The following is a 52672-nucleotide window of genomic DNA, read 5'->3' as shown; positions in this document are numbered from 1 at the left end:
CGGTGTCGGCACATACGGCGGTATTTTCTCTGGCACTGACGCAGAGGTGGTTGCCGGAGCTGTGCATGCAGAAAGCCATATCGACGCTCTAAGCGGCGGCATCAACCCGATTGAGGAATACGGCGTCTTCGTGCTGGATTCCTGTGACAGCGCCAACGCCGATCCGGTCTGCCCGTAACCCATGCGCAAGGCCGCCGCGGCAGCGCTGGTGCTGGGCCTGGCAACGGCCCAGCCGTACGCTCAGGAACAGGCAAATCCCAAAGTGCACCTGTCCCTGGACCAGGGGCATGTGCTGGCCGCCCATGCGCTGAAGTCCGGCAACCCGCAGCTGGCACTGCGGGTCTCGGACGCCCTGCTGCAGGCCGACCGCAAGAACCATGTTGCCTGGCACCTCCAAGCCGCTGCATATGCCCAGGCCGGCCAGCCCGCCGAGGGGCGCAAGGCCGCTGCCCGCGCCTTTCGCTTTGCGCCTGACAGCGCCGCCAAGTTCCAGATGGGCCAGCTGGCCTCGCGGCTGGCCTTTCAGGGCGGCAGCCCGGTTCTGTCGCAGTACTGGCTGCGCCGGACGGCGGTTCACGCCCCGGACAGCAAGGCCGATGCCCTGATCGCCAAGGACTACCAGACCCTGCGCCGGATCAGCCCCTGGTCGTTCCGGCTCAGCGGCGGGGTGAAGCCCTCGAACAACGTGAACAACGGTTCCGATGCCGCAACGCAGGAAATCGATGGCCTGTCCTCCCATCAAAACAGGCTGGGGCCGCGGGCCGTTGCCCTCTCCGGTCTCATCGGCACCCTGGATGGCAGCCTCGGCCGCCGCCTGCGGCAAAGCAAAACCAGCCTGACCTCTCTCAGCGGGCGCCTGTATGTCCAGCGCGTGGCCCTGTCCTCCAGCGCCAAGGAAGAAGCGGCAGAACTGGCAGCCCTGACGGGCACCAGCGTTCCCCGCAATTCCGAATTCGGCTCCACCTACGGCGAAATCGCTTTGAGCCACGCCTTTGCCGCCGGGCCGGCGGACAGCGGCGGCAGCGCACGGATCGCTTTGACCGGCGCAACCTCCTGGTACGGCGGCGAGCGGAACTACAATCTGATAAAAATGTCCGGCGCCCGCAGCTGGGCCCTCTCCAGCCAAAGTCGGCTCACTATCAACGGCAGCGCCGAGCACCGGATCGACCCGCGCCTGAATTCGCTGCGGGCAGACGTTTTCGGCCTTGGCGCCTCGCTGTCGCGGAAACTTGAAAACGGCAACAGCCTCAGCTTCACGCTCGGGCTGCGCGACACCCATACCAGCAACGTCAACTCCGCAGGAACAACGGCTACCTTGCGGGTCGGCTACGCGTTTGGAGAGGCCATCGGCCCGGCCAAGGTCAGCACCGGGCTGATATTGGGAGCGGCCGATTACCCCGATCACGTGTTCCACAACGGATTGGCCTGGCAGACCATTCCCGGCGGCCGCCAGGATCAGTCGCTTTATGCGGATTTGAACCTGTTCTTCGAAGACTACGATTACGCAGGATTCGCACCGATGCTGCGGGTCCGGGCGGGTAAGCGCAGCTCCAACCACAGCCGCTTCGAAAGTTCAGAATTCTCCATCTCTCTAGGCATTGAATCAAAATTCTGAACCCGTATCTGTTCAGCACGGGCCTATGCGGTGAGCGCACCGGGGCCGCAAACCCAAACAGGAGACCGCCATGCCCCTCACCTATCTGCACACCATGGTCCGAGTGAAGGACCTGGAGAAATCCATCGCCTTCTACCAGCTTCTCGGCCTGCAGGAGACCCGCCGCTACGAGAATGAGCAGGGCCGGTTCACCCTGGTGTTCATGGCCCCGCCCGGCCAGGAGGAGGCACCGGTTGAACTCACCTACAACTGGGACGGCGACGACGCGCTGCCCAGCGACAGCCGCCACTTCGGCCATCTCGCCTATGGGGTGGATGACATCTATGCCGCCTGCCGGCACCTGATGGACAACGGCGTCATCATCAACCGTCCGCCGCGCGACGGCCGCATGGCCTTTGTGCGCTCGCCCGACAATATCTCCATCGAACTGCTGCAGAACGGCGACGCCCTGGCCCCGGCAGAACCCTGGGCCAGCATGGAAAACACCGGCCACTGGTAAGCCCGCTCCGCCGGCGCTCGGGGCTTTGGCAACGCGGGCAAGCCGCGGCGCGGCGCCGCTTCGCAGACGCCGGCTGCGGGTACATAGTGCCGGTAGAAAATGACGGGCGCTGGCACAGGCTTCGGGTTGCGCGCCAAAGCGGCAGGTTTGCCGCCCGGTTTGCACAGGGTCAGTGCCCGCACAAAGAACCGGCGCAGCCCCCAAGGGGCTGCCGGTGATTTCTGCCCGTCTACTGTAAAAAACCGGAAAAAGGGCGGCGCTTCTGCTGCCGTCTGCCGTGACCCTGGCCGGGGCCCGGCGCATTACCCTTTGATACGGTCAGAGCATGGTTTCCCCTCATGCCCCGTCTGCGGCCAGCCGGTGTTTCCCCGGCTTGTCCGGCCATCGCCTTCTGGAACGGCTTGCCCCAGCCGGCGCCTCAGTAGATATAGCGGATCTGGTCCGACCAGTAGCGTTCCATCCGCTTCAGCGAAGAGGTGATGTCCTCGATGCCTTCCGAAGTGATCACGTTCTTGCCTTCCAGCCCTTCGGCGTGGCGGGAGAACAGCGCCGACACGATGTCGCGGATCTCGCGGCCGCGCTGGGTCAGGCGCACCCGCACGGAACGGCGGTCGATCTCGCAGCGCTGATGGTGCATATAGCCCATCTCGACCAGTTTCTTGAGGTTGTAGCTGACGTTGCTGCCCTGATAGTAACCGCGGGTTTTCAGTTCCCCGGCGGTGACCTCATTGTCGCCGATGTTGAACAGCAAGAGCGCCTGGACCGCATTGATCTCCAGCACGCCGACGCGTTCAAACTCATCCTTGATGACGTCCAGCAGCAGGCGGTGAAGGCGCTCAAGCAGACCCAGCGCCTCCAGGTAGCCAGTCATGAATCCTTTGCGGTCCGTCTGGCCAATTGGCAATTCCATACTCATTCGCATCTCCGACTCGAATTTGCTCCTGAGACAAGATGCCAACAATTCCCGAAAAATCCGTTAAGCCGGAATTTTATTATTTTTGATGGGTTTGAGCGATCTCCGCAACCAGGGCGCGGAACCGCTCCTGCGGTTCCGCCTGGCCGGTCACCCACTGGTACAGATCCTGGTCGTTCTCGTGCAGCAGCTGGTCGTAAAGATCCAGCTGCGCCTCGTCCATCTGCTCCAGGCTGGCGGCTGCATAGGCCGACAGCAGGATATCCATTTCCTTGATACCCCGGCGCATCGAGCGCATCTGCAGCCGCTTCAGGCGGGTGGCACGGTCTTCCTGCATCCTGCGGCCTCAGGCCGGTTCCGATGCCGGCGCGTCAGTGACCTGCAGCAGGGCCCGCAGTTTCTTTTCCAGCCGCGCAGCGCGCTCCGCGTTCTGGCGCATCTCGCTGCGCAGCGAGCGCAATTCATTCAGAACGCTGGTGAAATCACCGGCTTCCAGCTCCAGCGGCGCCGGCTCCGTCATGCCTTCGCCTTCGCCGGTCAGCAGCCAGGACATCGACACGTTCAAAAGCCCCGCCAGCATGGTCAGCTTGTTGGCGCGCGGCTCCGACAGGTCCCGCTCCCAGGCGCTCAAGGTCGATTTCTTGACACCGATCCGCCGCGCCAGCTGGCCCTGAGTCATCCCGGCCGCTTCGCGCGCCGCTGCAACGCGGTCGCCGAAAGTTGCTGCATCCGGGCCATACCAGTCTGTGTTCTGCTCAGTCATTGTCCGTTCTCCTAACTCAAAGTGCCAATGCAGCTTGATCGCTGTTTGGCGGCAACCTATGACAGTTCCGCACAACATACAAACCGGGGCACCGCCAATGTCTTTCCTGTCCGAGACCTTATCCCGCGTCAAACCGTCACCCACCATAGCGATGACCGCAAAAGCGGCAGAGCTGAAGGCCGCGGGACGCAACGTCATCGGCCTCAGTGCCGGTGAGCCGGACTTTGACACGCCGCAAAACATCAAGGACGCCGCGGTTGCCGCCATTGCCGCGGGCAAGACCAAATACACCGCCCCCGACGGCATCCCGGAGCTGAAGCAGGCGGTCTGCGCCAAGATGAAGCGCGACCACGGGCTCGACTACACGCCGGCGCAGGTCTCGGTCGGCACCGGCGGCAAGCAGACGCTCTACAACGCGCTGATGGCGACGCTGAACCCGGGCGACGAGGTGGTGATTCCCGCCCCCTACTGGGTCAGCTACCCTGACATGGTGCTGCTGGCGGGCGGCACGCCGGTTGTGGTGGAAACCGCACTGGAAGCCAATTTCAAACTGACCGCCGATCAGCTCGAGGCCGCGATCACCCCCAAAACCAAATGGTTCATCTTCAATTCGCCCTCCAACCCCACCGGCGCCGGCTACAGCTGGCAGGAGCTGAAGGCGCTGACCGAGGTGCTGATGCGCCATCCGCATGTCTGGGTGATGACCGACGACATGTACGAGCATCTGGCCTATGACGGGTTCGAATTCTGCACGCCTGCGCAGGTGGAACCGGGGCTTTATGAGCGCACCCTCACCTGCAACGGCGTCTCCAAGGCCTATGCGATGACCGGCTGGCGCATCGGCTATGCCGCGGGCCCGGAAAAACTGATCGCCGCCATGCGCAAGGTACAGTCGCAGTCGACCTCCAACCCCTGCTCTGTCAGCCAATGGGCCGCGGTAGAGGCGCTCAACGGCACCCAGGCTTTCCTGGCGCCCAACAACGAGACTTTCAAACGCCGCCGCGACCTGGTGGTCTCGATGCTGTCGGAAATCGAGGGCATCACCTGCCCGGTGCCGGAGGGCGCGTTTTACGTCTACCCCTCCATCGCCGGGCTGATCGGCAAGACCACGCCTGCGGGCAAGGTGATTGAAACGGATGAGGCTTTCGCCACCGCGCTGCTGGAGGAAGCCGATGTCGCCGTGGTCTTCGGCGCCGCCTTCGGACTGTCGCCCAATTTCCGCGTCAGCTACGCAACCTCCGACGCAGCGCTGGAAGAGGCCTGCCGCCGCATCCAGACGTTCTGCGCCGCGCTGACCTGACAGGAGACATGAGCATGAGCGCCGATCTGCCGGATTATTACTTCCGCGTCCGTGAGAACGGCGCTTTTGTCTTCCGTGTCGATACCGAGAACCGCAACCGGCGGATCGAGATGGACCAGATCGCCGTTGTGAACATCCGCAACGGCGAGATCAAACCCCACGGCCAGCGCCGGCTGACCGATCAAGATGTCGCCGAGATCAAATCCTGGATGGAGGCCCGCGCCGCTACCCTGGCGGCCCGCGATACCGACGACATCCACCGCGCCATCGACCACCTCAACCTGACCGCCCATTGGGCCAACAGCCGCGCCACCGATGAACAGCTGGAGGACGTCACCGATGCGCTCTTGCTGGCGATGCACGACCTGCGCAGCGTGCTGGTGCGCAAGAAGGCCGACCGGCTGATGAAGGAACGCGGCGGCGAATAAGCGCGCGTGCCCCGCCGCCTCAGCCGCAGTACAGCGACCGCACAGAGTATGACCGGAACCCGCTTTGCACCCGCGGCAGGGGCGGGCTGATCAGTTGCGGCCGGAACCGCGGCAAATTCGGGTTTCCCAGCACGAACAGGCTGCGCTGCCACAGCGCATCCGGCGTGCCCGGCTCCACCCCGGCCAATCCCAGCCGCCACCTCAGGTGCAATGCGGCCCGTGCCTGCGGATCGCCGCCAAGGGCAAACCGGTGCGGCGGCCCCGGCAGCAGCTGAACCGGTTCAGGCCCCTCCAGGCTGGCAATCTGGCAGACGTACTGGCCTTTGACCTCTGCCCGCAGGCCGCCGCTGAGAGGCTCCCGCGTCAGCGACACCAGGTGCCCCGCCTTGATCCCTGCGTCGCGGACCGCAAAGTCCAGCGCCTCCGGCAGCTCGAACACCACAGTGTCCGGCCCGAACAGCCTCTCTTCGCCCTGCCAGACTCTGCCGCTGGCAAAGCGCAGCGCATAGCGCCCTGGCGGCACCAGCACCTTGAAGAACGCGCCGCCCCGGATATAGGCCGCCAGCGCGTCGCCGCCGCGGCCCGACAGCACCAGGTAATAATCCGCGCCCTCCGGCGTTTTGACCTGCAGCGGAAACACGGCGGGCAGCCCGGTGCGGTTCCACATCAGCCCGGTGCGGGGATGCTCTGCGGAACTCTCCGCAGCAACCGCCGCCGCCCCGCAGAAAACCGCCAGCAGCAGCCCGGCCAGACGTGCTGCCCAAACCCTGCATGCCGGACCGCTCGGCCCCCGCATCATCACTGCCAGTCCTTTCTGCCGCCACAGCTTGCGGCTGGCATCAGCCTATCACACCTGCGCGGTTCTGCCCGCGCAAGCACCGGCCCCATTGGCAAGGCTTTGCCGGTTCCAGCCCCCGCTGCAGGCTGCGGCTGGACGCAGGCTCAGCCGCATGGTTGAGGTTCCCTTAACTCCGCCGGATCTCATTCCGGCCCCCTGGCAGAATACGAGAACGCCCATGCGCCCCGGTTTCCTCTTCAGCACCCTTCCCCTTCTCTGCGCCCTGGCCCTGCCGCATCCCGCCGCGGCCGGCGGCCCGTCGATCAAGGTCCAGGACAAGGGCAACCAGTACAAATACGAGTACAAGGACCACCGCTGCCAGTTCAAATACCACCTGAAATACGGCAAGGGCGACGCCAAGACCTCGACCAAGGGCGACTGCTCCCACATCGCCCGTTTCCCGCAGTTCGCGCCGCCCGCCGCCTATGCGCACGGCGGCAGCCGGCGGGCGCCGCAGCCCGCGTCCTGGCCGTCCTGCAACTCGCAGGCCCTGGGCCGCTTGCTGGGCGGCGCAGCCGGGGCTGCGGCCGGGTCCCGGCTCGGCGATGGCGACACCATCACAATTGCCGCGGGAACGGTGCTGGGCGCCCTGCTGGGCGGCGAGATCGGCCGCCGCCTGGGTGCGGACGACCGCCGCTGCATCGGCTCGGCCCTGGAATACGCAGGCGACAGCCAGGTCTTCGACTTCACCAACCCGCAAACGGGTCTCGCCTATGCGCTGCGCCCGCTTGCGCGCAGCAGCCATAACGGCAGCACCTGCCGCAGCTTCGACGCCCGGTTCGACGGCGGCCACTGGCGCCGCGGCCTGGCCTGCCGCGAGGGCGGCGAATGGCGGATCGTCAGCCTGGACTGACGGCCCGCCCGTCGCCTCAGGACGCCTTGGCGCCCGCGGCGTCCTTCATCGCATCAACGCCCTTCTTCCACAGGTTGCCCTGCCACAGCTCCTCAAGGCCGGTCTCGCCGCTGACCCCCTTGGTGGTCAGGTAGTCGTAATAAGACGTCGGCTTGTGCCCGGTGATATTGTAGAAATCCGGGCTGCAGCGGGTGTAGAAGCCGTTGGTCAGGTACTCGAAGAACTCGGCGCGGGTGGCGCCGAAATCCGCCTCGAACTGCTCCATGGATTGCGGGCGGTATTCGATCTCCCGGCCCATCGCGCGGCCCAGGTCAGCCGCAATCTCCGCCATCGACTGCGGCGCCGGGCCGGTGATGTCATAGAACTTGTTGCCATGCCGCTCCGGCCCCTCGGCCAGCACCACTGCCGCCGCCTCGGCAATATCGCGGGTGGCCACAAAGGAGTTGCGCATATCCCCCAGCGGGTTGGAGAACCAGCCCTCGTTTTCGATGGTTTCGCAGTCGGTCTTCAGCAGGTGGTTCATGAAGAAGTTGTTGCGCAGCGCGGTCACGGTCAGGCCTGCATCGATCAGCGCCTTCTCGCCCCACCAGTAGTGCTGCAGCATCAGCGGAATGCCCGCGCCCGGGCGCGAGGCATGGGTATCCGCATCATAATCAGCGGTATTGGTGTCCGCGCCCATGCAGCTGACGCGCACCACATGGCTGATCTGGTCCTTGCGCGCCCCCAGCGCCTTGCAGAAGTTCAGGTGGCCCTCCAGCATAGGGTCGAGCGAGGCGGAATAGATGGCCGATACGCCCTCCAGCGCCGCGTCCCAGGTGGCCGCGTCCGACAGGTCGAACTTCACCGCCTCATCGGCCCCCAGCGCCTTCAGCTGCTCCGCCTTGGTCTCGCTGAAATAGCAGGCCCGCACGGTGAACCGGCCGCCCTGCGCCAGCCGCGCCACCAGCTCGCGGCCGATACGGCCGGTGGCCGAGGTGATGAGAACGATGGGTTTGGACATGGGACAGCCTCCTGATGCCGCGGGCGGGCTGCCGCCCGGCGCGCGGGTTTCAATTCTGCGCGGAGCCTACAGCCAAGCCGGCTGCGGCAATCCCTGAAACCCGACTCAAAAGGCTGCGCATTCGTCACCTCCACGGCGCGGCCTGCCGGAAACGGAAAAGGCCCCGCAATGCTGCGGGGCCTTTCTGCCGCTCTGCCGTCACGCTGCGCGGCTGGAAGGGACGGTCGGCCGCCCCCGAAAGGCGGGGGAGCCGCGTGACGGCGCGCCGGCGGCGGCGAGCGGGATCAGCCCGCCTGGGTCAGAACGCCGGCTTCGATCGCCGCGCTGACCTCTGCCGCGTCGGCTTCGCCGTCGGCATTGGCATCAACGGTGGCAAAGGTTTCCGCGGTCAGGTCCGGGAACGCCAGCTGAAGCTCTTCCAGCGAGAAAGTACCGTTGCCATCAGCATCCAGCTCTGCGGCCAGGTCCTTTGCAGCCAGCGGCGAGGCGGTCAGGGCAGCAACAGCAGCGGCGGTCAGGGCAAACTTTTTCATGTGAGACACTCCAGTCATCCTTTGGTTTGTTGCGGTGCGCGGCGTGTCCCGCGAACCGTGACAAACAGCTAGGACCTGCCCCGGCACTCCGCCATCCCCCAACCGCAATCAGCCGGAACCCCGGCGTAATGGCGCCGTTTTTCCCGTTTCAAATAAGCAGGTTACCGCTTCAGCGCCCGGACCGGCCTTTGTCCGCGCAAGCCCCGCGCCCGATCCTGCGGCTTTCCGCCCGGCCGATGGAAAATGCACCTGCGGCGGGAACCAATCCGCGTGTTGCGATTCACGATTTGCAGTCGGCAACCGGGATCAAGGCCCCGCCGCAGAAAATATGCTAGACTCAGTATTTGCGGCACCGGGCCCCAAGGCCCGCCGGAGCAACGCAGCCATGAAACCGAAGATCGAGAAACTGAACGCGCTGGGGTCCCGCTATGCGGAGGCCATGGCGATGTGCGGCCTGGCCGATGATCTGCTCGATCCCGACTTGCTGGACGCCCGCCCCTTCCGCTTTGCCGAAGGCGAGCATCTCTGCTCCCGCGGCGATCCGGCGACCTGCCTCTGGATCGTGGTTGAGGGCTCCGTTGCGATCCGGGAAGACGGCCACACGCTGTTTGTCCGCCGCCGCAACGAGGTGGTCGGAGAGCAGCATCTGGTCGGCAACGGCTACCAGCGGATCTATGACCTGGTGGCCAATGAGACCAGCGTCGAGGTGCTGGTGGTCGACAAGGCCAAGATTGAACAGCATCCGGAAGCCGGGAAGATCTGGCGCAACATCGCCAAGATCATCTCGATCAAGCTGCGCGGCGCCAGCCGCCGCACCGCCTCGCTCAGCCAGCAGCTGGCGGATGACACCCGCATCCTGCACGCCTACACCAACGAATACGCGCTCAGCCGCCGGATGCAGGCCGGCGCGGGCCAGCAGACCGGCTATGCCGTGGACCGGGCGGTGATCTGGTTCTCGGATGTGGTGAACTTCAGCGGCTACACCACCAGAACGCCGCCGGAGCGGATCGCCGACATCGTGCAGCGGTTCTTCAATGCCCAGACCCAGCCGATCCAGCAGCATGGCGGCCATATCGACAAGTTCATCGGCGACGGGCTGATGGCGTTCTGGGTGCTCGGCTCCGCCGCCGACTCCGCCCGCAGCATCTGCACCGCCGCCCTGCGCGCCGCCGAGGAAGCAGTGGCCGCCGTGGCCGGCATCACCATCGGCAAGCAGGCGCTCGGCCTGCGTATCGGCCTGCACGCGGGCTATGTGCTCAGCGGCGACTTCGGCTCCGCCACCCGCCACCAGTTCACCCTGATCGGCCCGGAAGTGAACAAGGCTGCCCGGCTGGAGCAGGCGCATCAGGAGGATGTGACAGGCGGCAGCGGCCGGATCGGGCCGATCCGCATCAGCCCGGAACTGCGCGATGAGCTTGGCGGGATCGACCGGAAGCGCTTTGGCAACAAGATCACCGTCCGCGCCAAGAACATTGGCGCGCTGGAGTTTTTCACCGGCTGACAGGCGGGGGCGGTGCTACTCGGCGATGTCCTCGGCCCACAGTTCCGGTTTCTCGCGGATAAACCGCTCCATCAGCGCGATGCAGTCCGGATCCTCGGCAATCACCACCTCAACGCCCTTGGAGCGCAGGAAGTCCTCGTTGCCGCCGAAATTCTGCGTGTCGCCGATCACCACCCGCGGGATGCCGAATTGCACAATGGTGCCGCTGCACATCATGCAGGGCGACAGCGAGGTATAAAGAACCGTGTCCCGGTAGGTCTTTTGCCGCCCCGCCTTGCGCAGCGCGTCCATTTCGCCATGGGCAATCGGGTCGCCCTTCTGCACCCGCTGATTGCGCCCCTGCGCCACCACCTGGCCACCCCGCGCCAGCGCCGATCCGATCGGGCAGCCGCCCTCGTCAAACCCCGCCTTGGCTTCCTCATAGGCAATGCGCAGCAGGCGCCTGTCATCGTCGGTCATCATGGGAAACGGCCTCTTTCTGAATGAATACAATGCTCTTTGGAAACCCTGCCCGCAGGGCCCGGGGCGGTCAACCCTGCGCGGGCACCCGCCCCGGGGCTGGAGCAGAACGCTCTGCCGTGCCACACTTGCACAGGCCGGGCGCTGCCCGCGCTGCTGCCAGGGAGGGCCGCCATGTATGTCGCCGGTTTTGTGATCCCCGTCCCCGAGACGAACCTCGAGGCCTACAAGGCCTGGGCCAAGGCCAGCGCCGCCCTGTTCCGGGAATACGGCTGCCTGGAAATCGTCGACGCCTGGGAAGACAACGTGCCCGACGGCCAGCAGACCGACTTCCGCCGCGCCGTTGCCGCCCGCCCGGACGAGAAGATCGTGCTCAGCTGGCAGGTCTGGCCCAGCAGGGCAGAGATGGAAGAGGCCGAGGCCCGGATCGCCAAGGACACCCGCTTTGACATCCCGGTCGAGATCCCGTTCGACCACAGGCGCCTGATCCTCGGCGCCTTTACCCCGATCCACACCCTGGGACGCGAGGACGGCGCAGGCTGACACGCGTGCGCCGGGCCTAGGCCGGCGCCCCCACCGTCTTGATCGAACGGCGCCAGAACCGCAGCATCAGGAACAGGCCGGCGGTGGTCAGGCCCGCAACCAGCCCCATCCAGACGCCGACGCCGCCCCAGCCCAGCACAAAGCCGAAGGCATAGGAGGCCGGAATGCCCACCGCCCAATAGCTGAGCGCGGCAATCACCATCGGCACTCCGGTGTCCTGCACCCCGCGCAGCAGCCCCAGCGCAACCGCCTGCATGCCGTCCATCAGCTGAAACAGCGCAGCCGCCGCCAGCAGCGCACCGCCGATCAGCAGGATCCCGTCCTTCTGCGGGTCATCCGCATCCAGGAACAGCGACATCAGCGGATCCGGGATCGTCAGGAACAGCGCAATCGCCACCGCCGACACCAGCAGCGACATCACCGTCACCACCTTGCCGCCGCGCGCCATATGCTCCCGGTCGCCGCGGCCAAAGGCATTGCCCGCCCGGATCGTGGCGGCATTGGACAGCCCGAGGTGCACCATGAACGTCAGCCCCGCCAGCGAGATGGCGATCCCGTGCGCTGCCAGCGTCACCGTGCCCAGCCAGCCCATCATCATCGCCGAGGCCGCAAACAGGCTGGCCTCCGCCAGCGTCGTCAGGCCGATCGGGGTTCCCATGCGGAACACCTTGCCCAGCATCTCCCAGTCCGGACGGTGAAAGTTCTTCAGCAGCTCATGCTGCGGCAGCGCCCGCAGCGCATAGGCCAGCACCAGCGCAAACGACACGCCGTTGGTCACCAGCGAGGCAATTGCCGCCCCGGTGATGCCCAGCTCCGGCGCGCCCCAGTTGCCGAAAATCAGCGCATAGTTCACCAGCGCATTGATCACCGCCGCAAACACCGACAGCCACAGCACGATCTGGGTGCGCTCCAGCGCCGCCAGATAGGACTTCGCCACCATGTACAAAAGCGCCGGAAACAGCGCCCATCCGGCAATCCGCAGGTACTCAGCCGCGTCATGCGCCACCTGCGCCTCCTGCCCCAGCATCAGCAGGATCGGCTCCGACCACCACAAGAGCGGCATCGCCGCCGCGCCGTATGCCAGCGACAGCCACAGCCCCATCCGGGTCGAGCGGCGGATCTGCCGCTCCTCGCCCGCACCGGCCGCCGCCGCGACCATCGGCATCACCGCAAAGGCAAAGCCAGAGCCCAGAAGGAAGATCGAAAAGAAATAGGACGAGCCCAGCGTCACCGCCGCCAGCTCCGCCACCCCGTACCAGCCCAGCATCACGGTATCGGTCAGGCCGATGGCAAACTGCGCCACATGGCCGCCGATCAGCGGCAGGCCAAGTACGGCAATCGCGCGCGCGTGGCCGCGCAGGGGCATCTCGGTGTGTCTGGTCTGTGGCGTGCTCATCCTGCCAGCCTTAGGCGCCCCCGCACGCCCCGGCAAGGGAAGAGTTTCCTTGCCTGCGCACAGGCCCATGGTGGTATTCTGCACAGGCAACCCTTTGCAGGAGCCCATTGAATGACCGACGCCTTTGCCCAGCTGATCCCCGACGCCCGCGCCTTTCTGGCCGAGCTTGCGCAGAACAACAGCCGGGACTGGTTCACCGCGCATAAGGACCGCTACGAGGCGCAGCTGAAATCCCCCGCGCTCCTGTTGATGGATGAGGTGGCGCAGGCGATCTCCCGCCGCAGCGGAACGCCGGTCACCGCCAAGCTGTTCCGCCCGCAGCGCGACGTGCGGTTCTCCAAGGACAAGACGCCCTACACCACCCATCTGCACATGATGTGGACCCTGAACGGCGCAGGCTGCGCGCTGTTCTTCGGCGTCGCGCCGGACTACTGCACCGCAGGCGGCGGCATCATGGGTTTCAGCAAGGCGCAATTGCCGCGCTGGCGGCAGGCCGTCGACGGCGCCTTCGGCGACGAGACCGCCGCGCTGGTGGACATCCTCGCGCTCAAGGGGTTCGCCGCCAAGGACCCGGAGCTGAAACGCGTCCCCGTCCCCTATGGCAAGGCCCATCCCCACGCGGCGCTGCTGCAGCGCAAGTCGCTCACCTTCTGGCACGAGATGTCAGAACGCGAGCAGGCCGCCCCGATGGGCGCGCTGATGTCCGCTTACCTGACGCAGGAGCCGATGTTTGCCCTGCTGGACAGCGCTCTGGCGGAATGATGCCTAGAGCGCCCGCAGCATGATCTGGCTGGCCAGCACGGCCACCACCGCGCCGGCAAGGATCTCCAGCACCGCCGCCGCCCGCAGCGCACCGGTGCCTTGCATCTGCGCCAGCGCCCCCTTGCGCATGGTGACCGCCGCAACTGCCACCGCCACCGTCACCGTGGCGGTGCCAACCCCCATAGCAAAGGCGCCGGCAATCCCGGCCCACAGCACCCCCATCCGCCAGGTCAAGAGCAGCAGGAACACAGCGCCGGTGCAGGGCCTGAGCGCCACCGCGCCCACAATCGCCAGCGCGTCGCGCAGCGAATGCACATTGGCCGCCTCCTCCGCCGTCGGCCCGTGCCGGTGGCCGCAGGAGGCGCAGGCGCCGCCGCCGTGATCATGATCGTGCCCGCGGCGGTGGCCGTGATCATGGCCGTTTCCATCATGATGGTGCCCGGGATGGCCTGCCGCCTGAACCCTGCGGCTCGCCAGCAGCCGCCGCAGGCCCCGCGCCAGCAGCCAGACGCCCACCAGCGCAATCAGCCCGTAGGACAGCGGCGCCAGAACATCCTCCGCCGCGCTGGTCAGCTGCTCGCGGCCCCAGTCCAGCAGCAGCAGCCCGCCCGCGACCAGCAGCACCGCCGTGGCCGCCTGCGCCAAAGAGGACGCCAGCGCCAGCCCGGCCAGCCGCAAGAGCGGCACCGGCTTGCCCATGCCGTAGCCGCCGATAACCAGCTTGCCATGCCCCGGCCCGGCGGCGTGAAAGAACCCGTAGGCGAAACACAGGGACAGCAGCGCCATCAGCGCCCCCGGCTCCCCGGCGCGCAGGGCCCGCAGCCCCCGCGCCATCGCGTTCTGCGCCTCGCGCTGGCCCTCCGCAGCCCAGGCGGTCACTGCCCCGGCACCGCCAAAGCCCCAGAGCCAGAGCGCCAGCGCAGCCACGCCCAGCGCTGCTATGGTTAATAAAATCCTCACCTTACGCGCCGCAGCTCAACCGCACGGTATCGGCAAAGGCTTCGCCCACCTCCGGGTAGGCCTCCTCCGCCTGTTCCGCAGGCATTGCATAAAGCAGCTCCTCCACCAGGGTATAGGCCTGATCCAGGTTGGGCGGGGTAATGCTGCCCTGGCAGCCGCCGGTGACATCCAGCCCCTGGTTCACCGTATAGGCGGTGTAATAGGTCGGGTCATAGGCCTTGATCACCACCCCGTCCGCCGCCTGCGGCCGGGCCAGAACCCGCCGGTGCCGGGTGGTGATCCGCCCGTCCTGCACCTCGGTCGAAAGATGCTCCGGCGCGCCCAGCGCCAGCACCTCGCCCTCCTGCGTCAGATAGGTGTCGCCCTGAAACCCCTCGCTCCAGGCCAGGTCAAAGCCCTGCAGCTGCGCCAGTTCCTCCGCCGTCAGCACCCCGTCGAAATCGCTGTCCAGCCCTTTATCCTCGAAGATCAGCAGCGAATAGAACTCATCATAGGCCCAGGTGATCTCCACCGCCTGCAGCTGCCCGTCGTCCGAGACCACAACCTTCATCCCGGTATCGACAAAGATATGCGGATGCGCCCCGGCGCCCTGCGGGGCCAGCAACGCAAGCGTCAGCAAAGGAACAAAACGTTTCATGCCCAAAGATCTAAGCCCAGTTGGACGGCCCCGCAAGCGCCGGGCCGCACCGCCGGCGGGGATCAGCGCGCTCTGTTCTCCGGATGCAGCGCCTTGCCCAGAATGTGGTCGGACTGGTGAATCACGTGATGCGCCTGTCCGACAATCAGCGGATCCGGCTCCCGGGCGATCTCGGGGTCCTTGCCCGGATACTCCAGCGAGGCCAGGAAATGCCGCATGCAATTGATCCGCGCCCGCTTCTTGCAGTTCGACTTGATCACCGTCCAGGGGGCATCCGCGGTGTCGGTGTAAAAGAACATCGCCTCCTTGGCCTCGGTGTAATCATCCCATTTCCCCAGCGACGCCTTGTCGATCGGCGACAGCTTCCACTGCTTCAGCGGGTCGGTCTCGCGTGAGACGAACCGACGCTTCTGCTCCTCCTGGGTGACCGAAAACCAGTATTTGTACAGCCGGATGCCGGAGCGCACCAGCATCCGCTCGAACTCCGGCGCCTGGCGCATGAATTCCAGGTATTCGTACGGCTCGCAGAAACTCATCACCCGCTCGACGCCTGCCCGGTTGTACCAGGACCGGTCATAGAAAACGATCTCGCCGCTGGTCGGCAGGTGCTGCACATATCGCTGGAAGTACCACTGCCCGCGCTCCTCGTCCGAGGGTTTGTTCAAGGCAACCACCCGGGCAGAGCGCGGGTTCAAGTGCTCGGTGAACCGCTTGATGGTGCCGCCCTTGCCCGCCGCATCGCGGCCTTCAAACAGCATCACGAACTTCTCGCCGGTCTCCTGCGCCCACAGCTGCACCTTCAGAAGCTCCGCCTGCAGCCGCGCCTTCTCCGCCTCATAGGCCTTGCGCGCCATCTTCCTGGGGTATGGATACTTGCCGCTCTCGAACGCGCGGCGGATATCCTCGGCACTGGGGGCGCGGGCCTCAGATGCGGCTTCGGCAGGCGCAGGTTCAGGCGCTGCCCCTGCGGCGTTGTTCACGATCTTGTCTGCTGCGGCGTCCATCAAAAACTCCCTCTTTCAATCTGCGCCGCAACCTTACCGCCGCCGTGGCCGCCCCGCGCTGACCTGCATCAAAAGATATGCCAATCGCACAACAAAAGACGGCCGCTGAGGGCCGTCTGCTCCGTTCCGGTCTCAAATACGCCAGGGTCAGGCCCCCAGGGCCGAGGCGCTGCGCCCCTACTTGTGCCCCCAGTCATCCGGGTTCTCCGAATTGTTCGGGCTCAGCCCCAGCACATCCCCCTTGGTGGAGCACCCAAGCCCCAGCACCGTCCGGTTGGCATAGGCGAAATAGGCGGTGACCTGGTTGATCTCCAGAATCTGGCTATCGTCGAACCCGGCTTCCCGCAGGGCCTCGATATCCGCCTCTTTCACGCTGGACGGCTCCTCCGTCAGCATCCGCGCATAGCCCATCGCCAGCACCTGCGCAGCCTCCAGCGGCGCGCCCTCCGGATCGCGCGCCTCAATCGCCGCGCGGATCGCCCGCCCGCGCGCCTCATCCCCCAAAAGCCGCTGAAGGCCTGCAAAGTGGTGCTCGACGCAATAGGCGCAGTCATTGAGGCTGGAGACCCAGACCCCCAGCACCTCCAGGAACCATTTCGGCACCTTGTTGCCGGTGTGGTGCAGCACGTTCTTGTACAGCGCCATATGGCCTTCCATCGAATGCGGCCGCAGGGAATGCACCATCATGATGTTGTCGACGTTGTTGCCTGGCCCGGTCACCCGCTCATAAAGCTTCTTCAGCTTGCCGGTTGCCTCTTCAAACGGAACGGTCCTGATCCAGGCCATGTCTCTCTCCCTGACTGACTGGCCCGGAGAGTAGCGAGTTCAGATCTTACGGAAAGACGGAACCGAACGTCACAAATGTTCTGCCAGGCAGCACCGCCGCCCCGCGCCTGCCTGCCCCCCGGCAGGCGCGGGGCTCATAGTTTTATTGTGCCGCCACCCGCGCCACCGCGGCAATAGCCGCCCGCACATCCGCCTCGCGGCTGCGGTGGTTGGTGATGGCGGCGCGCAGCATCACCCGGCCGCCCGCACGGGTGGTTGAGAACACCGCCTCGCCGCTTTCCTGCAAGGTCTGGGCGATATGCGCGTTCAGCGCCGACTGTGCCTCCCGGTCCAGATCGCTGCGCGCTGTGAACACGCAGACGTTCGACACCACCGGCGCCCCCAGTTCCATCCGGGGCTGCGCCTCCACCTCCGCCGCCATGAACGCCGCCAGATCGCAATTGCCGGTGATCGCTTCCGAGAACGCCGCCTCGCCATAGGTCTCCAGCGCCGTCCACACCTTCAGCGCCCGGTTGCCGCGGCTCAGGTCGATGCCGTAATCGCAGAACCACGGCTCGCCGCCCGCCAGCCCGCGCTCGGCGCCTTCCAGATAGGCTGGCCGCGCCGCAAAGGCCGCCCGGTGCTCGTCTTCATTGCGTATAAGCGCCATGCCGCAGTCATAGCCCACATACATCCACTTGTGGAAATCGAGCGCGATGCTGTCGGCCCGCCCGATCCCATCACTCAGCGACCGGTAAGGTTCATCTGCAATCCGCGTCCAGGCGCCAAAGGCCCCGTCCACATGCAGCCACAGCCCCAGATCCGCCGCCGCATCCGCCAAGGCATTCAGATCATCAAACAGCCCCAGATCCACGGTTCCCGCATTGCCGACCACCAGAAAAGGCACCGCGCCCGCGGCTTTGTCCTCTGCCACCATCCGGGCCAAGGCCGCGCAGTCCAGCTTGCCCTCCGCCAGCGGCACCTTGCGCAGGTTGTCCGAGCCGATGCCCAGCAGCTCCACCGCCTTCAGCGTCGCGTTATGCACGCCCTCGCCCGCATAGGCGGTCAGCCGCACTGCACCCTGCCCCTGCTTGCGCAGGTCCTTCAGCACCCGCAGCCGCGCCGCCTGAAAGGCGATCACCGTCGCCTGCGAGGTACCGGTCACCAGAATGCCGCTGGCGCCGTCGGGCATCCCCATCTTGGCCCGCGTCCAATCGACCACCGCGCGCTCCATGTAGTTCGCGCCATGGTCACGCCCGCCCATGTTGGCATTGACCGCCGCCGCCGCCAGAGAGCTGATCAGGTCCGAGGCCAGCCCCGAGCCCTGCACCCAGCCCCAGAACCGTGGGTGAATATTGCCGCCGTGATAGGGCAGCACGTCCTCGATGATCCGGTCCACGGTCTCCTGCGGCCCGCGCGCCTCCGCCGTCACCGCATAGCGCGCATCAATGTCTTCCGGCACTGGCTGCCACGGGCGCTCCGCCGCCTCTTGCATCTGGTCCAGCGCCGCCTCCAGCATCCGCTGCGCCTCGGCCCGGAACGCCACCCAATCCTGCGTTTTGATCCCCTTCTCAGCCACCTGCGCACCCTCCTCCTGCCTGCCGCTGGCCGAGGTTTAGCCCGCAAGCCCCGGAACCGCACGGAGAATATCGACGCACCCGGATAACCGGAACTTACCTTCGGCGGATTGAAAACTTGCCCGGAGCTGAGCGCCCCGCAGGTCAGTTGCACCGCTCCGTCCCCCGGGCCGGCTCAGCCCGCTCTGCTCAAATCCTTAAGCATTGCAAAGGCCTGCTGTGCTTATCCACAGCCCCTTGCGTCCCTCTTCCACCCGGCCCCAACACCTGCCATAATGGGCGTCAATCAACACCAAGGAAGAGCAGCTCCCGCACATGGCCGACGACCTCCTCAGCACGCCCGCTTCTGAGACTTATGACGCGTCCTCGATCGAGGTCCTGGAGGGCCTCGAACCGGTCCGCCAGCGCCCCGGCATGTATATCGGCGGCACCGATGAGCGCGCGCTGCACCATATGGTGGCGGAAATCCTCGACAACTCGATGGACGAGGCCGTCGCGGGTCACGCCAACCGCATCGAGGTGACCCTGCACTCCGATTACGCCGTCACCATTTCCGACAACGGCCGCGGCATCCCGATCGACCCGCACCCCAAGTTCCCGGACAAATCCGCGCTTGAGGTGATCCTCTGCACCCTGCACGCGGGCGGCAAATTCTCCGGCAAGGCCTACCAGACCTCGGGCGGCCTGCACGGTGTCGGCTCCTCCGTCGTGAACGCGCTGTCGGATTCCATGGTCGTGCAAGTGGCCAAGAACAAGGAGCTGTTCGAGCAGCGCTTCTCCCGCGGCCTGCCGTTGGGCCCGGTTGAGAAAATCGGCGCCGCCCCCAACAAGCGCGGCACCTTCGTGACCTTCCACGCCGATGAGGAAATCTTCGGCCACCACCGCTTCAAGCCCAAGCGCCTGTTCACCCTGGTGCGCTCCAAGGCCTATCTGTTCTCCGGCGTCGAAATCCGCTGGAAATCCGAGATCGACGACGGCGAAACCCCGACCGAGGCCACCTTCCACTTCCCCGGCGGCCTCAAGGACTACCTCACCGAAGTCCTTGGCAAGTCCTCCGTCTATGCAGACGTGCCTTTTGCCGGCAAGGTCGAGTTCCGCGAGAAATTCGGCGAGGCCGGTTACGTGGAATGGGCGATCAACTGGACCCCCTCGCGCGACGGCTTCACCCAGTCCTACTGTAACACCGTCCCTACGCCCGAGGGCGGCACCCATGTGACCGGCTTCTGGGCCGCGATCCTCAAGGGCATCAAGGCCTACGGCGAACTGGTCGGCAACAAGAAGGCAGGCCAGATCAACCGCGACGACCTGATGGCGGGCGGCTGCGCGCTGGTCTCCTGCTTCATCGCCGACCCGGCCTTTGTCGGCCAGACCAAGGACCGCCTCTCGACCGAGGCCGCCAACAAGATGGTGGAAAACTCGGTCCGCGACCATTTCGACAACTGGCTCGCCGCCGACACCAAATCGGCCGGCGCCATCCTCGACTTCCTGATCCTGCGCGCCGAGGAACGCCTGCGCCGCAAGCAGGAGAAAGAGACCCAGCGCAAATCCGCCACCAAGAAACTGCGCCTGCCCGGCAAGCTCACCGACTGCACCTCCAAGGACCGCTCCGGCACCGAGCTGTTCATCGTCGAGGGCGACTCGGCGGGCGGCTCCGGCAAGGGCGCCCGCAACCGCACCAACCAGGCGCTGCTGCCGCTCAAGGGCAAGATCCTCAACGTCCTGGGTGCCGCCTCCAACAAGCTCGGCTCCAACGCCGAGATCAACGACCTCTGCGAGGCGCTGGGTGTCGGCCTTGGCACCAAGTTCAACCTTGATGACCTGCGTTATGACAAGATCATCATCATGACCGACGCGGACGTCGACGGCGCCCATATCGCCTCGCTGCTGATGACCTTCTTCTTCACCCAGATGCGCCCGCTCATTGACGGCGGCCACCTCTACCTCGCCTGCCCGCCGCTGTTCCGCCTGACCCAGGGCGCCAAACGCGTCTACTGCCTGGACGAGGCGGAGCGCGACAAATGGCTGGAAAAGGGCCTGGGCGGCAAGGGCAAGATCGACGTGAGCCGCTTCAAGGGTCTTGGCGAAATGGACGCCAAGGACCTGAAGGAGACCACGATGGACCCGGCCACCCGCAAGCTGATCCGCGTCACCATCGACGAGGACGAGCCCGGCGAGACCGGCGACCTGGTCGAGCGCCTGATGGGCAAGAAACCCGAGCTCCGCTTCCAGTATATCCAGGAGAATGCGAAGTTCGTGGAGGAGCTGGACGTCTAAGCCGATGGCATTCAAGCTTTTCGCCGGCTTATTCTTGGCCCTGCATGTTTTCTTCCTCGCCCTTCTTTACATCAAGGCCAGGGAGAAAGACCCATCGCTTGGCATCCTGGGTTTTTGGTTTGGACGCGCGCGGCCTCACCCAGCGCTTCAGTTGCTGATGTTGCTGGCGTCCGCAGCTACTGCCTGGATGCTGACCGCCATCAGCGTGGCCGTGTTTTTCTCCTGATCGCAGTGATTGCATTCAGTCACCACGCGCATAAAGTGAAGCGAAATCGCAAGAAACGAAAGAACCTGATACGCCACTCGGCTAATTTCCAGCCTTGCAAGCTCTCTCTGGTTTCAAGGAGATAAATTTGATGCGGCTTTTCAAAAAATCCTTTCCCTTCGTCGTGGGTTTGGCTTCTTACTTTGTGATTAAGGCTCTGTTTTTCGGTACCGTCGCCGCAAGGGAGGTCGACCCAAGCCAGCTTGAACAGGCCTTGCTGCAAACCGAACAAGGTGAGCTTTTCCACGTCGTTAAGTCCGAGTTTCCAGTAGAATTTCAGGCTTTCATTCAAGAACTCGCGACCGTGGCAGGCCAAAAGTACGCCAACAAGCAGCAAAGATCCCTTGCAATCCAAAACAGAAGCAGGGAATTCACTACCGGACTGCGACAGAAGAACGCTCACTACCTGAAACACGCTCCCGTAGAACTCCTGCGTGCACTGCAAACGAGTAAGCTTGAGCTTATGCTTACAACGCAGAACGACCCGGCCCTTTGCACAAGATTTGCGAACTATGGCCCAGCCGGCTTTACAGAAAGCGAATTGAACACGGAGCGTTTAAGTATACTGGCAGAGGGCTCGGTGTTGTTCTTCAAATCTGTCGCTGCTGGCCGGGACCACCCGGTGCAGCGCGCGCGGGCGACACAAGAAGACTATGCGGCATTCCTCACGGATTGGAGCGAGCAGCCGGAAGTAACGTCCGGCATGTATGAAGCGCTGATGCAAAACGATCCAACAAGCGACGAGTTCTGCGCCAGCATGACAAGTTTCCAGCGTTTCGTCACTTCGCTCAATGGTCCCTCCGCTGAACGAGTTCTAGCTGATTTGTCTGCAGAAGCTGATTCAAACTGACGTTTGACACGCAGTTTCTGATTAGAAGGCAGCCCCTGTGCCACCACAAGGCCAGGCGCGGGCCGTGCGGCTGGTGCCCCACACCCCAGGGGGCACACCGCCCCCATTTCACCTTCTCCAAATACTCCCGCCGATAGGGGAGGCATCCCACCGCTAGGTCTGCACCTGCCGGGGGGGGCAGGCAGGCGCAGACCGGGCCGCAGGCGACCCGGTCGTAGGGTGGGCAATCTGCCCACCATTCCCCGGTCACTCCACCAAACCCCGCCAAACGGTGGACGGAATCGCCCACCCTACGCCGCCGCGCCCCCGTTGCGCCAAACCCCAATCCACCGCACGCCCCGCTTGCGCGCCCTTAACCCCGCTCTGCCATACTCCAATCCGTCGCGACACCGGTGCGGACTGACACCCCGCATCAACAGGAGATACGGGAGCCCCCAAGACCACCTCTTCATCGGGTGCAGGGGTTCTCCGCACAGAGAGCTTTCGAGCGGACATGGGGGCTTGCGACCCCCTGCCCGGCACTCCGCCTCCGGCCCCTCCGGGCCCTTGGCGGCGCCGCCACCTCTACCCCGGCCAGCACAACACGGCCACGCAAGTAAAACGGCCCAACGGCCCCAGACACACACCCGGACAGGGACACGCACCCGCCCGGCCAATCCCGCGCATCCGGTGACAGCTTCGTGAGGGCTGTTGCCTGAAACCGCTGTCTCTTCTTATGGTTAGGCCAGCCGTTCACAGCAGGGAAACAGCCATGGCCTTCATCGCAGACAACCAGCTGCCCCTGCTTCTGATGTTCTTCTTTGCAGGCCTGATCGGCACCGCCTTCCTGTTCCGCAAACCCGCAGGCCACCGCGCCTGGAAACTGGCGGACCTCGTCTGGGTCGTCCTCGGCGGCTTCGGCGCGCTGGTCGCGGTGATTTCCGGCATCTACGCCGCCGACTCCTCCAAGCTCGAACGCCAGATCGACATCGCCTATGCCGCCACCGCCGCCTTCGACCGCGACGCCGCCCGCTTCCGCCTGCGCTTCTGCGACCCCGCCTATGACGCCGACATCGCTGTCTTATGCGAAAAGGTCGAATTCCTCTCCGCCTCCACCGCGGGCAACGCCGAACTGCCGCTGTTCATCGCGGTGACGGATGAGGTCGCCCCCTTGCAGGGCCTCAGTTTCCTGTTCGGCAGCCGCGGCGGCAGGGGGGAAAAGAAGGACATGGAGGCCCAGGCCAGCGCCTTCGACCCGGCGGCCTTCCTGGTCTTCACCGCGCTCGACGCCCCCGCCCAGGACGCCGTCGACACCCTGCGCCGCAAGGTGCCCGCCATCGCCGGCGATTTCCTGATCATCGCCCGCGCCTATGACGACCTCATCGCCCATGTGGCCAAGCTCAAGGAGGAATGGGAATACCTGCAGGACAACGCCCATATCCTGGTGCTGCAGATCATCGCGCTGTGCCTGGTCAGCTTCGCAGCCCCCTTCCGCCTCGGCAAATCCATTGTCGAGCTGCGCGCGCGCCGCTAACCTGAGGAGACGCCAACAGGACCCCGCCCATGCGCAGCTTTGACGAGATCTACGCCCTTTCCGCAGACCGCCACGGCGGGCCGCAGGCGCTGGAGGAAAAGCTCACCAGACCCGATCCCCAAGTCACAGAGCTTCCGGAGGACCGCTGGCTGGCCACCATGACCAAATGCATCTTCCAGGCGGGCTTCAACTGGAAAGTGATCGAGGCGAAATGGGACGGGTTCGAGGAGGTCTTCCACGGCTTCGACCCCGGCCATTGCGCCTTTATGCCTGAGGATGACTTCGACCGGATCCTCAGCGACACCCGCGTGGTTCGCAACGGGGCCAAACTGGCCACCGTGCGCGCCAACGCCGCCTTCCTGATGGAGCTGCGCGATGAAGGCGGCGCCGGACAAGTGCTGGGCGGCTGGCCCTCCAGTGACTACATCGGGCTCTTGGAGATGCTCAAGAAACGCGGCAGCCGCCTTGGCGGCATGACCGGCCAATACGCCATGCGCTTTGCCGGCCGCGACAGTTTCATCCTGTCACAGGACGTCACCGCGCGCCTGATCGCAGAAGGGGTGATCGACAAGCCCGCCACCTCCAAGACCGCACTGAAGGCGGTGCAGGCCGCATTCAACGAATGGATGGAGCAATCCGGCCGCTCGCTCACCGAAATCAGCCGCGTGCTGGCGATGAGCTGCTGAGGCGGAGCCTGCGCATGATCCGCTGCCTGCTCCTCGCCCTGTTTCTCCTCGCCGCCTGCGGCCGCCCGCTGACGGAAACCGAGCGCAGCTATCTCGGCACCCTGCACGGCACCAGCCTGAACCCGGACAAGGTCCGCATCGTGAACGGCGCGCCGCTGGGTGCTGTCACCTTCCGCCGGATGCCGCGCCCGCGCGTCACCTGCCGCGAGCGCATCCTGCCGCCGGTCAAGGAGGAGATCGTCACCTCCAAGCCCGCCGCCGTCGCCCTGTTCAACCGCATCTTCTTCACCCGCGACTGGTACCTGGACAATTACCTGCCGGAATACCCGGACCGGCTGCACCTGGTGGAGGCGATGCTGCTGGCGCATGAGGCGACTCACGTCTGGCAATGGCAGAACCGCAAGCGCACCGGCTATTCGCCGCTGCGGGCGGCGGCAGAGCACGGCCAGGACCGCGACCCCTATCTGTTCGACCTGGCGGGCGATCCCGGCTTCCTCAGCTACGGGTTCGAACAGCAGGGCGCCATCATCGAGGAATACGTCTGCTGCCGGGCGCTGGCCCCGCAGGCCGCCCGCACCCAGCGGCTGCACCGGATGCTCTCCGCCGCCATGCCGGTCAGCCCGCTGCCGCAAAGCCGCGAGAGCGATGTCTACCTGCCCTGGAAGGATGCCAGCCTCAATGGGATTTGCGACTGACTGAGGGCAGTTCCGCCTCTCCCTGCTCTGCCGCCTGGCCGGCCTGCACCGCCAGGCGCCGGGACAGCAGCCCGGCCGCGGCGGCAGTCAGGGCCGTCATCGCCGCGACCAGCAGCAGGTACCCCGTCAGGATCTGCGTCGCGGGAAGCGTGAAATTCAGCTGCGGGAACGCGCCCAGGGCCACCGGCAGGTACCAGGACACCGCCGAAACCGCGCCCGAGGCCGCAAACAGCGTCCGCTGCACATGCCCCATGCCCTCAAACAGCGGCCGTCCGGCCTGCCTGCGCAAATGCGGCAGGATCACCGCATGGATAAACAGCCCGTTCAATGTCAGGATGCAAACCACAAGGAGCTTGGCATGAACCTTCGGATTTTCCAGTTTCACCGGGTCGGTCAGCGCATAGAGCAGCAGGAAGCCGAACCCGGTCAGCCAAAGCAGCTTCAATCCGGCATCGACCACCCCGGACGCGAACTCGAAAATTGCAACACGCTCCGCACTCACCTCCCCCCGCAGGAAGAAGCGCATCAGCAGCAGGTCCAGCAGCGTGGCACTGCCCAGCCCTGCGGCAAGGCCGATGAAATGCAGGAACCTGAGGCCGGTTCTGGCGGTTTCCGAGGGATCATCAAGAAACAGGCTGGGAAGGCTGGAAAGCGGCATTGGGACCTTTGGCGGGTTCATGGGTTGCAGATCATATCGGGCCTTTACATGCAATTGCGAGTCATTCGCAACTGGAAAAGCAGACCGCCTGCGTACGGCAGTCCCGGATGCAGGCGCCGTTCACCGGCGCCGCAACGTAGCGCTTGTCTTTTTACCAAAACTCCGGCCACAAATCCCAAGCTGAACAACGGGAGCCGCCACATGACCCAATACGCCCTCATCATGCTGGCCGCGGGCCTCGGCATTCCGGTGCTGGCCGCGCTGAACGCCGCCCTGGGAAAACTGATCGGCTCCCCCGCCTCTGCCGCGGTGGTGCTGTTCCTGATCGCGCTGATTGCCACCGTGCTCTATGCGCTGGTGGCAGGCCCGCAGGCCCTGGCCAAGATCCCCACCGCGCCCAAGCACCTGTTCCTGGCGGGCGTTCTGGTCGCCTTCTACGTCCTGTCGATCACCTATGTGGCGCCGCATTTCGGCGTCGGCAACGCGGTGTTCTTCGTGCTGATCGGCCAGCTGATCTCTGCCGCTGCCATCGACCATTTCGGCCTGTTCGGCGCCCAGGTCAGCCCGCTGACCCTGACCCGCGCGGCCGGCATTTCGGTGATGGCGCTGGGGGTCTGGATCACCCAGATGGCCTGAGGCGCAAGGCTGCGCCTTACCCCGCGACCTTCTTCACGAATTGCGACTTCAGCCCGATCGGCCCGACGCCCGGCACCTTGCAGTCGATATCGTGATCGCCGTCCACCAGCCGGATGCCGCGCACCTTGGTGCCGACCTTGATGACCGAGGACGTGCCCTTCAGCTTCAGGTCCTTGATCACCGTCACCGTGTCGCCGTCAGCCAGCACATTGCCGACGCTGTCGCGCACTTCCCTGGCCTCGCCTGCGGCATCCCCCGCCGCCCACTCATGGGCGCATTCGGGGCAGATCAGCAGGGCATCCACCTGGTAGGTATAGGCAGAGGCGCATTCGGGGCACGGCGGCAAAGCATCAGTCATGCCCCGCCAATAGCCCTTAATCCCCGCCAAGGCCAGAGACAGATCCGGCTGCGCAAAGCCGCACAGCAAGAACTGGCGGACCGGACCGCCGAAGGACCGGGCAGCCATTGCTGAAGGCTTTGGACCTCACGCCCGCCGGTACAGGTTCATCTGGACACCATTGCCGGTTGCCGACGCCTGTTTCAGCGCCCAGCCGGATGGCGGCGTGCCCGCGCCGAACAGCCGCCGGCCCGCTCCCAGAACCCGGGGAAAGATGGCCAGGCGCAATTCATCCACCAGCCCCTGCGCCAGCAGGGCAGCGATCAGCTCGCCGCTTCCGTGCACCTGCAGCCTCGGCCCCTCCTGTTCCTTCAGCCGCTGAACTTCAGTCACCGCATCGCCCTTGAGCACGCGGGAATTCTGCCAGCCGGCGTCGTTCAAGGTGCGGCTGGCCACGTATTTCTCCGCGCCGTTCAGCAGGTCCGCCATCGGATCACCGGAGATGGCCGGCCAATGCGCGGCAAAGGCCTCATAGGTCTTGCGGCCGAACAGGAAGGACACCGGCCCCTGCATCCACTCATCAAAGACCCGCGGCATGACACCGCCCAGATAGGGCGCGGCCCAGCCGCCCTGCGCAAAGCCGCCGGACCTGTCTTCCTGCGCGTGCATCGGCCCCTGCACCACGCCATCCAGGGTCAGGAAGGACAGAACCGCAATCTCACGCATGGTCTCTTCCGCCTTCCTCTCGAGTGCCGCGGGAACCCGCCACTACGCTCCGTTGGCCTTGCCGCTGACCTTGATATTGCCCTGCAGCTGGGCGCCGTTCTCTGTCGACATGGTCTGCGCCGAGACATCCGCCTGCACCTTGGAACTGGCCGCCAGCCGCAGGTCCTCGCATTGGATCCTGCCGCTGTAGTCGCCTTCCACCGTGACCGATTTCGCGCTCAGCGCGCCGTCCACGGTGCCGCCTTCCAGCACCGTCACCGCCTGCGCCGAGACATCGCCGACAACCCGGCCGCGGACCTCGACGCTGCCCTTGCTGGAGGTGATATTGCCTTCAACCGTCACATCTTTCTCGATTACCGAATTCACCACGTCTCAGCCCTTTCTGCGCATCCCCGGACAGCCTAGCCCGCCCGGGCAAATTTGAACAGTTGTTAGCAAACCGCCGCCCAACCGCCAAAGCCGCGCCTGGCCCGCCGGCAAGGTTCCGCCGCCTTGCCCGTTCCCGGGCACGGGGCTAGGCTGCGGCCAAGCAGATTTTCATGACGGAGTTTTTTAATGACCTGGTCCGAAATTGCCGCTTTTGCCTTTGTCGCGGCCCTGCTGGTGATGTCGCCCGGCCCCAACGGCTTCCTGATCGCCAAGACAGTGCCCGCCTCCGGCCGCGCTGCGGGCTTTGCCAATATCGCGGGCTTCGTCGCGGCCTTCTTCCTGCACGGCGCGCTGTCGATCCTCGGCCTGTCGATCATCCTGGTGAAGTCGGCCACCGCCTTTGCCGTGCTGAAATACCTCGGCGCCGCCTACCTCTGCTGGATCGGGATCAAGGCGCTGATCGCCGCCTTCAAGGGTGTGGCCCCTGCCGCCCGGATCACCCCGGCGAAGCGCCGACGCACCCAGGCCCGGGCCTTTGGCGAGGGCTTCCTGACCAACGCGCTGAACCCCAAGGTGTCGATGTTCTACCTCGCCGCCTTCCCGCAGTTCATCACCGCGGGCGAGACACCGGCCGCCTCCGCCTTCCTGCTGGTGGCGCTGCACGCCGCCATTGCCGCGCTCTGGTTCGGGATGATGGTGCTGCTGTTCACCCGCCTCACCGCCGCGGCCGGCAGCGGCAGCTTCCAGCGCTGGCTGAAGGGGGTGACCGGCGTGGTGTTCATCGGGTTCGGGCTGAAGCTGGCCAGCTTCCGCCCCGCCGTCTGACGCCGCCTGTTCCACCTGCGGGAACGGCGCGGGCAGAGGGCCGTGCAGCCGGGCGAGCGCCTGCCCGCGGGGTGGCGCCGTGACGCTGGTGCAAGGCAGTTTATCCCGGTCAAATCCGTATGAGCTATCCAAGGAGTATCGCCCTCTCCAGAGCGCCAGCCCGTGCGGGCGGGCAGGCGCTCGCCCGGCGGCGCTGCGCGCCTTGCTCCGGGCGCAATAGCGCAGGCCTCCGAGAAACTCCTAAAGCCACCGGCCTACACCGGCACCAGCAGGCCGTTCTCCAGCTTCACCTGACGGTCCATCCGCGCCGCCAGCTCCAGGTTGTGGGTGGCAATCAGCGCCGACAGTCCGGTGCCGCGCACCAGCTCCATCAGCGCCGCAAACACCTGGTCGGAGGTGCCAGGGTCAAGGTTGCCGGTGGGTTCATCCGCCAACAGCACCCGCGGCGCATTGGCCAGCGCCCGGCAGAAAGCCACCCGCTGCTGCTCGCCGCCGGACAGTGCCGCCGGGCGGTGATCGGCGCGCGCCGCGAGGCCCACGGTGCCCAGAAGATCCGCCGCCCGCGACACCGCCGCCTTCTGTCCGGCGCCATTGGCCAGCTGCGGCAGCACGATGTTTTCCAGCGCGGTGAACTCCGGCAGCAGGTGGTGGAACTGGTAGACAAACCCGACTTCCTGACGGCGCACACGGGTGCGGCGGCGGTCGCCCTTGCGGGTCACGTCCTCACCGGCCACCCGCACCTCGCCTGCATCCGGCGTGTCCAACAGCCCCGCTATGTGCAAGAGCGTCGACTTGCCCGCGCCTGAGGGCGCCACCAGCGCCACCACTTCACCCGCCTGCAGCGTCAAATCCGCACCGCGCAGAACATCCACCTGCCCCGGCGTGCCGGTCAGGTAGGATTTGGTGATCCCCTTCAGCTCCAGCGTGATCTCACTCATAGCGCAGCGCCTCCACCGGGTTGAGGCGCGCCGCGCGGCGGGCCGGGAAAATGGTCACAAAGAACGACAGCCCCAGCGACAGCGCCGTGGCCGAGACCACATCCGCCAGCCGCAGCTTAGCGGGCAGCGCATAGATGCCGCGGATCGACGGGTCCCAGACGCCGCCGCCCATGACGTAGTTCACGAAGGAGAAGATCGGATCGATATAGAGCGCAAACAGGCAGCCCAGCACCACGCCGCAGATTGTGCCGATGACGCCGGTGAAGGCGCCGCAGATGAAAAACACCCGCATGACGGACCCTTCGCTGAGGCCGATGGTGCGCAGGATGCCGATGTCGCGGCCCTTGTTCTTGACCAGCATGATCAGGCCGGAGACGATGTTCATCGCTGCGATCAGCACCAGGATCGACAGGATGATGAACATCACGTTGTCCTCGACCTCCAGCGCCCGCAGGAAGCCGCCGGAGGCATCGCGCCAGGTCCAGACGCCCGCAACGCCGCCCGCAGCCGTCAGGATCGGCAGGGCGATTTGATCCACGTTTTCAGGGTCTTCCACCATGACCTCAATCTCATCCGCAACGCCCTCGCGGTTGAAAAAGCTCTGCGCCTCACCAAAGGGCAGATAGACCCGGGTGCGGTCGATGTCCCAGCGGCCTGCGGTGAAGACATAGACAACCTCATAGGCATTCACCCGCGGGCTGGTGCCAAAGGCGGTTTTGACGCCATTGGGAGAGATCAGCTTGATCTTGTCGCCCACTGTGACCCCCAGCTCCCGCGCCACGCCGGAGCCGATGGCAATCCCCTCCTCAAACCGTGCAAGGTCGCCTATGGCCTCCTCACTCTGCGCAACGCCCGGAATGCCCTGGATGTCCTTGGCAGAGATCCCGAACACCTCGACGCCTGCATTGCGGTCGCGCAGGTTGGCCATCACCTGCCCCTTGACCAGCGGCGCAGCCCGGGTGACGCCGGGCACCGCGGCGACGGTCTCAGCCAGCGCCTCATAGTCCTTGAGGCTGCGGTCCAGCACACCGGCCTCATTCACCTCGCCATAGGAGTAGACCGTGACATGAGCATTGGCGCCCAGGATGGTGCCGACAAACTCAGACCGGAAACCGGAGCGCACCGCCAGAGTGGCGATCAGCGCAAACACCGCCAGGGTGATGCCGATCAGGCTGATCCAGGTCATCACGCTGACCCCGCCCTCGGCCTTGCGGGCGCGCAAGTAGCGCCAGGCGATGATCCATTCGAAACGGGAAAACGGCGGTGGTGTGGTGGCCATATAAGAGGTCCTGCCCGGAAATTTTGCCTGCAACCTGTGCTGCCGGGCGCCCGGGGTCAAGGTGCGGTTGCATAACTGGCCGATAATCCGCCTGCCGGGGCCCGAATGCCCGCCGTGCAGCGGGCAAATCTTTTGCGAAAAGATTTGCCAAGAGTTTTCTGAAAACTCTTGGTCAAGGCCGCGCCCGGCGTCACCGCAATGTGATCTGCCGCATATGCCCGTTGCCTTGCATCTGCCCGCCGGCAAGGCTTTATCAGGCCGGTTCCGGCTTCAAACTCGGGTAAGGACGACATGGACAAGTACTTCAAACGCGCGCTGCCGCATCCGCCGCTGCGGATGGTGATCACCGCAGGCCTCGGCGCCTTTCTGGCAATTGCGGCGCTGTCGCTGCTCACGACCCATGCCAACCTGCTCTTGCTGATGGCTCCCTTCGGCGCCAGCTGCGTGCTCCTGTTCTCGGTGCCCGCCAGCCCGCTGTCGCAGCCTGCCAATGTGGTGGGCGGCCATGTGCTGGCCACCGCCGTCGCGCTGGCGCTGAACGCGCTGCTGCCCGATACCTGGTGGGCGCTGGCATTGGCGGTGGGGCTGTCGATTGCCCTGATGGCGGCGCTGCGGCTGACCCATCCGCCCGCAGGCGCTGATCCGCTGGTGGTCTTTGCCACCGATCCCGGCCTCTCCTTCCTGCTGTTCCCGGTGCTGACCGGCGCCGTCGCGCTGGTGGCGATTGCCGCGCTGTTCCACCGTGTGTCGGGCCATGAATACCCGCTGAAACACAGCTGACCGCGGCCGCGCGGTCAGAGCGCCAGCATCGCCGTCACCGGCGCCCGCAGCGCCTCGCCCAGGGCCCGCGAATCCGCCGCCTCCAGGTGGTAGCCGTCGGCGGCGGAGGCCCGCGCCACCTGCGATGCGTCAAAGAAGCCGCAGCCCAGCCGGTCCGCCAGCGGCTCTATCACTTCCGCCAGCGCCTCGGACCGGGCCACCATCTGGGGCGTGATATCCGGATCATCGCACAGGCTCATCGGCGGCGGCGAGACCAGCAGCACCTGCGGCTCCACCGCCTCCGGCAGCCGCCAGGGGTGGTGGCGGATGATCTCCACCAGCCGTTCCAGCCCGTCGCGGATCAGATAGCTGGGGTGGCCCTCGTAGATGTCATTGGTGCCCAGCATGATCACCGCCAGGTCCAGCGGCGCGTGGCTGTGCAGCAGCATGGGCAGCACCGCATCGCCGCGCATCTCGACACAGGCAGAGCCGCGCGCGTGCACCGTGGTGCGGCCGCGCAGGCCTTCGGCAAAAACAACGGCCTCCGCCAGGCCTTCGCCCAGCGCCACCGGCCAGCGGTCGCCGTAAGGATGCCGTCCGCTGGTGTGCGGGTCGCTGCCCCAGGTCAGGCTGTCGCCAAAAGCCAGGATCTGTTTCATTCCGTATCCTCCCGTTTCCGGCACCCTGCGGCGGACGGCGGGTTCGGGCAAGAAAAAAGGGAGCCTCCCGGCTCCCTTTTCTTGTTCTTCAGACAGTTGCGCCGTGAAGCTCAGAAGCCGCGGCCGGTGGGGTGGGCCTTGTAGACCTCGACCACCTTCTTCACCGCCTCTTCCGGGGACAGCTCCTCGCTCTCGCCGGTGCGGCGCGAGGTCAGCTCGACCACGCCGTTCTTCAGGCCGCGCGGGCCGACGGTGATGCGCCAGGGCAGACCGATCAGGTCCATGGTGGCGAATTTGCCGCCCGCGCGCTCGTTGCGGTCATCATAAAGCGGGTCCAGACCAGCCGCGGTCAATGCCGCATAGAGCTGGTTGCAGGCCGCGTCCGCCTCGTCGTCGCCCTGCTTTAGGTTGACGATGCCGCAGTGGAACGGGGTCACGCCCTCGGGCCAGATGATGCCCTTGTCGTCGTGGCTGGCCTCGATGATCGCGCCCAGCAGGCGGGAGACGCCAATGCCGTGGGAGCCCATGTGGACCGGCACGTTCTTGCCGTCCGGGCCTTGCACGGTGGCGCCCATCGCGTCGGAATACTTGGTGCCGAAATAGAAGATCTGGCCGACCTCGATACCGCGCGCCACCCGGCGGCGCTCCTCGGGGATCTGGTTGAACAGCGCCTCGTCGTGGGTCTCGTCGGTGCGGGCGTATTTGGAGGTGAACTCCTCCAGCACCGCCTGGCACTGCTCGACGCTGTCATAGTCGATGTCGCGGTCGCCGAAGGTCAGATCGGTGACGGCGCTGTCATAGAACACCTCGGACTCGCCGGTGTCGGCCAGCACCAGAAATTCATGGGTGTCATCGCCGCCGATCGGGCCGCTGTCGGCACGCATCGGGATCGCCTGAAGCCCCATCCGCTCATAGGTGCGCAGGTAGCTGACCAGGTGGCGGTTGTAGGCGTGCAGCGCGTCTTCCTTGGTCAGGTCGAAGTTGTAGCCGTCCTTCATATAAAACTCGCGGCCGCGCATCACGCCGAAACGCGGGCGGATCTCGTCGCGGAATTTCCACTGGATCTGGTACATGGTCAGCGGCAGATCCTTGTAGCTGCTGACATGGGCGCGGAAGATGTCGGTGATCAGCTCTTCGGCGGTGGGGGTGAACAGCATATCGCGGTCATGCCGGTCCTTCACCCGCAGCATTTCCTGGCCATAGGCCTCGTAGCGTCCCGACTCGCGCCACAGGTCGGCGGACTGCATGGTCGGCATCTGCATCGGGATGTGGCCCGCGCGGATCTGTTCGTCATGGACGATGCTTTCGATCTTCTTCAGCACCTTGAAGCCCAAGGGCAGCCAGGAATAGATTCCGGCGGCGGATTGCTTGATCATCCCGGCGCGCAGCATCAGCCGGTGGCTGACGATCTGGGCTTCCGAGGGGTTCTCTTTCAGAACCGGCAGAAAATAGCGGGACAGGCGCATCTTGGCTCCATCGGTGATGTGGGTTCGAGTTCCCGCCCGGTTTAGTGGGTGATGGGGATGCGGGCAAGGGTGGAGAGAATGCCCGCAATAAAGAACTTGCAGCATCCCGGCAGGGCTCAGTCTTGAATACCCAATAGCTCTGTTACTACACCGGTCGCATAAACTTTGCGGCCCGCGACGCAGTAGAAATTTGTCCCAACAGAAATGCGCTGGCGGTGGTAGCTAACCATCTCCCTGACAACGATAGTCATGAGCGCGTCCTTTGTTCCTGAGAGGGGTTCGGCATCAGGGAACGGAACTCCATCTTCGTCAAGAAAATTCGGATGGATCATGTAGATTTCATCGGTGGGGCTATCTTCCCCATATCTGAAGTCCCATCGAAGTTTGTTGAAGGCAGGGACAGAGCTCCCGCCCTGTTCTGCGGTCAGAATGGAGATTTCGGCCTTAAAATCAGGCTCATGTGAAAGGAGTTTGTACATGGCCGGCAGGCTATGAGAGACCGAAACACGTTGCAAGATCAGCCCGGTTCATCCTCGAGAGCGCCAGACCAAAACCAAGTAGCTAATACTGCAAATGGCCCGGGCCTGACCTTGGGCGGGCGCGAATGCGCCTGACCGGGGGGAAGGTCAGGCGCAGGCCGTGCGGCTGACGCCTCACGTCCCAAAAGAAAACCGCGGGCGCTGAAACGCCCGCAGCATTTTCAAACAGCCTTCTGCAAAGACTTACATCTTCGCCCGCTCCGCCCGCAGCGCCAGCCACAGGCAGTAGCACATCATCAGCACCACCAGCGTGAACGGAATACCGGTCGAGACCGCCGCGCCCTGCAGCGCCGACAGCCCGCCGCCGAGCAAGAGCGCGATGGCCACCAGACCTTCGAGTGTGCACCAGAACACCCGCTGGATCACCGGGGCGTCCATCTTGCCGCCGGCGGTGATGGTGTCGATCACCAGCGAGCCGGAGTCGGACGAGGTGACGAAGAAGATCACGATCAGCACCAAGGAGATCGGCGCCACGATCGAATAAAGCGGCAGTTCCTTCAGGAAGCCGAACAGCGCGCCTTCGGGCTTGTAGCTGTCGATCACCGTCGCCTTGACGCCTTCGGCGCCGCCGGCGTTCAGCATGTCGATGGCGCCGCCGCCAAAGGTCGACATCCACAGCGCGCAGACGGCTGTCGGGGCGATCAGCGCGCACAGCACGAACTCGCGCACCGTGCGGCCCTTGGAGATGCGGGCGATGAACATGCCGACAAAGGGCGACCAGGCGATCCACCAGGCCCAGTAGAAGGTCGTCCAGCCGTGGAAGTAGCTGGTGTCCTCGCGCCCGAACGGGTTGGAGAGCGCCGGCAGCAGCTGAACATAGTCCACCATCACGCTGAAATAGCGGGCAATTGCGGTGCCGATGCCGGTGACCAGGATCACAAAGACAAACAGCCCCACCGCCATCACCATGTTGATCTCAGACAGCCGCTTGACGCCCGCGTCCATGCCCAGCAGCACCGACCCCAGCGCAATCGCGGTGATGCCGATGATCAGCAGCACAACCACCGTCGGGGTCGGCTCGATCCCGAACACCTCATAAAGGCCGGCCGCAACCTGCTGCGCGCCCAGGCCCAGCGAGGTGGTCAGCCCGAACAAGGTGGCAAACACCGCCAGCGTGTCGATGGCATGGCCCCACCAGCCCCAGACCCGTTCGCCCAGAATCGGGTAAAACGCCGAGCGCAGGGTCAGCGGCAGTTCGAGGTTGTAGCAGAAGATCGCCAGCGACAGGCCGACCGCGGCATAGACCGCCCAGCCTTCCAGCCCCCAGTGATGGATGGTGCCGACAATGCCGATGTATTCATTGCCCGGCTCATTGATGTCGATCCCCAGCGGCCGCGCTCCGCCGCCTTCGGAGAAGTTGTAGTAGACCGGCTCAAGCACGCCGAAAAACAACAGGCCGATGCCGATGCCGGCCGCGAACATCATCGCAATCCACCCGGCATAGGAATAATCCGGCTTGGCATCCTTGCCGCCGATGCGGACAGAGCCGACCGGCAGGATGATCAGCGCCAGGCAAAACAGGGTGATGGCATCCACCGACAGGACCAGGAACCAGTCGAAGGTGCTGGTCAGCCAGGGCCGGAGCCAGCCGAAGAAGGCCGCTGCGGCCTCCTGGTTGGCGAGCGCGATCAGCACGAAACCGGCGATCAGGATACTGGAAATCAGGAAGACAGGATTATGGATATCCAGGCCGAACGGCCGGATATTGTCCTGTCCCAGCTCATACTCTGTCTCGAAGTCCCAGACCCTCGGATCGGGATCGAGCATTTTCTTGTTTTCCGGCATGACGCCTCCCCTTACTTGTTAATTACCGCCCAAGTGTCGCATTAAATTCGGAAATCTCCTAATCCGTGCCGCCGGGCGGGGTTTTGCGGCGGGCCGCGCCGCCGTCCCCGGGCGTGACCGGACCGCTGATGCCGCCGCCGGGCAAACGGCCATGCCTGCGCCGCGGCCGGCCATGTATCGGGCACGCGCACAGGCGCTGAGAGCACGCCCCGCCCCGCAAGGGGCGGAGCGCCCGCCCGCACGGTGCGGGCGGGCGCAGCATTTCCTTGACTTGCCCCCCGCCTTTTCCGCCTTATCCCCGCCTTGCCCACAGGGGAATCGCCCTGCCCCCTTGCAAGCCCCTGCCCCATCGGGAAAGACTGGCGCCAAGATCCTGATGCAAACGGACCAAAGGCGGGCACGCGGACCATGGCGCTACCAGCGAAGAAACAGCTGAAATACTGGGGCATCGCCGCCATTGTCTTTGCGGTGGTGATGTGGGCGCTTGGCAATGTGCTGATGCCCTTCATCCTCGGCGCCGCCATCGCCTATCTGATCGATCCCGTCGCCGACCGGCTGGAGGCCTGGGGCATGAGCCGCACCGGCGCCACCGCCACCATTACCGTGGGCACGCTGCTGATCTTCCTGCTGCTGCTGGTGGTGGTGGTGCCGACGCTGGTTGCGCAGATGATCGATCTGGCCCAGGTGCTGCCGCAGCTGGTGCGCGACGCCCGCGCCTTTGCCTCCGAGCATTTCCCCTCGGTCTTCGAGGAAAACAGCCGCATTCACCAGGCGGTCACCTCCTTTGCGCAGACGCTGCAGTCGCGCGCGGTCGAGCTGCTGCAATCGGTGCTGGGCGGCGCGGCGTCTTTCCTGAATATCGTGATCCTGCTGGTGATCGTGCCGGTGGTGGCGGTCTATCTGCTGCTGGACTGGGACCGGATGGTCGCCCGCATCGACGAGCTGCTGCCGCGCGACCACCAGCCGGTGATCCGCCGCCTGGCCGGCGAGATCGACGCCGTGCTCGCCTCCTTCATCCGCGGCATGGGCACCGTCTGCCTGATCCTCGGCACCTATTACGCGGTGGCGCTGATGCTGGTGGGGCTGAACTTCGGCCTCGCGGTCGGCTTCATTGCCGGCCTTATCACCTTCATCCCCTACCTCGGCGCCCTGATCGGCGGCGCGCTGGCCATCGGCCTGGCGCTGTTCCAGTTCTGGGGCGACTGGGTGTCGATCGGGCTGGTCGCCATCATCTTTGCCATCGGCCAGGTGGCTGAGGGCAACTTCCTGACCCCCAAGCTGGTGGGCAGCTCCGTGGGCCTGCACCCGGTGTGGCTCTTGCTGGCGCTGTCAGTGTTCGGCGCCTTGTTCGGCTTTGTCGGGATGCTGGTGGCGGTGCCTGTCGCGGCAGCGTTCGGCGTGATCGCTCGGTTCCTGACCGAGCAATACCTGGACAGCCGCCTGTATCAGGGCCAGAGCCACCGGGACGCGGGGGCGGAATAAACCCATGGCGCAGCAGCTGAGCTTTGATCTCCCGGCGAAACCGGCGCTGGGGCGGGAGGATTTCTTTGTCGCGCCGTCCAATGCGATGGCGGTGGCGCTGCTGGATCCGCAGTTCGCCTGGCCCAGCGGCAAGCTGGTGCTGACCGGCCCCAAGGGCGCGGGCAAGACCCATCTGGCGCATGTCTGGGCCAGCCAGACCGGGGCACGGATCCTGCCCGCCGAACGCCTGACGGAACAGATGGTGCCGGAGCTGGCGCAAGGCCCGGTGGTGGTCGAGGATGTGCCGCAGATCGCCGATGACACCGTCCAGCAGAACGCCCTGTTCCACCTGCACAATCTGGTGCTGGCCAACGGCCATTCGCTGGTGATGACCGGCCGCGGCGCACCGAATCTCTGGGGGCTGACGCTGCCCGACCTGCAAAGCCGGGTGCAGGCCGCCACCCATGCCGAGCTGCAGCCGCCTGACGACCAATTGCTGGCAGTGGTGCTGGCCAAGCTGTTCAACGACCGCCAGATCACCCCGAAGCCGGATGTGATTCCCTATCTGGTGGCGCATATGGACCGCTCCTTTGCCGCCGCGGCGCAGATCGTGCGGCGGCTGGACCAGCTGTCCTTGGCGGAAAAACGCAGCCTGACCCGCCCCCTGGCGGTGCGGGTGCTCTCTGAGGTGCGCGAGGAGGCGGCGGAAAATGACGCATCCGCAAGCGGTTGACCCCTGCCCGCCCATGCACCATCCTGACCGCGGATCGCAAGACGGAGCCCTCATGAACCTGTCCCAGGACCCCGCCGCCGCTGCCACCGATTGGGGCCCCTTCGGGCGTCCGATCTTTGATGACCCCAAGGCCCGGGCGCTGTCGCGGGTGGGGGTGGTCGATGTCGGCTCCAACTCGGTCCGGCTGGTGGTGTTTGACGGCGCCGCCCGCAGCCCGGCCTACTTCTACAACGAAAAGATCATGTGCGCCCTGGGCGCCGGCCTGTCTGAATCGGGCCGTCTCAACCCGGAGGGCCGCGCCCGCGCCCTGTCCGCCTTGCACCGGTTCCAGCATCTGGCCCAGGGCATGGGGCTGCCGCCGCTGTCCGCGGTGGCCACCGCCGCAGTGCGCGACGCCGAGGACGGGCCGGAGTTCTGCGAAGAGGTGCTGCGCGAGACCGGGCTGAAGATCCACGTCATCGACGGGCGCGAAGAGGCGCGGCTGTCGGCGCAGGGGGTGCTTCTTGGCTGGCCCGGCGCCTACGGGCTGGTCTGCGACATCGGCGGCTCCTCGATGGAGCTGGCGGAGATCCAGGAAAACACCGTGGGCCGCCGGGTGACCTCGCCCTTGGGGCCGCTGAAGCTGCGCGACATCAAGGGCGGGCGCAAGGGCCGCAAGGCCTATATCAAGGACGTTATGGAGCAGCTGCGCGGCGAAATGGGCGCGCAGCGCGACCGGCTGTTCCTGGTCGGCGGCAGCTGGCGCGCCATTGCCCGCATCGACATGCACCGGCGCGGCTATCCGCTGAAGGTGCTGCACGAATACCGGATGAGCGCCAGCGACGTGCGCGAAACCGCGAAATACATCGAGAAGCGCGACCTGAACAAGCTGCGCGAGGCCTGCGGCATCTCCTCCAGCCGGATGGCGCTGGTGCCTTATGCGATCGACGTGCTGACCCGGCTCATTCACACCTTCAAGCCGAAGGATATCGCGGTCTCCAGCTATGGCATCCGCGAGGGCCTGCTGTACGAGCAGATGCCGCAGCGGCTGCGCGCCCGCGACCCGCTGGTCGAGGCCTCCCGCTTTGCCGAGATGAAGGACGCCCGCGTCCCCGGCTTCGGCAAGACGCTCTATGATTTCGTGAACCCGCTGTTCGCCAATGCCCGGCACAGCAAACGTCGGCTGGTCAAGGCGGCTTGCCTGCTGCATGACGTCAGCTGGCGGGCGCATCCCGACTACCGCGCCGAGGTCTGTTTCGACAACGCCACCCGCGCCAACCTGGGCGGGCTCAAGCATTCCGAACGGGTGTTCCTGGGCCTTGCGCTGCTGCACCGTTACAGCAACAAGCGGCACGGCAGCTCTTTCGAGTATCTTTATGATCTCTTGGACGAAAAGGGCCAGCACGAGGCGGAGGTACTGGGCAAGGCGATGCGGTTCGGCGCCATGCTGATGGTGACCAGCAACGGCGAGATCGGGTCGTTGCAATGGCAGCCGCGCAAGCGGGTGCTGCATGTGAGGCTGCCCGATACGGCGCGGCCGCTTTACGGCGAAGTGGCGGAATCGCGGCTGAAGTCGCTGGCCAAGGCGCTGGATGCGGAAATCGACCTGAAGTTCAGAAAACCCCTGCCGGAGGCGGAGGCCGAAACAGAACAGGCGCCGGAGTAACCGGCGCCGTCACGGACGCTCCGGCGGGGCATCAGATTTCGGTGACGCCCTCGTCTTCGCCCTTGTCTTCCTTGGCAGGCGCGTTGTCCTTGGGCTTCTTGCGGATGATGATGTCGCCGTTGGGCAGCACCTCCGGCAGCTCATAGGCGCTCCAGTCCTCCACCTGTTCGGCGATATCCGCCAGCGCCGGCCCCATCTCGGCCAGGAATGCGGCCATTGACGGGCCGATCTCCTGCATCATGCCCTGCAGGTCCTCGAGCGCCGGCGCCATCTCCTGGCGCAGGCCTTCCCAGAACAGTTCCGCCCCGCGCTCCATCAGCGAGGAGCCGCTGTCCTCCTCCCCCGCCTCCTGGGCGGCGAGCGGAGCGGACATCAGGGCAATCAGGGCGGCGGGCAGAAGGATCTGTTTCATGAGGTCAATATAGGGGCCGTTTGGCAGGGGGAACAGGGGGCAGTGCGGCACGGCCGAATCCTTGCCGCCCCGGACAGCCGCGATCAGGAGAGCCGCGGGATCTGCACCGCCGCAGCCTGCGCGGGCCTGCCGGCCGGGTCCGGGCAGAGCAGCGGGTCCGACAGGATCAGCGGCGGCCTGCCGGGGCTGGTGCTGCAGGGTGGGCGGCTGTGGCCCTCTGCGCCTGGCGCCTGGCGCGCGGGAGGCTCCGGCGGCGGCGCATAGGTCTGCAGCAGCGGCTGGCTGTTCTTCTTGTGGCGGGCGATCAGTTTGCGCTGCTGCTTGCCCGCAGGCACATGGCGCGCAGGCTCCGGCGGCGCGTCTTCGCCGGCCAGCGCCGGGAACAGGCGCTTGAGCCGGCCGCGTTCCGCAGGCGGCAGGGTGTTCAGCGCCTCCGGCCCCATCAGCAGGCTTTCGGCGGGGGCGCCTTCGGCCAGGACAACCTCGTGCTGCGCGAAGATCAGGTGGAAATATTCCACCGCCGCCACGGCGTCGTCGATGCGGATGCCGGGCAGCGCGGTCAGCTGGTGGGCGGCAGCCAGCACCTGCGCCTGGCCGAACATGCGCTCAGCAATGCGGGAGCAGACCAGCAGCCGGTGCTGGCGCGACACCCGCAGGTCGCGCTGCGGCAGGCCGCCGCCCAGGGCGCCGGCGCGGATCAGCACCGGGCAAAGCTTCGGGTTGCGGCCGACCTGCTCCGCGCTGACGGCGCGGAAGGTCACCATCCGCAGAGCGGCATACCCGCCATCTGCGGTCAGCAGGTCCTGCCCCGGGCGCAGCATCTCAACCGGACAGGGGCCCTCGGTGGTGCTGATAAGGGTGCCGCGGACAAAGCAGACCACATCCGCATAGTTCCAGCTGGTGGTGTGGCTCTGGTAGCTGCCCAGGGTTGCGCCGGTGCTGAAGGCAGAGCCCGGCCCCGGCACGAAATACCAGCTGCCGCCGGTATTGAAGAAATAGAAGGTTTCGGTATGCGCCGCGCCGCCAGTGTCGGTGAAGGCGATGTCGATCGCATAGGGGCTGCCGCCTGTCTTGCCAAAGGAGCCGCCGTCGATGCTGATGCGCTCGTCTTTGTCGCTGTTGCCGTCATAGGAGGTGTCATTGTCCTTGAAAACAGCGGTGTGGGAGGTGTTGTACTGCGCGTTGTAGCCGGTGCCCGACCACTTGAAGGCTTCTGCCGTATACTCAGCCATGGCTGCGCTCAGCCCCGGCTGGCGGGGGCAGCATCGTCCAGTGCCTTGAACACCGCACGCAGCCCGCCCGGCCGCAGCTTGCAGCGGGCCGCATCCTGGCCCAGCGCCTGCGCCGCGGCCGCGCGGTCGCGGCTGTCAAGCTCCGCGCCGAACCGGGCTTCCAGCTCTGCCGCAAAGGCCTTGTTTCTGTCTTGGTTACTCATACACCAGCACCTGCGCTTGCGGACCACCGCGCGAACACCACCCGCAGGCCTGAAATGTGGGGGGCGCCGCCCGCTCCCGCAAGGGAACGTCCGCCTCCAAGTGCCTAAGATTTAAGGAAAACCGGGCTGAATCCGATACTCGACACAGGGTCACGCTGCCTCAATGTCCGGCGGTGCCGGGAATTGACCGGAGCTATCCAGCAGCGCCTGCCGCATCTCTGGGCCAGCGCGTATTTCGCACCGGCCCTCTGCGGCAACCCCTTCGCGGCAACGCCGACCCCCTCGGGACAGACGACGCCTTTCAGAGTTTTTGCGCAGGTGTTCTGCACTCAGCCCCGCCCTGACGTATCCCAATAGGCGGCGGGCATGATTGGCTCCACAGCCGTTGTCCTGCCGCTCAGCGGCTCCACGGCGCCCGGGGTCAGTTCCAGCACCATCCAGGCTTCCGGAACTGTCAGCAGATCCGGATAGGGCGTTTGCTTGCCGGTCGGGACAAACCCGTGCTGCGGATAATAGGCCGGCACGCCCAGCACAAAGACCGCGTCCGTCCCGACGGCCCTGAGGCGGCTGATGCCGGTCTCCATCAACTCCGTCCCGACACCATGGCGCTGATACTCCGGCAGCACGCCGAGAGGGGCCAGCAGAAAGCATTTGGCGTCCGGGTGATCGAGGAAACGAAACGGCGTGAACAGCACATTGCCCGCCACCCGGCCGCCCCGGCTGGCGGTGATTGAGATGGTGTCCGGCAGGGCGAGCAGACCTTCCGCAAGTTCTGCGATTTCTGGTCCTTCCTCGGCGCCGAATGCCAGGCGGTGGATATTTTTGATGGTTTCTATTTCCTTAGGGTCCATTTCAGGTCTCCTCGTGATGAATTGCTTTGGCCGCGCCGGGCAAGGGGCTTGCCCTGGCCGGCGCGGCATTGGCTGCCCGCCCCCCTTGCTGAGGGGCGGTTCGGGCGGAAAGGGCCTGCCATTGGCATGGCCGTTCCTATCGCTGGTTCATTTGCGCGCGCACGGATCTGATCCCCAGCGGCGATGCGCGGTAGGGGCCGCCGTTGCGCGAACGGATGAAGCGCCGTTTCAGAAGGCGCTGGAACACGGCCAGGGTGCAGTCGGACAGCACATGGCCTTCGCGCGTGTAGCAGGTGACGCCGTGGATCTTGCCGTTTGCAAGCCGCTCATGGCGGATGGATCCGCCAAGGGCGAGTTCATGCAAAACACGCTGCTCGTGCTTTGAGATATTCAAGGGAGTGTCTCGATTTATGAAAGTGCAAGAATAGGGTCACTCAGCGTCACGCGTGAGTGGTCCTGTTGTTGCGAGTGTTCCCGAATGTTTCGCCGGGAACGGGCGTTAGGCCCGGGTCTCTTTCATAAAATCTCCATCACGAAAGGCGTCATGCCTCAAGTTCGCGGCTCAGATAGTTGGCAGTTCGCACATTGTCAAGCTGAGGCCGCAAGACCCGCCCGGCCCCTGGAAAGCGTCATCAAGGGTCAGACGGCCGGGAGTGCTTGCACTGAAGCGCCCCCCCTCCGCCCTCATGCCACCTCGATATCCAGCGTCACCGGGAAATGGTCCGAGGCGTCCAGCAGCGCCTGGCGCATCTCTGCGTCGGCGTAGCATTCGCCGTCCTCGAACGGGTGCCAGATGCGCCACTGGGGGCGGAACGCCATCAGGCTTTGCGAGATCATCACATAATCGAGCAGCGCCCGGGTGAAGCGCTTGGTCTCTGCGTTGTAAAACCGCGAGGTGCTGGGCGGGATGTCCGGGCGCGGCTGCAGCAGGCTTTGGGCGTGGGGGTCGTGCAGCAGCTCGCCCATCACAATCTCGACCGAGGACTGGCCGAACAGCCGTTCATACTGATCCAGGCCGGGGCCATCGTTGAGGTCGCCCAGAACCACGACATGCTCGCCCGCGCCCGTATGCTCCGCAACCCGGCGGTGCAGCCAGATTGCCTGCGCCAGCTGCTTGCGGCGGTTGGCGATGGCCGTGGCGGTGATCTCGGTGGCGGTGCGGGCGCCGTGCGGCGCCTTGGATTTCAGATGCGCGCCGATCATCCGCAGCGCGGTGCCGCCCTTGGTCGTCACCGCCAGCTCCAGCGGCGGTTTCGAGAATTCCACCTGATCCAGCCGCTCATCCACGTCGAGGTCGATCTCGAACACCCCGTCAAAGCGCGGCGCGGCGGCGGAGGAGCGGGCGTCATGCTCCGCGTCCAGCACGTCCGGGTCGTAAAGCAGCGCGATTTCCTGGTGGGTGTCGTTCGGGAAGCCGCTGACCGCCTCGCGCGCGCGCAGCCCGGCCTCGGCGGCGAAGGCTTCCAGCGCCCGGGTGGTGCGCTGGGTGCGGCCGGTATTGGGGGCCTCGATCACCATCACCGCATCGGCGTCGATGCGGCGCAGCACATGGGCGATGGCGCGGCCCTGCGTGTAGCGGTCCACCCCGTGCACGCCGGACGGCTTGCCGTCCAGCATCAGCCGGTCGTTCTTGTCGAACAGATAGGCGAACCACTCGATATTATACGTGGCCAGCCGCATTGCCGCCGCACCCGCTGATCTCATCCCAGGCGCGGTTGATGTCGATCATCCGCTTCTCCGCCAGCCGCACCGCCTCTTCCGGCACCCCGCGGGCGATCATCGCATCCGGGTGGGTGTCGCGCACCAGCTTGCGCCAGTGCTTGCGGATCTCCTCTCGGGTCATCTCAGGCGAGACGCCGAGCACCGTGTAGGGATCCTTGGGCGCATCCGGCACAAAGCGCGCGCGCAGCGCCTGGAACTGCTGCGGCGTCTGGCCGAAGATGCGGCTCACCTCCTCCAGGAATTCGTTCTCGCCCGGGTGGTAGAAGCCGTCGGCCATGGCGATATGGAACAGCCCCTCCATCAGGTCGCACAGCGTGGTGGGGTCGTTTCCGAACATCCGCTGGATGCGGCGGGCGTATTCCTGGTAGCCCGCCACGTCAGTGCGCGCCATGTTGAAGACGCGGGCCGCCCCGGCCTCATCATCCCGTGCGATCTGGAACACCTCGCGGAAGGCGGTGACCTCGTCGCGGGTGACCTGCCCGTCGGCCTTGGCCATCTTGGCGCCAAGCGCGATCACGGCGATGGCGAAGGCAACGGTGCGTTCGGGCGGCGCGCGCAGCTTGTCAAAGACGTCGGTCAGGCTTTCGCCTGCGGCAAGCGCGGCCAGCGCGTCGGATATGCGGGTCCAGAGTGACATGGGGCGAGCCTATCCGGGTTTGGCGGCACTGTCAGGGGCGGGAATACCCGGTGTCAGGATTTTCTGCATGAAAACAGTGTCGAGCCAGAGGCCGTTCTTGCAGCCGAGCTCCGGCATCCGGGCGGTTTCGACGTAGCCGAGGGCGGCGTGGAAGGCGATGGCGGCAGGGTTGGCGCTGCTGACGCTGGCGATCAGAACATGCAGGCCAGTCTCCCTTGCCTTCTCCTCCAGTGCCAGCATCAACCGGCGGCCTGTGCCCTGCCCCTGCGCCGCGGGCAGCAGGTGGATGGTGTGCTCGGCGGTGAAGCGGTAGCCAGGGCCGGAGCGGAAGGGGAAGAAAAACGCGTGGCCGAGGATTTCTCCGTCCTTTTCCGCCACCAGATAGGCGCCGTTGCTGGCAGCGATCTGCTCACGCACCTGTTCCGGTGTCTTCTCGATCGTGTTGAAGGTCGCCAGCGTGTCGCGGATCACCCAGTTGGCAATGGCGCAGACGGCGTTAGCGTCGCCTTCGGTTGCAGGGCGGATGATCATCGGAGCACTCGCGGCCCGTGCGGCGTGTCAAACTCCGCCATCATTGCCGGCGCGCCCTGTTCGACCTTCAGGCGCGGGTCGTTGAGGAGGCGGTCCAGCGCGGTCTGTAAATCAGAGGCCTCCGGGTGGCTGAGGACCAGCCGGGTCAGGCGGCAGCCGGACTGCGGCAGTTTGCCTGCGGGAGGCTCTGCCTGCCACTGCAGGACCGCCGGGAACAGGTTGTCATAGGGCAGCAGCCCGTCCGCAGGCACCGTCATCAGCCAGCTGAGATCGCCGCGCTGCATCTGCACATGCCGCTGCGCATGGGGCGGCAGCAGGGGGTTCTCCGCTTCCAGATCTTCGCTGCGAAGGATCCAGTTATTGAGCCGGGCGGGGCCTTCAAAGCGGTCGAGGTTGAACCAGCGCGGCTGTTCCTGCGGCTGGGCCTCCGGGTCGGTGGCGATGGCCTCCAGGTACAGCCCGTCCTCCAGCCCGATCAGCCGGTTATGGGTGCCATAGCGGGCATGAGAGCCGCCGGGGCCGAGGGCGATGCCGAGCGATTGCTCCACATGGGCGACAGCGTCCCCCAGCGTTTCGCCGGCCACCGCCAGGTGATCGAGTATCATGTGCGCCCTCCCCTTTTGCGCGTGAGACTAGCGGCGCTGCGGCGGGGTGCAAGGCGGGACTTGCGGCTGACCGGGATGGCTGAGGCTTCCAATCGGCCGAGGATAAGGATTAATGTGCAGCCAAACTTTGTTGGGACATTTTAAGTGAACAGGCCGAAACCGCCCCAGGACGCAATAATCTACAAAACCAGCGATGGGCTGGAGTTCTGGATGGATTACAAGAAATCTGGTTCGCCGCTGATGGCACCGACAATCCGTACCAGCAACCCGGAAATCTGCATCATTTTTGTTCCGACGACTGATGACCACGACGACGCTTATTTGATGCATTACTATGGTACGTCAATGGTCTTTTCCAATCCCGCTCCTTCACTCCACAGGCATTGCGACGTTCATGATAGACTACGGGAAGAAAACCCGGATGTTGATTTTGCCATCAAGTGGATTGGCAGAGATGCAAAATGGATTGAACAAACGGGTGAAAAGGATGGATGTATTCACACCATTCCGTCTGCGCGTAAATTCAGGAGCAGGCAGGAACAGGAAGAGATGACACGACTGTTTTGCGAGCTCATGGCTTGGGGCAATTGGGGGCCATACCCGATGTATAGAGGCGGTTTCCCATTAAATGCCGGCTCAACGTGGAAGAAGATCGACAAAAGGCTTGTTGGTTTTGACCACAAGCTGAAGGCGCGCCTGGCTGCAGGTGAATTTGTTCAGCGGTCAATAATCGCCAGCCTATTTTGTCTCTTTAAAAAAAATCCGGCTTAAACCCATGCCGCCAGCGCCCAGATCCCGGCAATCACCGTCGGGTAAAACGTCCCGGCAAAGCCCAGGCCTCGCAAAGGCGGCGACAGGTGGTAGCCGCCCCAGAACAACAGCCGCATGACGGCGAAGGAAAGGCCGAGGGCGATGGCTACGGCGCCGCCCAGGGTGACGGCGGCAAAAGGCCAGATGGCCAGCGCCAGCACCAGCTGCTCGATGCTGTTGGTCAGCACCCGCTGGTCGATTTCTGCCGCCGAGCCGGGGGCGAAGGGCTCTCCGTCGATGACGGCGTCATCGAAGAACCGCCGCTGCGCTAGGCGGCCGATGATCAGCGCCAGCACCAGCCCCGGCGCAAGGAAGGCGCCGGGCAATGCGATGGGGGCCGGGATATAGGGCAGGCCCAGCCATTGCGGCAGGCCAACAACCAGCACGCCCCAAAGGGCGCCGAGGACCATGCCGGTGAGGATCTGGGGACGTTTGGAGCGCTGCATGGCGCCACTCAACCACCGCGCCACGGGTTTGCCAAGGCATGGCGTAACACCCCCGGCGGAAAGCTGCGGCACGCGGCATCAAGTTTTTGAAAAACAAGCGCTCCCGCCCAGTGCCGGCCTGTGCCACGGGCACATCCGCACCGGTTGGGCGCGGCATCGCGCCTCCGCGCGATGCAGGCAGCCCGCCCCGATCGGGGCGGGCTGCCGGGCCCAAAGCCGCCAAGGGGGCGGCCCGGAGGGCGGGCACCTGCGGGTGCGGGAGTGCCTCCCCTGCCCCGCAGATGCGGTTTTCGTGTCAGGCGCGCGCTTCGCGGATCAGGCGCAGGATGTCCTGGGCCGCTTCCGGGATGTTGGTGCCGGGGCCGAAGATCGCCTTGACGCCTTTCGAGTACAGGAACTCGTAGTCCTGCTGCGGAATGACACCGCCGCAGATCACGATGATGTCGCCTGCGCCTTCCGCCTTCAGCGCCTCGACCAGCTGCGGCGCCAGCGTCTTGTGGCCCGCGGCCTGGCTGGAGATGCCGATCACGTGGACGTCGTTGTCGATGGCGTCCTGGGCGGCCTCTGCCGGGGTCTGGAACAGCGGGCCCACGTCGACGTCAAAGCCGATGTCGGCAAAGGCGGTTGCAATCACCTTGGCGCCGCGGTCGTGGCCGTCCTGACCCATTTTGACCACCAGCAGCCGCGGGCGGCGGCCTTCCTCCTCGGCGAAGTCCTCGATCGATTTCTGGATCGCGGCAAAGCCCTCGTCGCCCTCGTAGGCGGCGCCGTAGACGCCGGCCAGGGTTTTCACCTCGGCGCGGTGGCGGCCGAATTCCTTTTCCATTGCCATGGAGATTTCTCCGACTGAGGCCCGCGCGCGGGCGGCTTCGACTGCGGCTTCCAGCAGGTTGCCCTCGCCTGATGCGGCGCGGCGGGTCAGTTCATCGAGAGCAGCCTGGCAGGCAGCCTCGTCGCGGGTGTCGCGCATCTTTTGCAGGCGGGCGATCTGGGCGTCGCGCACCGCGTGGTTGTCCACGTCGAGGATGTCGATCGGGTCTTCCTTGTCCTTGCGGTACTTGTTGACGCCAACCACAACCTCGTCGCCGCGGTCGATCATCGCCTGGCGGCGGGCCGCCGATTCCTCGATGCGCAGCTTGGGCATGCCGCTCTCGACGGCCTTGGTCATGCCGCCCATCTCCTCGACCTCTTCCATCAGCGCCCAGGCCTTGTCGACCAGCTCAGCCGTCAGGCTTTCGATGTAGTAGGAGCCGGCCAGCGGGTCGACCACATTGGTGACGCCGGTTTCCTCCTGCAGCACCAGCTGGGTGTTGCGGGCGATGCGGGCGGAGAAATCGGTGGGCAGCGCGATGGCTTCGTCCAGCGCGTTGGTGTGCAGCGACTGGGTGCCGCCGAGCACGGCAGACATCGCCTCATAGGCGGTGCGGATCACGTTGTTGTAGGGGTCCTGCTCTTGCAGCGAAACGCCGGAGGTCTGGCAGTGGGTGCGCAGCATCTTGGAGCGTTCGGATTTGGCGCCGAATTCGGTCATCACCCGGTGCCACAGGGTGCGGGCGGCGCGCAGCTTGGCGATTTCCATGAAGAAATTCATGCCGATCGCAAAGAAGAACGAGAGGCGGCCTGCGAATTTGTCCACGTCCATGCCCGCGTCCAAAGCCGCGCGCACGTATTCGCGCCCGTCGGCGATGGTATAGGCCAGCTCCTGCACCAGGTTCGCGCCGGCCTCCTGCATGTGGTAGCCGGAGATCGAGATCGAGTTGAACTTGGGCATCTCGTTGGAGGTGTATTCGATGATGTCCGAGATTATCCGCATCGAGGGCTTGGGCGGATAGATATAGGTGTTGCGGACCATGAACTCCTTGAGGATGTCGTTCTGGATGGTGCCCGCCAGCAGGCTCTTGTCGTGGCCCTGTTCTTCGCCTGCGACGATGAAGGAGGCCAAGACCGGGATCACCGCGCCGTTCATGGTCATCGAGACCGAGACCTTGTCGAGCGGGATGCCGTCGAACAGGATTTTCATGTCCTCGACTGAATCGATGGCCACGCCGGCTTTGCCGACATCGCCGACCACGCGCGGGTGGTCGCTGTCATAGCCGCGGTGGGTGGCGAGGTCGAAGGCGACCGAGACGCCCTGCTGGCCCGCGGCCAGGTTGCGGCGGTAGAAGGCGTTGGATTCCTCCGCGGTGGAGAAGCCCGCGTACTGGCGGATGGTCCAGGGGCGGCCTGCGTACATGGTGGCCTTCACCCCGCGGGTGAAGGGGCCGAAACCGGGGAGCGTGCCCATGTGGGGCAGATCCCTGGTGTCGTCTTCGGTATAGAGCGGCTTGACCTCGATGCCTTCCAGCGTCTGCCAGTTGAGGTCGTCAACAGCCCGTCCGCGCAGCTCTTTCTCAGCCAGAGCCCGCCATTCGTCTTTGTTTGTCATCAGGTCTTCCTCTTGTCAGTCGGGTACGGGGCGGGTTCAGTCCCGCCGCCTGTTTATCCGGGTCGCGGGCCAGCGCGGCGAGGCCGCCGGCCCCGCCTGCCAGCCACATCATGTCGTCGGCGTAAGCCTCGCGCAGGGATGCGGTTTGCGCGTCGTTGAAGGGGCGCCAGCGGCCGGAGCCTTCGGGCAGCCCAGCCGCCGCTGCGGGCGGCAGGCTGGCGCGCAGGTCCTGCAGGCAGAGCGAAGCGTTGAGGCGCACCCGCGCGTGGGCGCGCGGCGCCTCAGCGCCGGTGAGGGCTTCCAGCGCCACCTCCGGCCGGGCGCCGAAGGTTTCGAACGGCAGCACGTGCAGGCGCACACCGGGCATTGCGCAGGCAATGTCGGTGATCACGTCGCGCCAGCTGCGCGGCGATTGTGCCAGCCGGTCGAGGCTGGTCTCCGAAAGCGGCTTGCGGCCGCGCGCCGCCGCATAGGCCAGCGCCGAGGCCCAGTAGCTGTCGAGGCTGCGGATCGAGAGCGCCACGTCGGTGACCGCGCCGCCGAAGGCCTGGGAGAAACGCGCCATCCGCTCCCCCACGCCGCCGTAGAGATCGCCGAGGCGCAGGTTCTGGCGCACCGAGCCGATCATGTTCTCATCGCTCACCAGCAGCTGCCGGACACCCTGATCGCGGCTGGCCGCCATCTGGATCTGCAGGCGCCCCTGGGCGCGCTGCACCAGGTTGCGGCCCGAAACCGGCGCCGGCCCCGGCAGGATGCCGTGGAACAGCCCGTTGCGGGTGCGGTACGGGCCCCAGAAGCCGATGCCCTGTTTCTCAAGCCCTTGCGCATTGTGGCGCATGTATTCCTGGAACGAGGTGGTTGCGCAGCGGTGCGCGCCGGTGTGCAGGATGACTTTCATAGCGTTACGGGACCTCTGATGGAGGGCCGCAGGCCGCAGCCCGGTCAAGGGGAATGGCACGATCATGGCCGGTAACCCCTCATTATCCCGTTAACGATGATGTTTTTTCGCCAAGCTGCGGAATTCACAGTCGCATTTGCCGCCGGCGCGCATATATTCAACACAACAGGAGAGATCATGAGAGCAATCCTAAGCGTTGTTTTGGCAGGGTTCCTGCCGCTGGCGGCTGCGGCTGCGGATGGCAGTGCGCCGGAGCTGATCCAGCCCGGGTATGACGTCGAGCTGGAGGAATTCCAGTGGACGCACCGCCCGGTGGTGGTGTTTGCCGACAGTCCCGAAGACCCGCGGTTCCATGAGCAGATGGAGCGGCTGATGGAGGGCATCGAGGCGCTGAAGACGCGCGATGTGGTGGTGCTGACCGACACCGATCCGGCGGCCAAATCGGCCCTGCGCAAGAAGCTGCGGCCGCGCGGCTTCATGCTGGTGCTGGTGGGCAAGGATGGCGGCGTCAAGCTGCGCAAGCCGCACCCCTGGACGGTGCGCGAGCTGTCCCGCACCATCGACAAGTTCCCGGAACGGCTGCGCGAAGTGGAAGAGCGGCGCGGCGGGTGAAGCCGCCCGGCAGGTCCGGTCAGCCGTTGCCGCGGACGTAGATCAGCGCCATCGCCTGTTTGTCCAAGACCACCATCGCGCCGGTTTCCGGCACGAACACCAGATTGGACGCGGGATTGCGGATCGCCTGATAATAGACGGATTTGACCAGATCGGTCATGCAGCTGACGCCCGCCAGCCCGGAATTCAGCACCCCCAGCCCCTGCGGCAGGTCGCGGGACATGATGTCCTCCGTCACCGCGTTGGGGGATTTGCCGGACACCGCGAACATCACCGGCTTGCCGGCCTCCAGCATCTTCATGCCGGTGTTGAGCGAGCGGGCGCGGTCCACCAAGGACGTGATGCGCGGGTTTTCCGCGGTGTGGAACACCGCCGCGGTGCAGCTCATCGAGCTTTCGAAGAAAAATGTCTCCCCCAGCTCCACCCAGGCGGAGAGCTGGGCGCGCAGCGCCTCTTCCTTGTCCAGCGCGCAGGCGGACAGCAGCGCCAGAGCGGACAGCAGGCAGGTCAGGAGACGGATCATGCGGCACCTTGTGGTCGTCAAACGCCGTGAGTGTCGCAGAAAAAACTGAAGATTCGGTGCATGGCACCCTGCGGTGCGGGGCAGGCATGCCCGCCGGGGCGGGAAAACCCGCCTGCCCGGCTGCATATGCGCCTGCCCCGAGGTGCATTATTCGAATTCCATGATCACATCGTCGACCGCCAGGCTGTCGCCGGCGGATGCGTTGATCTTGGACACCACGCCCTTTTTCTCGGCGCGCAGGATGTTTTCCATCTTCATCGCCTCGACGGTGCAGAGCGCCTGGCCCTCCTGGACCTCCTGCCCCACTTCGACGTCGACCTTCACAATGAGGCCGGGCATCGGGCACAGAAGCATCTTGGAGGTGTCGGGAGCGACCTTTTCCGGCATCAGCTCGGCCAGTTCGGCCTGGCGCGGGGTGCGCACCTTGACGGCCAGATCGGCGCCGCGGGAGCGGACGCGGAAGCCCTGGGTCACCTTGCCCACCTTCAGCACCAGGGTTTCGCCGTCCACGTTCAGGGTGGCCAGCTGGTCGCCCGGGGTCCAGTCGGAAGTCACACGGTAGCTGCCGCCGCCGTCGAAGTTGACGGTGGCGCCCTCGCGGTCGGCGTCGATCACCACGCCGAAGGACTGGCCCTGCAGGGTGACCACCCAATCGGTGCCGACCTTGCGCTCGTGGTTGTCCATCCGGCCCGACACGCGGGTGCGGCGGATTTCGGCAACCCGGTGCATCGCGGCGCAGGCGGCGGCGATCTTGCGCAGGTCGTCGCTGTGCAGTTCGACGCCTTCGAAGCCGTCCGGGTATTCCTCGGCAATGAAGGCGGTGGTCATGTCGCCGGAGATGAATTTCGGGTGGTCCATCACCGCCGACAGGAACGGCAGGTTGTGGCCGATGCCCTCCACCTCGAAGCTGTCGAGCGCGGTGCGCATGGCGCCGATGGCGTCCTCGCGGGTCGGCGCCCAGGTGCAGAGCTTGGCGATCATCGGGTCGTAGTACATCGAGATCTCGCCGCCCTCGTAGACGCCGGTGTCGTTGCGCACCGCGGTCTCGCCCGCGGGGGCATCGCCCTGCCATTTGCCGTTGACCAGCATCGGGCCCGCGGCGGTTTCCGCCGGCGGGCGGTAGCGGGTCAGGCGGCCGATGGAGGGCAGGAAGCCGCGGTAGGGATCTTCGGCATAGAGGCGGTTTTCAATCGCCCAGCCGGTGAGTTTCACGTCTTCCTGGCGCATCGGCAGCTCGGCCCCGTCGGCGACGCGGATCATCTGCTCCACCAGGTCGACGCCGGTGATCAGCTCGGTGACCGGGTGCTCCACCTGCAGGCGG

The 52672-nt window shown here is 65.5% G+C and carries 60 protein-coding genes (2 of these 60 cut by a window edge); 23 read left to right on the top strand and 37 right to left on the bottom strand.

The features are described from left to right. From AB1A62_RS13850 to AB1A62_RS13840, 3 genes are all read left to right on the top strand, one after another. Positions 1-178 carry the 3' portion of a thymidylate synthase gene (locus AB1A62_RS13850; protein WP_366662044.1) on the top strand. Its footprint begins 737 nt before the window's first position, so only the last 178 of its 915 coding nucleotides appear in the window; the start codon falls outside the window, past its left edge; the stop codon is at positions 176-178. 3 nt (positions 179-181) lie between these two features. Further along, complete coding sequence (locus AB1A62_RS13845; RefSeq protein WP_366662043.1) at positions 182-1615, top strand: hypothetical protein; 1434 nt, start codon at positions 182-184, stop codon at positions 1613-1615. Between the two features lie 70 nt (positions 1616-1685). Then, a complete protein-coding gene (locus tag AB1A62_RS13840) occupies positions 1686-2114 on the top strand; it encodes a VOC family protein (RefSeq protein WP_366662042.1) in 429 nt (142 codons plus the stop codon). Positions 2115-2532: 418 nt separating this feature from the next. Here the strand turns inward: AB1A62_RS13840 and AB1A62_RS13835 are convergent, their stop codons facing one another. The 3 genes from AB1A62_RS13835 to AB1A62_RS13825 all read right to left on the bottom strand — a co-directional run bounded on the left by AB1A62_RS13835 (position 2533) and on the right by AB1A62_RS13825 (position 3790). Further along, complete coding sequence (locus tag AB1A62_RS13835; protein ID WP_366662041.1) at positions 2533-3030, bottom strand: winged helix DNA-binding protein; 498 nt, start codon at positions 3028-3030, stop codon at positions 2533-2535. 76 nt (positions 3031-3106) lie between these two features. Next, a complete protein-coding gene (locus tag AB1A62_RS13830) occupies positions 3107-3364 on the bottom strand; it encodes a succinate dehydrogenase assembly factor 2 (RefSeq protein WP_366662040.1) in 258 nt (85 codons plus the stop codon). A 9-nt stretch (positions 3365-3373) separates the two neighbouring features. Further along, a complete protein-coding gene (locus AB1A62_RS13825) occupies positions 3374-3790 on the bottom strand; it encodes a helix-turn-helix transcriptional regulator (RefSeq protein ID WP_366662039.1) in 417 nt (138 codons plus the stop codon). Between the two features lie 97 nt (positions 3791-3887). On the opposite strand from AB1A62_RS13825, the gene AB1A62_RS13820 reads away from it, so the two are divergent. Then, entirely contained in the window at positions 3888-5090 is a 1203-nt protein-coding gene (locus AB1A62_RS13820) for a pyridoxal phosphate-dependent aminotransferase (RefSeq protein ID WP_366662038.1), read from the top strand. 14 nt (positions 5091-5104) lie between these two features. Beyond that, positions 5105-5518 (top strand): hypothetical protein, encoded by a 414-nt coding sequence (locus AB1A62_RS13815; RefSeq protein ID WP_366662037.1) that lies wholly within the window; start codon positions 5105-5107, stop codon positions 5516-5518. 19 nt (positions 5519-5537) lie between these two features. Here AB1A62_RS13815 and AB1A62_RS13810 read toward each other — a convergent pair whose 3' ends face one another. Further along, positions 5538-6317: a hypothetical protein gene (locus AB1A62_RS13810; RefSeq protein WP_366662036.1), complete on the bottom strand. Its 780-nt coding sequence runs from the start codon at positions 6315-6317 to the stop codon at positions 5538-5540. Positions 6318-6534: 217 nt separating this feature from the next. Here AB1A62_RS13810 and AB1A62_RS13805 point away from each other — a divergent pair, with 217 nt between their 5' ends. Further along, on the top strand, positions 6535-7209 hold the full coding sequence (locus tag AB1A62_RS13805) for an RT0821/Lpp0805 family surface protein (protein ID WP_366662035.1): 675 nt from the start codon (positions 6535-6537) through the stop codon (positions 7207-7209). A gap of 16 nt (positions 7210-7225) precedes the next feature. Here the strand turns inward: AB1A62_RS13805 and AB1A62_RS13800 are convergent, their stop codons facing one another. Together AB1A62_RS13800 and AB1A62_RS13795 are read right to left on the bottom strand one after the other, a co-directional pair. Then, positions 7226-8209 (bottom strand): NAD(P)H-binding protein, encoded by a 984-nt coding sequence (locus AB1A62_RS13800; RefSeq protein WP_366662034.1) that lies wholly within the window; start codon positions 8207-8209, stop codon positions 7226-7228. 284 nt (positions 8210-8493) lie between these two features. Further along, entirely contained in the window at positions 8494-8742 is a 249-nt protein-coding gene (locus AB1A62_RS13795) for an EF-hand domain-containing protein (RefSeq protein WP_366662033.1), read from the bottom strand. Positions 8743-9127: 385 nt separating this feature from the next. Between AB1A62_RS13795 and AB1A62_RS13790 the strand changes: the two genes are divergently transcribed. Then, complete coding sequence (locus tag AB1A62_RS13790; RefSeq protein ID WP_366662032.1) at positions 9128-10243, top strand: adenylate/guanylate cyclase domain-containing protein; 1116 nt, start codon at positions 9128-9130, stop codon at positions 10241-10243. 15 nt (positions 10244-10258) lie between these two features. Here the strand turns inward: AB1A62_RS13790 and AB1A62_RS13785 are convergent, their stop codons facing one another. Then, positions 10259-10702 (bottom strand): nucleoside deaminase, encoded by a 444-nt coding sequence (locus AB1A62_RS13785; RefSeq protein WP_366662108.1) that lies wholly within the window; start codon positions 10700-10702, stop codon positions 10259-10261. A gap of 174 nt (positions 10703-10876) precedes the next feature. Between AB1A62_RS13785 and AB1A62_RS13780 the strand changes: the two genes are divergently transcribed. Next, positions 10877-11245, top strand: a complete 369-nt coding sequence (locus AB1A62_RS13780) for a DUF1428 domain-containing protein (RefSeq protein ID WP_366662031.1) — start codon at positions 10877-10879, stop codon at positions 11243-11245. A 16-nt stretch (positions 11246-11261) separates the two neighbouring features. Here the strand turns inward: AB1A62_RS13780 and AB1A62_RS13775 are convergent, their stop codons facing one another. After that, on the bottom strand, positions 11262-12641 hold the full coding sequence (locus AB1A62_RS13775) for an MATE family efflux transporter (protein WP_366662030.1): 1380 nt from the start codon (positions 12639-12641) through the stop codon (positions 11262-11264). Positions 12642-12752: 111 nt separating this feature from the next. Here AB1A62_RS13775 and AB1A62_RS13770 point away from each other — a divergent pair, with 111 nt between their 5' ends. Beyond that, positions 12753-13403: a TIGR02453 family protein gene (locus AB1A62_RS13770; protein WP_366662028.1), complete on the top strand. Its 651-nt coding sequence runs from the start codon at positions 12753-12755 to the stop codon at positions 13401-13403. Positions 13404-13406: 3 nt separating this feature from the next. On the opposite strand, the gene AB1A62_RS13765 is transcribed toward AB1A62_RS13770, so the two are convergent. The 5 genes from AB1A62_RS13765 to AB1A62_RS13745 form a co-directional block, all read right to left on the bottom strand. Continuing rightward, complete coding sequence (locus AB1A62_RS13765; RefSeq protein WP_366662027.1) at positions 13407-14363, bottom strand: hypothetical protein; 957 nt, start codon at positions 14361-14363, stop codon at positions 13407-13409. A 1-nt stretch (position 14364) separates the two neighbouring features. Then, on the bottom strand, positions 14365-15000 hold the full coding sequence (locus tag AB1A62_RS13760) for a DUF1007 family protein (RefSeq protein ID WP_366662026.1): 636 nt from the start codon (positions 14998-15000) through the stop codon (positions 14365-14367). Positions 15001-15062: 62 nt separating this feature from the next. After that, positions 15063-16004: a polyphosphate kinase 2 gene (ppk2, locus tag AB1A62_RS13755; protein WP_366662025.1), complete on the bottom strand. Its 942-nt coding sequence runs from the start codon at positions 16002-16004 to the stop codon at positions 15063-15065. 177 nt (positions 16005-16181) lie between these two features. Next, on the bottom strand, positions 16182-16790 hold the full coding sequence (locus tag AB1A62_RS13750; protein ID WP_366662024.1) for a peroxidase-related enzyme: 609 nt from the start codon (positions 16788-16790) through the stop codon (positions 16182-16184). Between the two features lie 142 nt (positions 16791-16932). After that, positions 16933-18348, bottom strand: coding sequence for a pyridoxal-dependent decarboxylase (locus AB1A62_RS13745; RefSeq protein WP_366662023.1), 1416 nt, complete (start codon positions 18346-18348; stop codon positions 16933-16935). Between the two features lie 313 nt (positions 18349-18661). On the opposite strand from AB1A62_RS13745, the gene parE reads away from it, so the two are divergent. The 6 genes from parE to AB1A62_RS13715 all read left to right on the top strand — a co-directional run bounded on the left by parE (position 18662) and on the right by AB1A62_RS13715 (position 24629). Then, positions 18662-20620 carry a DNA topoisomerase IV subunit B gene (gene parE / locus AB1A62_RS13740; protein ID WP_366662022.1) on the top strand — a complete coding sequence of 653 codons (1959 nt, stop codon included), beginning with the start codon at positions 18662-18664 and terminating at the stop codon, positions 20618-20620. Positions 20621-20624: 4 nt separating this feature from the next. Continuing rightward, positions 20625-20846, top strand: a complete 222-nt coding sequence (locus AB1A62_RS13735; RefSeq protein WP_366662021.1) for a hypothetical protein — start codon at positions 20625-20627, stop codon at positions 20844-20846. 130 nt (positions 20847-20976) lie between these two features. Next, positions 20977-21735 (top strand): hypothetical protein, encoded by a 759-nt coding sequence (locus AB1A62_RS13730; RefSeq protein WP_366662020.1) that lies wholly within the window; start codon positions 20977-20979, stop codon positions 21733-21735. Between the two features lie 751 nt (positions 21736-22486). Next, positions 22487-23248, top strand: a complete 762-nt coding sequence (locus AB1A62_RS13725) for a hypothetical protein (protein WP_366662019.1) — start codon at positions 22487-22489, stop codon at positions 23246-23248. 29 nt (positions 23249-23277) lie between these two features. Beyond that, the gene (locus AB1A62_RS13720) at positions 23278-23934 is read left to right on the top strand and encodes a DNA-3-methyladenine glycosylase I (RefSeq protein ID WP_366662018.1); all 657 of its coding nucleotides are present in this window, start codon (positions 23278-23280) and stop codon (positions 23932-23934) included. Positions 23935-23948: 14 nt separating this feature from the next. Continuing rightward, positions 23949-24629 (top strand): hypothetical protein, encoded by a 681-nt coding sequence (locus tag AB1A62_RS13715; protein ID WP_366662017.1) that lies wholly within the window; start codon positions 23949-23951, stop codon positions 24627-24629. Here the strand turns inward: AB1A62_RS13715 and AB1A62_RS13710 are convergent. Beyond that, positions 24610-25287: a hypothetical protein gene (locus tag AB1A62_RS13710; RefSeq protein WP_366662016.1), complete on the bottom strand. Its 678-nt coding sequence runs from the start codon at positions 25285-25287 to the stop codon at positions 24610-24612. The genes AB1A62_RS13715 and AB1A62_RS13710 overlap by 20 nt on opposite strands. Positions 25288-25488: 201 nt before the next feature. Between AB1A62_RS13710 and AB1A62_RS13705 the strand changes: the two genes are divergently transcribed. Continuing rightward, positions 25489-25923, top strand: coding sequence for a DMT family transporter (locus tag AB1A62_RS13705; protein ID WP_366662015.1), 435 nt, complete (start codon positions 25489-25491; stop codon positions 25921-25923). Positions 25924-25939: 16 nt separating this feature from the next. Here the strand turns inward: AB1A62_RS13705 and AB1A62_RS13700 are convergent, their stop codons facing one another. From AB1A62_RS13700 to AB1A62_RS13690, 3 genes are all read right to left on the bottom strand, one after another. Continuing rightward, positions 25940-26281: a zinc ribbon domain-containing protein YjdM gene (locus AB1A62_RS13700; RefSeq protein ID WP_366662107.1), complete on the bottom strand. Its 342-nt coding sequence runs from the start codon at positions 26279-26281 to the stop codon at positions 25940-25942. A 126-nt stretch (positions 26282-26407) separates the two neighbouring features. After that, positions 26408-26986, bottom strand: coding sequence for a dihydrofolate reductase family protein (locus tag AB1A62_RS13695; RefSeq protein ID WP_366662014.1), 579 nt, complete (start codon positions 26984-26986; stop codon positions 26408-26410). A gap of 42 nt (positions 26987-27028) precedes the next feature. Next, a complete protein-coding gene (locus tag AB1A62_RS13690) occupies positions 27029-27355 on the bottom strand; it encodes a polymer-forming cytoskeletal protein (RefSeq protein ID WP_366662013.1) in 327 nt (108 codons plus the stop codon). Positions 27356-27541: 186 nt separating this feature from the next. Here AB1A62_RS13690 and AB1A62_RS13685 point away from each other — a divergent pair, with 186 nt between their 5' ends. Further along, positions 27542-28180, top strand: a complete 639-nt coding sequence (locus AB1A62_RS13685) for a LysE family transporter (RefSeq protein ID WP_366662012.1) — start codon at positions 27542-27544, stop codon at positions 28178-28180. Positions 28181-28434: 254 nt separating this feature from the next. Here AB1A62_RS13685 and AB1A62_RS13680 read toward each other — a convergent pair whose 3' ends face one another. After that, positions 28435-29118: an ABC transporter ATP-binding protein gene (locus AB1A62_RS13680; protein ID WP_366662011.1), complete on the bottom strand. Its 684-nt coding sequence runs from the start codon at positions 29116-29118 to the stop codon at positions 28435-28437. Further along, positions 29111-30397 carry a lipoprotein-releasing ABC transporter permease subunit gene (locus AB1A62_RS13675; RefSeq protein WP_366662010.1) on the bottom strand — a complete coding sequence of 429 codons (1287 nt, stop codon included), beginning with the start codon at positions 30395-30397 and terminating at the stop codon, positions 29111-29113. Before AB1A62_RS13675 ends, AB1A62_RS13680 begins: the two co-directional genes overlap by 8 nt. Positions 30398-30688: 291 nt before the next feature. Between AB1A62_RS13675 and AB1A62_RS13670 the strand changes: the two genes are divergently transcribed. Continuing rightward, positions 30689-31177 carry an HPP family protein gene (locus AB1A62_RS13670; RefSeq protein WP_366662009.1) on the top strand — a complete coding sequence of 163 codons (489 nt, stop codon included), beginning with the start codon at positions 30689-30691 and terminating at the stop codon, positions 31175-31177. Positions 31178-31191: 14 nt separating this feature from the next. Here the strand turns inward: AB1A62_RS13670 and AB1A62_RS13665 are convergent, their stop codons facing one another. The 4 genes from AB1A62_RS13665 to AB1A62_RS13650 form a co-directional block, all read right to left on the bottom strand. Next, entirely contained in the window at positions 31192-31815 is a 624-nt protein-coding gene (locus AB1A62_RS13665) for a GDSL-type esterase/lipase family protein (RefSeq protein ID WP_366662008.1), read from the bottom strand. 110 nt (positions 31816-31925) lie between these two features. Then, the gene (gene proS, locus AB1A62_RS13660) at positions 31926-33281 is read right to left on the bottom strand and encodes a proline--tRNA ligase (protein ID WP_366662007.1); all 1356 of its coding nucleotides are present in this window, start codon (positions 33279-33281) and stop codon (positions 31926-31928) included. 116 nt (positions 33282-33397) lie between these two features. After that, a complete protein-coding gene (locus AB1A62_RS13655; RefSeq protein WP_366662006.1) occupies positions 33398-33760 on the bottom strand; it encodes a hypothetical protein in 363 nt (120 codons plus the stop codon). A gap of 243 nt (positions 33761-34003) precedes the next feature. After that, the gene (locus AB1A62_RS13650) at positions 34004-35605 is read right to left on the bottom strand and encodes a BCCT family transporter (protein ID WP_366662005.1); all 1602 of its coding nucleotides are present in this window, start codon (positions 35603-35605) and stop codon (positions 34004-34006) included. A gap of 408 nt (positions 35606-36013) precedes the next feature. Here AB1A62_RS13650 and AB1A62_RS13645 point away from each other — a divergent pair, with 408 nt between their 5' ends. The 3 genes from AB1A62_RS13645 to AB1A62_RS13635 are packed head-to-tail and all read left to right on the top strand — an operon-like array spanning position 36014 to position 39444. Further along, positions 36014-37087, top strand: a complete 1074-nt coding sequence (locus AB1A62_RS13645) for an AI-2E family transporter (protein WP_366662004.1) — start codon at positions 36014-36016, stop codon at positions 37085-37087. 4 nt (positions 37088-37091) lie between these two features. Beyond that, the gene (locus AB1A62_RS13640) at positions 37092-37799 is read left to right on the top strand and encodes a DnaA/Hda family protein (protein ID WP_366662003.1); all 708 of its coding nucleotides are present in this window, start codon (positions 37092-37094) and stop codon (positions 37797-37799) included. 52 nt (positions 37800-37851) lie between these two features. Further along, complete coding sequence (locus AB1A62_RS13635; RefSeq protein ID WP_366662002.1) at positions 37852-39444, top strand: Ppx/GppA family phosphatase; 1593 nt, start codon at positions 37852-37854, stop codon at positions 39442-39444. 31 nt (positions 39445-39475) lie between these two features. Here AB1A62_RS13635 and AB1A62_RS13630 read toward each other — a convergent pair whose 3' ends face one another. The 9 genes from AB1A62_RS13630 to AB1A62_RS13590 all read right to left on the bottom strand — a co-directional run bounded on the left by AB1A62_RS13630 (position 39476) and on the right by AB1A62_RS13590 (position 45637). Further along, entirely contained in the window at positions 39476-39856 is a 381-nt protein-coding gene (locus AB1A62_RS13630; protein WP_366662001.1) for a hypothetical protein, read from the bottom strand. An 83-nt stretch (positions 39857-39939) separates the two neighbouring features. Then, positions 39940-41088 (bottom strand): Hint domain-containing protein, encoded by a 1149-nt coding sequence (locus AB1A62_RS13625; protein ID WP_366662000.1) that lies wholly within the window; start codon positions 41086-41088, stop codon positions 39940-39942. Between the two features lie 8 nt (positions 41089-41096). Continuing rightward, positions 41097-41291: a hypothetical protein gene (locus tag AB1A62_RS13620; protein WP_366661999.1), complete on the bottom strand. Its 195-nt coding sequence runs from the start codon at positions 41289-41291 to the stop codon at positions 41097-41099. A 329-nt stretch (positions 41292-41620) separates the two neighbouring features. After that, entirely contained in the window at positions 41621-42142 is a 522-nt protein-coding gene (locus AB1A62_RS13615; protein ID WP_366661998.1) for an N-acetyltransferase, read from the bottom strand. Positions 42143-42278: 136 nt separating this feature from the next. Further along, a complete protein-coding gene (locus AB1A62_RS13610; RefSeq protein ID WP_366661997.1) occupies positions 42279-42536 on the bottom strand; it encodes a YjhX family toxin in 258 nt (85 codons plus the stop codon). Positions 42537-42826: 290 nt separating this feature from the next. Next, a complete protein-coding gene (locus AB1A62_RS13605) occupies positions 42827-43822 on the bottom strand; it encodes an endonuclease/exonuclease/phosphatase family protein (protein ID WP_366661996.1) in 996 nt (331 codons plus the stop codon). Continuing rightward, on the bottom strand, positions 43803-44501 hold the full coding sequence (locus tag AB1A62_RS13600) for a molecular chaperone DjiA (protein ID WP_366661995.1): 699 nt from the start codon (positions 44499-44501) through the stop codon (positions 43803-43805). Before AB1A62_RS13600 ends, AB1A62_RS13605 begins: the two co-directional genes overlap by 20 nt. A gap of 9 nt (positions 44502-44510) precedes the next feature. Then, a complete protein-coding gene (locus AB1A62_RS13595) occupies positions 44511-45032 on the bottom strand; it encodes an N-acetyltransferase family protein (RefSeq protein WP_366661994.1) in 522 nt (173 codons plus the stop codon). Beyond that, the gene (locus tag AB1A62_RS13590; RefSeq protein ID WP_366661993.1) at positions 45029-45637 is read right to left on the bottom strand and encodes a VOC family protein; all 609 of its coding nucleotides are present in this window, start codon (positions 45635-45637) and stop codon (positions 45029-45031) included. The genes AB1A62_RS13595 and AB1A62_RS13590 overlap by 4 nt, the downstream gene beginning before the upstream one ends. 210 nt (positions 45638-45847) lie before the next feature. On the opposite strand from AB1A62_RS13590, the gene AB1A62_RS13585 reads away from it, so the two are divergent. Beyond that, positions 45848-46408, top strand: a complete 561-nt coding sequence (locus tag AB1A62_RS13585) for a hypothetical protein (protein WP_366661992.1) — start codon at positions 45848-45850, stop codon at positions 46406-46408. Here the strand turns inward: AB1A62_RS13585 and AB1A62_RS13580 are convergent. From AB1A62_RS13580 to AB1A62_RS13570, 3 genes are all read right to left on the bottom strand, one after another. Continuing rightward, positions 46405-46893 (bottom strand): MAPEG family protein, encoded by a 489-nt coding sequence (locus AB1A62_RS13580; protein ID WP_366661991.1) that lies wholly within the window; start codon positions 46891-46893, stop codon positions 46405-46407. The genes AB1A62_RS13585 and AB1A62_RS13580 overlap by 4 nt on opposite strands. Before the next feature lie 295 nt (positions 46894-47188). Then, positions 47189-49318 carry a methylmalonyl-CoA mutase gene (gene scpA, locus AB1A62_RS13575; protein ID WP_366661990.1) on the bottom strand — a complete coding sequence of 710 codons (2130 nt, stop codon included), beginning with the start codon at positions 49316-49318 and terminating at the stop codon, positions 47189-47191. Then, on the bottom strand, positions 49284-50216 hold the full coding sequence (locus AB1A62_RS13570) for a hypothetical protein (RefSeq protein WP_366661989.1): 933 nt from the start codon (positions 50214-50216) through the stop codon (positions 49284-49286). The genes scpA and AB1A62_RS13570 overlap by 35 nt, the downstream gene beginning before the upstream one ends. A 177-nt stretch (positions 50217-50393) precedes the next feature. Between AB1A62_RS13570 and AB1A62_RS13565 the strand changes: the two genes are divergently transcribed. Beyond that, a complete protein-coding gene (locus AB1A62_RS13565; protein WP_039148939.1) occupies positions 50394-50828 on the top strand; it encodes a DUF4174 domain-containing protein in 435 nt (144 codons plus the stop codon). A gap of 19 nt (positions 50829-50847) precedes the next feature. Here the strand turns inward: AB1A62_RS13565 and AB1A62_RS13560 are convergent, their stop codons facing one another. Together AB1A62_RS13560 and AB1A62_RS13555 are read right to left on the bottom strand one after the other, a co-directional pair. Next, entirely contained in the window at positions 50848-51351 is a 504-nt protein-coding gene (locus AB1A62_RS13560; protein WP_366661988.1) for a hypothetical protein, read from the bottom strand. Positions 51352-51498: 147 nt separating this feature from the next. Next, positions 51499-52672, bottom strand: partial view of an acetyl/propionyl/methylcrotonyl-CoA carboxylase subunit alpha gene (locus AB1A62_RS13555; protein WP_366661987.1) — the 3' portion only. The gene runs 872 nt beyond the window's last position; the window shows 1174 of its 2046 coding nt (coding positions 873-2046); its start codon lies beyond the right edge, outside the window; its stop codon occupies positions 51499-51501.

Source organism: Leisingera sp. JC11 (assembly GCF_040704725.1).
Taxonomy (GTDB): Bacteria; Pseudomonadota; Alphaproteobacteria; order Rhodobacterales; family Rhodobacteraceae; genus Leisingera.
Note: the sequence above shows the minus strand (reverse complement) of the source record. Positions and strands in the feature narration are given on the sequence as shown.

Bases quoted from the DNA above. Each gene is read 5' to 3' on its own strand.
- AB1A62_RS13775 (WP_366662030.1), bottom strand. From the start codon at position 12,641: ATGAGCACGCCACAGACCAGACACACCGAGATGCCCCTGCGCGGCCAC.
- AB1A62_RS13655 (WP_366662006.1), bottom strand. From the start codon at position 33,760: ATGTACAAACTCCTTTCACATGAGCCTGATTTTAAGGCCGAAATCTCC.
- AB1A62_RS13680 (WP_366662011.1), bottom strand. From the start codon at position 29,118: ATGAGTGAGATCACGCTGGAGCTGAAGGGGATCACCAAATCCTACCTG.
- AB1A62_RS13705 (WP_366662015.1), top strand. From the start codon at position 25,489: ATGACCCAATACGCCCTCATCATGCTGGCCGCGGGCCTCGGCATTCCG.
- AB1A62_RS13815 (WP_366662037.1), top strand. From the start codon at position 5,105: ATGAGCGCCGATCTGCCGGATTATTACTTCCGCGTCCGTGAGAACGGC.
- AB1A62_RS13590 (WP_366661993.1), bottom strand. From the start codon at position 45,637: ATGATACTCGATCACCTGGCGGTGGCCGGCGAAACGCTGGGGGACGCT.
- AB1A62_RS13750 (WP_366662024.1), bottom strand. From the start codon at position 16,790: ATGGCCTGGATCAGGACCGTTCCGTTTGAAGAGGCAACCGGCAAGCTG.
- AB1A62_RS13800 (WP_366662034.1), bottom strand. From the start codon at position 8,209: ATGTCCAAACCCATCGTTCTCATCACCTCGGCCACCGGCCGTATCGGC.
- AB1A62_RS13570 (WP_366661989.1), bottom strand. From the start codon at position 50,216: ATGAAAGTCATCCTGCACACCGGCGCGCACCGCTGCGCAACCACCTCG.
- AB1A62_RS13805 (WP_366662035.1), top strand. From the start codon at position 6,535: ATGCGCCCCGGTTTCCTCTTCAGCACCCTTCCCCTTCTCTGCGCCCTG.
- AB1A62_RS13635 (WP_366662002.1), top strand. From the start codon at position 37,852: ATGAACCTGTCCCAGGACCCCGCCGCCGCTGCCACCGATTGGGGCCCC.
- AB1A62_RS13785 (WP_366662108.1), bottom strand. From the start codon at position 10,702: ATGACCGACGATGACAGGCGCCTGCTGCGCATTGCCTATGAGGAAGCC.
- AB1A62_RS13640 (WP_366662003.1), top strand. From the start codon at position 37,092: ATGGCGCAGCAGCTGAGCTTTGATCTCCCGGCGAAACCGGCGCTGGGG.
- AB1A62_RS13710 (WP_366662016.1), bottom strand. From the start codon at position 25,287: ATGCCGCTTTCCAGCCTTCCCAGCCTGTTTCTTGATGATCCCTCGGAA.
- AB1A62_RS13620 (WP_366661999.1), bottom strand. From the start codon at position 41,291: ATGAGTAACCAAGACAGAAACAAGGCCTTTGCGGCAGAGCTGGAAGCC.
- AB1A62_RS13645 (WP_366662004.1), top strand. From the start codon at position 36,014: ATGGCGCTACCAGCGAAGAAACAGCTGAAATACTGGGGCATCGCCGCC.
- AB1A62_RS13830 (WP_366662040.1), bottom strand. From the start codon at position 3,364: ATGCAGGAAGACCGTGCCACCCGCCTGAAGCGGCTGCAGATGCGCTCG.
- AB1A62_RS13650 (WP_366662005.1), bottom strand. From the start codon at position 35,605: ATGCCGGAAAACAAGAAAATGCTCGATCCCGATCCGAGGGTCTGGGAC.
- AB1A62_RS13595 (WP_366661994.1), bottom strand. From the start codon at position 45,032: ATGATCATCCGCCCTGCAACCGAAGGCGACGCTAACGCCGTCTGCGCC.
- AB1A62_RS13695 (WP_366662014.1), bottom strand. From the start codon at position 26,986: ATGCGTGAGATTGCGGTTCTGTCCTTCCTGACCCTGGATGGCGTGGTG.
- parE (WP_366662022.1), top strand. From the start codon at position 18,662: ATGGCCGACGACCTCCTCAGCACGCCCGCTTCTGAGACTTATGACGCG.
- AB1A62_RS13585 (WP_366661992.1), top strand. From the start codon at position 45,848: ATGGATTACAAGAAATCTGGTTCGCCGCTGATGGCACCGACAATCCGT.
- proS (WP_366662007.1), bottom strand. From the start codon at position 33,281: ATGCGCCTGTCCCGCTATTTTCTGCCGGTTCTGAAAGAGAACCCCTCG.
- ppk2 (WP_366662025.1), bottom strand. From the start codon at position 16,004: ATGGACGCCGCAGCAGACAAGATCGTGAACAACGCCGCAGGGGCAGCG.
- scpA (WP_366661990.1), bottom strand. From the start codon at position 49,318: ATGACAAACAAAGACGAATGGCGGGCTCTGGCTGAGAAAGAGCTGCGC.
- AB1A62_RS13835 (WP_366662041.1), bottom strand. From the start codon at position 3,030: ATGAGTATGGAATTGCCAATTGGCCAGACGGACCGCAAAGGATTCATG.
- AB1A62_RS13560 (WP_366661988.1), bottom strand. From the start codon at position 51,351: ATGATCCGTCTCCTGACCTGCCTGCTGTCCGCTCTGGCGCTGCTGTCC.
- AB1A62_RS13730 (WP_366662020.1), top strand. From the start codon at position 20,977: ATGCGGCTTTTCAAAAAATCCTTTCCCTTCGTCGTGGGTTTGGCTTCT.
- AB1A62_RS13675 (WP_366662010.1), bottom strand. From the start codon at position 30,397: ATGGCCACCACACCACCGCCGTTTTCCCGTTTCGAATGGATCATCGCC.
- AB1A62_RS13615 (WP_366661998.1), bottom strand. From the start codon at position 42,142: ATGGACCCTAAGGAAATAGAAACCATCAAAAATATCCACCGCCTGGCA.
- AB1A62_RS13820 (WP_366662038.1), top strand. From the start codon at position 3,888: ATGTCTTTCCTGTCCGAGACCTTATCCCGCGTCAAACCGTCACCCACC.
- AB1A62_RS13600 (WP_366661995.1), bottom strand. From the start codon at position 44,501: ATGTCACTCTGGACCCGCATATCCGACGCGCTGGCCGCGCTTGCCGCA.
- AB1A62_RS13760 (WP_366662026.1), bottom strand. From the start codon at position 15,000: ATGAAACGTTTTGTTCCTTTGCTGACGCTTGCGTTGCTGGCCCCGCAG.
- AB1A62_RS13795 (WP_366662033.1), bottom strand. From the start codon at position 8,742: ATGAAAAAGTTTGCCCTGACCGCCGCTGCTGTTGCTGCCCTGACCGCC.
- AB1A62_RS13565 (WP_039148939.1), top strand. From the start codon at position 50,394: ATGAGAGCAATCCTAAGCGTTGTTTTGGCAGGGTTCCTGCCGCTGGCG.
- AB1A62_RS13725 (WP_366662019.1), top strand. From the start codon at position 22,487: ATGGCCTTCATCGCAGACAACCAGCTGCCCCTGCTTCTGATGTTCTTC.
- AB1A62_RS13780 (WP_366662031.1), top strand. From the start codon at position 10,877: ATGTATGTCGCCGGTTTTGTGATCCCCGTCCCCGAGACGAACCTCGAG.
- AB1A62_RS13845 (WP_366662043.1), top strand. From the start codon at position 182: ATGCGCAAGGCCGCCGCGGCAGCGCTGGTGCTGGGCCTGGCAACGGCC.
- AB1A62_RS13580 (WP_366661991.1), bottom strand. From the start codon at position 46,893: ATGCAGCGCTCCAAACGTCCCCAGATCCTCACCGGCATGGTCCTCGGC.
- AB1A62_RS13670 (WP_366662009.1), top strand. From the start codon at position 30,689: ATGGACAAGTACTTCAAACGCGCGCTGCCGCATCCGCCGCTGCGGATG.
- AB1A62_RS13625 (WP_366662000.1), bottom strand. From the start codon at position 41,088: ATGGCTGAGTATACGGCAGAAGCCTTCAAGTGGTCGGGCACCGGCTAC.
- AB1A62_RS13685 (WP_366662012.1), top strand. From the start codon at position 27,542: ATGACCTGGTCCGAAATTGCCGCTTTTGCCTTTGTCGCGGCCCTGCTG.
- AB1A62_RS13840 (WP_366662042.1), top strand. From the start codon at position 1,686: ATGCCCCTCACCTATCTGCACACCATGGTCCGAGTGAAGGACCTGGAG.
- AB1A62_RS13665 (WP_366662008.1), bottom strand. From the start codon at position 31,815: ATGAAACAGATCCTGGCTTTTGGCGACAGCCTGACCTGGGGCAGCGAC.
- AB1A62_RS13825 (WP_366662039.1), bottom strand. From the start codon at position 3,790: ATGACTGAGCAGAACACAGACTGGTATGGCCCGGATGCAGCAACTTTC.
- AB1A62_RS13700 (WP_366662107.1), bottom strand. From the start codon at position 26,281: ATGACTGATGCTTTGCCGCCGTGCCCCGAATGCGCCTCTGCCTATACC.
- AB1A62_RS13630 (WP_366662001.1), bottom strand. From the start codon at position 39,856: ATGAAACAGATCCTTCTGCCCGCCGCCCTGATTGCCCTGATGTCCGCT.
- AB1A62_RS13790 (WP_366662032.1), top strand. From the start codon at position 9,128: ATGAAACCGAAGATCGAGAAACTGAACGCGCTGGGGTCCCGCTATGCG.
- AB1A62_RS13810 (WP_366662036.1), bottom strand. From the start codon at position 6,317: ATGATGCGGGGGCCGAGCGGTCCGGCATGCAGGGTTTGGGCAGCACGT.
- AB1A62_RS13735 (WP_366662021.1), top strand. From the start codon at position 20,625: ATGGCATTCAAGCTTTTCGCCGGCTTATTCTTGGCCCTGCATGTTTTC.
- AB1A62_RS13605 (WP_366661996.1), bottom strand. From the start codon at position 43,822: ATGCGGCTGGCCACGTATAATATCGAGTGGTTCGCCTATCTGTTCGAC.
- AB1A62_RS13720 (WP_366662018.1), top strand. From the start codon at position 23,278: ATGCGCAGCTTTGACGAGATCTACGCCCTTTCCGCAGACCGCCACGGC.
- AB1A62_RS13770 (WP_366662028.1), top strand. From the start codon at position 12,753: ATGACCGACGCCTTTGCCCAGCTGATCCCCGACGCCCGCGCCTTTCTG.
- AB1A62_RS13715 (WP_366662017.1), top strand. From the start codon at position 23,949: ATGATCCGCTGCCTGCTCCTCGCCCTGTTTCTCCTCGCCGCCTGCGGC.